The sequence below is a fragment of the Chryseobacterium ureilyticum genome, assembly GCF_900156735.1.
Classification (GTDB): Bacteria; Bacteroidota; Bacteroidia; order Flavobacteriales; family Weeksellaceae; genus Chryseobacterium; species Chryseobacterium ureilyticum.
In genome coordinates, this window is sequence record NZ_FTOL01000014.1 from 1 (window position 1) to 57,671 (window position 57,671).

Annotated in this window: 60 protein-coding genes and 1 riboswitch; of the genes, 40 read left to right on the forward strand and 20 right to left on the reverse strand. The window is 34.6% G+C overall.

Annotated elements, in window-relative coordinates:
• Nucleotides 1–258: 258 nt before the first annotated feature.
• From BW983_RS22515 to BW983_RS22545, 7 genes are all read right to left on the reverse strand, one after another.
• Nucleotides 259–576 carry a barstar family protein gene (locus tag BW983_RS22515; protein WP_076554006.1) on the reverse strand — a complete coding sequence of 106 codons (318 nt, stop codon included), beginning with the start codon at nucleotides 574–576 and terminating at the stop codon, nucleotides 259–261.
• Nucleotides 577–696: 120 nt separating this feature from the next.
• Nucleotides 697–1,215 carry a ribonuclease domain-containing protein gene (locus BW983_RS22520; protein WP_076554007.1) on the reverse strand — a complete coding sequence of 173 codons (519 nt, stop codon included), beginning with the start codon at nucleotides 1,213–1,215 and terminating at the stop codon, nucleotides 697–699.
• A gap of 66 nt (nucleotides 1,216–1,281) precedes the next feature.
• Entirely contained in the window at nucleotides 1,282–2,076 is a 795-nt protein-coding gene (gene nadE / locus BW983_RS22525; protein WP_076554008.1) for an NAD(+) synthase, read from the reverse strand.
• A 12-nt stretch (nucleotides 2,077–2,088) separates the two neighbouring features.
• Entirely contained in the window at nucleotides 2,089–2,622 is a 534-nt protein-coding gene (locus BW983_RS22530; protein ID WP_076554009.1) for a GNAT family N-acetyltransferase, read from the reverse strand.
• The gene (locus BW983_RS22535) at nucleotides 2,622–3,143 is read right to left on the reverse strand and encodes a GNAT family N-acetyltransferase (protein WP_076554010.1); all 522 of its coding nucleotides are present in this window, start codon (nucleotides 3,141–3,143) and stop codon (nucleotides 2,622–2,624) included. The genes BW983_RS22530 and BW983_RS22535 overlap by 1 nt, the downstream gene beginning before the upstream one ends.
• 7 nt (nucleotides 3,144–3,150) lie before the next feature.
• The gene (locus BW983_RS22540) at nucleotides 3,151–3,672 is read right to left on the reverse strand and encodes a GNAT family N-acetyltransferase (RefSeq protein ID WP_076554081.1); all 522 of its coding nucleotides are present in this window, start codon (nucleotides 3,670–3,672) and stop codon (nucleotides 3,151–3,153) included.
• Between the two features lie 13 nt (nucleotides 3,673–3,685).
• Entirely contained in the window at nucleotides 3,686–4,324 is a 639-nt protein-coding gene (locus BW983_RS22545; protein WP_076554011.1) for a leucine-rich repeat domain-containing protein, read from the reverse strand.
• Between the two features lie 52 nt (nucleotides 4,325–4,376).
• Between BW983_RS22545 and gldB the strand changes: the two genes are divergently transcribed.
• The 8 genes from gldB (at nucleotide 4,377) to BW983_RS22585 (ending at nucleotide 10,863) form a co-directional block, all read left to right on the forward strand.
• On the forward strand, nucleotides 4,377–5,360 hold the full coding sequence (gene gldB / locus BW983_RS22550; RefSeq protein WP_139329338.1) for a gliding motility lipoprotein GldB: 984 nt from the start codon (nucleotides 4,377–4,379) through the stop codon (nucleotides 5,358–5,360).
• Nucleotides 5,361–5,392: 32 nt separating this feature from the next.
• On the forward strand, nucleotides 5,393–5,716 hold the full coding sequence (gene gldC, locus BW983_RS22555; protein WP_065396111.1) for a gliding motility protein GldC: 324 nt from the start codon (nucleotides 5,393–5,395) through the stop codon (nucleotides 5,714–5,716).
• A 97-nt stretch (nucleotides 5,717–5,813) separates the two neighbouring features.
• Nucleotides 5,814–6,953 carry a cystathionine gamma-synthase gene (locus BW983_RS22560; protein WP_076554012.1) on the forward strand — a complete coding sequence of 380 codons (1,140 nt, stop codon included), beginning with the start codon at nucleotides 5,814–5,816 and terminating at the stop codon, nucleotides 6,951–6,953.
• Between the two features lie 68 nt (nucleotides 6,954–7,021).
• Entirely contained in the window at nucleotides 7,022–7,468 is a 447-nt protein-coding gene (locus BW983_RS22565) for a GNAT family N-acetyltransferase (RefSeq protein ID WP_076554013.1), read from the forward strand.
• Nucleotides 7,469–7,514: 46 nt separating this feature from the next.
• On the forward strand, nucleotides 7,515–8,027 hold the full coding sequence (locus BW983_RS22570) for a DinB family protein (protein WP_076554014.1): 513 nt from the start codon (nucleotides 7,515–7,517) through the stop codon (nucleotides 8,025–8,027).
• Between the two features lie 310 nt (nucleotides 8,028–8,337).
• Nucleotides 8,338–8,886, forward strand: a complete 549-nt coding sequence (locus BW983_RS22575; protein WP_065396115.1) for an L-threonylcarbamoyladenylate synthase — start codon at nucleotides 8,338–8,340, stop codon at nucleotides 8,884–8,886.
• 174 nt (nucleotides 8,887–9,060) lie between these two features.
• A complete protein-coding gene (locus BW983_RS22580; RefSeq protein WP_076554083.1) occupies nucleotides 9,061–9,405 on the forward strand; it encodes a nuclear transport factor 2 family protein in 345 nt (114 codons plus the stop codon).
• 36 nt (nucleotides 9,406–9,441) lie between these two features.
• Nucleotides 9,442–10,863, forward strand: a complete 1,422-nt coding sequence (locus BW983_RS22585; protein WP_076554015.1) for a CCA tRNA nucleotidyltransferase — start codon at nucleotides 9,442–9,444, stop codon at nucleotides 10,861–10,863.
• Nucleotides 10,864–11,094: 231 nt separating this feature from the next.
• On the opposite strand, the gene BW983_RS22590 is transcribed toward BW983_RS22585, so the two are convergent.
• The 3 genes from BW983_RS22590 to pafA form a co-directional block, all read right to left on the reverse strand.
• Complete coding sequence (locus BW983_RS22590; protein WP_076554016.1) at nucleotides 11,095–12,141, reverse strand: YncE family protein; 1,047 nt, start codon at nucleotides 12,139–12,141, stop codon at nucleotides 11,095–11,097.
• A 5-nt stretch (nucleotides 12,142–12,146) separates the two neighbouring features.
• Nucleotides 12,147–13,988 carry a TonB-dependent receptor plug domain-containing protein gene (locus BW983_RS22595; protein ID WP_076554017.1) on the reverse strand — a complete coding sequence of 614 codons (1,842 nt, stop codon included), beginning with the start codon at nucleotides 13,986–13,988 and terminating at the stop codon, nucleotides 12,147–12,149.
• Between the two features lie 33 nt (nucleotides 13,989–14,021).
• Nucleotides 14,022–14,198, reverse strand: a riboswitch (cobalamin riboswitch).
• Between the two features lie 124 nt (nucleotides 14,199–14,322).
• Nucleotides 14,323–15,969, reverse strand: a complete 1,647-nt coding sequence (pafA, locus tag BW983_RS22600; protein ID WP_139329348.1) for an alkaline phosphatase PafA — start codon at nucleotides 15,967–15,969, stop codon at nucleotides 14,323–14,325.
• A gap of 105 nt (nucleotides 15,970–16,074) precedes the next feature.
• Between pafA and BW983_RS22605 the strand changes: the two genes are divergently transcribed.
• From BW983_RS22605 to BW983_RS22640, 8 genes are all read left to right on the forward strand, one after another.
• Nucleotides 16,075–16,863 carry a hypothetical protein gene (locus BW983_RS22605; protein ID WP_076554019.1) on the forward strand — a complete coding sequence of 263 codons (789 nt, stop codon included), beginning with the start codon at nucleotides 16,075–16,077 and terminating at the stop codon, nucleotides 16,861–16,863.
• 39 nt (nucleotides 16,864–16,902) lie between these two features.
• Nucleotides 16,903–17,295, forward strand: coding sequence for a VOC family protein (locus tag BW983_RS22610; protein ID WP_076554020.1), 393 nt, complete (start codon nucleotides 16,903–16,905; stop codon nucleotides 17,293–17,295).
• 13 nt (nucleotides 17,296–17,308) lie between these two features.
• Nucleotides 17,309–17,845, forward strand: a complete 537-nt coding sequence (locus BW983_RS22615; protein ID WP_076554021.1) for a GNAT family N-acetyltransferase — start codon at nucleotides 17,309–17,311, stop codon at nucleotides 17,843–17,845.
• A gap of 83 nt (nucleotides 17,846–17,928) precedes the next feature.
• Nucleotides 17,929–18,180: a hypothetical protein gene (locus tag BW983_RS22620; protein WP_076554022.1), complete on the forward strand. Its 252-nt coding sequence runs from the start codon at nucleotides 17,929–17,931 to the stop codon at nucleotides 18,178–18,180.
• A gap of 123 nt (nucleotides 18,181–18,303) precedes the next feature.
• Nucleotides 18,304–18,852, forward strand: a complete 549-nt coding sequence (locus tag BW983_RS22625) for a hypothetical protein (RefSeq protein ID WP_076554023.1) — start codon at nucleotides 18,304–18,306, stop codon at nucleotides 18,850–18,852.
• Between the two features lie 45 nt (nucleotides 18,853–18,897).
• Entirely contained in the window at nucleotides 18,898–19,158 is a 261-nt protein-coding gene (locus BW983_RS22630; protein WP_076554024.1) for a hypothetical protein, read from the forward strand.
• 17 nt (nucleotides 19,159–19,175) lie between these two features.
• Entirely contained in the window at nucleotides 19,176–19,898 is a 723-nt protein-coding gene (locus tag BW983_RS22635; RefSeq protein WP_076554025.1) for a YwqG family protein, read from the forward strand.
• Nucleotides 19,899–20,154: 256 nt separating this feature from the next.
• Nucleotides 20,155–20,700 (forward strand): hypothetical protein, encoded by a 546-nt coding sequence (locus BW983_RS22640; RefSeq protein WP_076554026.1) that lies wholly within the window; start codon nucleotides 20,155–20,157, stop codon nucleotides 20,698–20,700.
• Nucleotides 20,701–20,791: 91 nt separating this feature from the next.
• Here BW983_RS22640 and BW983_RS22645 read toward each other — a convergent pair whose 3' ends face one another.
• From BW983_RS22645 to BW983_RS22655, 3 genes are all read right to left on the reverse strand, one after another.
• A complete protein-coding gene (locus BW983_RS22645) occupies nucleotides 20,792–21,718 on the reverse strand; it encodes a malate dehydrogenase (RefSeq protein ID WP_065396130.1) in 927 nt (308 codons plus the stop codon).
• 118 nt (nucleotides 21,719–21,836) lie between these two features.
• The gene (locus BW983_RS22650; protein ID WP_076554027.1) at nucleotides 21,837–22,388 is read right to left on the reverse strand and encodes a biliverdin-producing heme oxygenase; all 552 of its coding nucleotides are present in this window, start codon (nucleotides 22,386–22,388) and stop codon (nucleotides 21,837–21,839) included.
• Nucleotides 22,389–22,407: 19 nt separating this feature from the next.
• Nucleotides 22,408–24,606 (reverse strand): ATP-binding protein, encoded by a 2,199-nt coding sequence (locus tag BW983_RS22655; RefSeq protein ID WP_076554028.1) that lies wholly within the window; start codon nucleotides 24,604–24,606, stop codon nucleotides 22,408–22,410.
• Nucleotides 24,607–24,981: 375 nt separating this feature from the next.
• Between BW983_RS22655 and BW983_RS22660 the strand changes: the two genes are divergently transcribed.
• The 6 genes from BW983_RS22660 to BW983_RS22685 all read left to right on the forward strand — a co-directional run bounded on the left by BW983_RS22660 (nucleotide 24,982) and on the right by BW983_RS22685 (nucleotide 32,273).
• Nucleotides 24,982–26,034, forward strand: coding sequence for a linear amide C-N hydrolase (locus BW983_RS22660; RefSeq protein ID WP_076554029.1), 1,053 nt, complete (start codon nucleotides 24,982–24,984; stop codon nucleotides 26,032–26,034).
• Nucleotides 26,035–26,296: 262 nt separating this feature from the next.
• Nucleotides 26,297–27,460, forward strand: coding sequence for a porin (locus tag BW983_RS22665; protein WP_084184653.1), 1,164 nt, complete (start codon nucleotides 26,297–26,299; stop codon nucleotides 27,458–27,460).
• Nucleotides 27,461–27,479: 19 nt separating this feature from the next.
• Nucleotides 27,480–28,910 (forward strand): anion permease, encoded by a 1,431-nt coding sequence (locus tag BW983_RS22670; protein ID WP_076554030.1) that lies wholly within the window; start codon nucleotides 27,480–27,482, stop codon nucleotides 28,908–28,910.
• A gap of 16 nt (nucleotides 28,911–28,926) precedes the next feature.
• Entirely contained in the window at nucleotides 28,927–29,583 is a 657-nt protein-coding gene (locus tag BW983_RS22675) for a succinate dehydrogenase cytochrome b subunit (protein ID WP_076554031.1), read from the forward strand.
• Nucleotides 29,584–29,594: 11 nt separating this feature from the next.
• The gene (locus tag BW983_RS22680) at nucleotides 29,595–31,511 is read left to right on the forward strand and encodes a fumarate reductase/succinate dehydrogenase flavoprotein subunit (protein WP_076554032.1); all 1,917 of its coding nucleotides are present in this window, start codon (nucleotides 29,595–29,597) and stop codon (nucleotides 31,509–31,511) included.
• A gap of 12 nt (nucleotides 31,512–31,523) precedes the next feature.
• Nucleotides 31,524–32,273 carry a succinate dehydrogenase/fumarate reductase iron-sulfur subunit gene (locus BW983_RS22685; RefSeq protein WP_076554033.1) on the forward strand — a complete coding sequence of 250 codons (750 nt, stop codon included), beginning with the start codon at nucleotides 31,524–31,526 and terminating at the stop codon, nucleotides 32,271–32,273.
• A 123-nt stretch (nucleotides 32,274–32,396) separates the two neighbouring features.
• Here the strand turns inward: BW983_RS22685 and BW983_RS22690 are convergent, their stop codons facing one another.
• Together BW983_RS22690 and BW983_RS22695 are read right to left on the reverse strand one after the other, a co-directional pair.
• The gene (locus BW983_RS22690; RefSeq protein WP_076554034.1) at nucleotides 32,397–33,359 is read right to left on the reverse strand and encodes a hypothetical protein; all 963 of its coding nucleotides are present in this window, start codon (nucleotides 33,357–33,359) and stop codon (nucleotides 32,397–32,399) included.
• 130 nt (nucleotides 33,360–33,489) lie between these two features.
• Entirely contained in the window at nucleotides 33,490–34,503 is a 1,014-nt protein-coding gene (locus tag BW983_RS22695) for a nucleoid-associated protein (RefSeq protein WP_065396140.1), read from the reverse strand.
• Between the two features lie 462 nt (nucleotides 34,504–34,965).
• On the opposite strand from BW983_RS22695, the gene BW983_RS22700 reads away from it, so the two are divergent.
• The 10 genes from BW983_RS22700 to BW983_RS22735 all read left to right on the forward strand — a co-directional run bounded on the left by BW983_RS22700 (nucleotide 34,966) and on the right by BW983_RS22735 (nucleotide 44,220).
• On the forward strand, nucleotides 34,966–35,457 hold the full coding sequence (locus BW983_RS22700; protein WP_076554035.1) for an RNA polymerase sigma factor: 492 nt from the start codon (nucleotides 34,966–34,968) through the stop codon (nucleotides 35,455–35,457).
• A 95-nt stretch (nucleotides 35,458–35,552) separates the two neighbouring features.
• On the forward strand, nucleotides 35,553–36,374 hold the full coding sequence (locus BW983_RS22705; protein WP_076554036.1) for a FecR family protein: 822 nt from the start codon (nucleotides 35,553–35,555) through the stop codon (nucleotides 36,372–36,374).
• Nucleotides 36,375–36,457: 83 nt separating this feature from the next.
• A complete protein-coding gene (locus BW983_RS22710) occupies nucleotides 36,458–39,676 on the forward strand; it encodes a SusC/RagA family TonB-linked outer membrane protein (protein WP_076554037.1) in 3,219 nt (1,072 codons plus the stop codon).
• Between the two features lie 16 nt (nucleotides 39,677–39,692).
• Nucleotides 39,693–41,093 carry a RagB/SusD family nutrient uptake outer membrane protein gene (locus tag BW983_RS22715; protein ID WP_076554038.1) on the forward strand — a complete coding sequence of 467 codons (1,401 nt, stop codon included), beginning with the start codon at nucleotides 39,693–39,695 and terminating at the stop codon, nucleotides 41,091–41,093.
• 121 nt (nucleotides 41,094–41,214) lie between these two features.
• Entirely contained in the window at nucleotides 41,215–41,997 is a 783-nt protein-coding gene (locus BW983_RS22720; protein ID WP_228409069.1) for a glycerophosphodiester phosphodiesterase family protein, read from the forward strand.
• A gap of 341 nt (nucleotides 41,998–42,338) precedes the next feature.
• Nucleotides 42,339–42,503 (forward strand): hypothetical protein, encoded by a 165-nt coding sequence (locus BW983_RS24205; protein WP_167370020.1) that lies wholly within the window; start codon nucleotides 42,339–42,341, stop codon nucleotides 42,501–42,503.
• 11 nt (nucleotides 42,504–42,514) lie between these two features.
• The gene (locus BW983_RS22725; RefSeq protein WP_076554039.1) at nucleotides 42,515–42,871 is read left to right on the forward strand and encodes a DUF7674 family protein; all 357 of its coding nucleotides are present in this window, start codon (nucleotides 42,515–42,517) and stop codon (nucleotides 42,869–42,871) included.
• Between the two features lie 82 nt (nucleotides 42,872–42,953).
• The gene (locus tag BW983_RS24520) at nucleotides 42,954–43,085 is read left to right on the forward strand and encodes a hypothetical protein (protein WP_262484600.1); all 132 of its coding nucleotides are present in this window, start codon (nucleotides 42,954–42,956) and stop codon (nucleotides 43,083–43,085) included.
• A gap of 51 nt (nucleotides 43,086–43,136) precedes the next feature.
• The gene (locus BW983_RS22730; protein ID WP_076554040.1) at nucleotides 43,137–43,532 is read left to right on the forward strand and encodes a DUF7674 family protein; all 396 of its coding nucleotides are present in this window, start codon (nucleotides 43,137–43,139) and stop codon (nucleotides 43,530–43,532) included.
• Between the two features lie 94 nt (nucleotides 43,533–43,626).
• Nucleotides 43,627–44,220: a hypothetical protein gene (locus tag BW983_RS22735; RefSeq protein ID WP_139329340.1), complete on the forward strand. Its 594-nt coding sequence runs from the start codon at nucleotides 43,627–43,629 to the stop codon at nucleotides 44,218–44,220.
• A gap of 69 nt (nucleotides 44,221–44,289) precedes the next feature.
• Here the strand turns inward: BW983_RS22735 and BW983_RS22740 are convergent, their stop codons facing one another.
• Complete coding sequence (locus tag BW983_RS22740) at nucleotides 44,290–44,877, reverse strand: hypothetical protein (RefSeq protein ID WP_076554042.1); 588 nt, start codon at nucleotides 44,875–44,877, stop codon at nucleotides 44,290–44,292.
• Between the two features lie 180 nt (nucleotides 44,878–45,057).
• Between BW983_RS22740 and BW983_RS22745 the strand changes: the two genes are divergently transcribed.
• The 7 genes from BW983_RS22745 to BW983_RS22775 all read left to right on the forward strand — a co-directional run bounded on the left by BW983_RS22745 (nucleotide 45,058) and on the right by BW983_RS22775 (nucleotide 51,977).
• Complete coding sequence (locus tag BW983_RS22745; protein ID WP_076554043.1) at nucleotides 45,058–45,735, forward strand: hypothetical protein; 678 nt, start codon at nucleotides 45,058–45,060, stop codon at nucleotides 45,733–45,735.
• Between the two features lie 52 nt (nucleotides 45,736–45,787).
• Entirely contained in the window at nucleotides 45,788–46,513 is a 726-nt protein-coding gene (locus BW983_RS22750) for an ankyrin repeat domain-containing protein (RefSeq protein WP_076554044.1), read from the forward strand.
• Between the two features lie 86 nt (nucleotides 46,514–46,599).
• On the forward strand, nucleotides 46,600–47,088 hold the full coding sequence (locus tag BW983_RS22755; protein WP_139329341.1) for an STM3941 family protein: 489 nt from the start codon (nucleotides 46,600–46,602) through the stop codon (nucleotides 47,086–47,088).
• A 13-nt stretch (nucleotides 47,089–47,101) separates the two neighbouring features.
• Nucleotides 47,102–47,920, forward strand: coding sequence for a hypothetical protein (locus tag BW983_RS22760; protein WP_076554046.1), 819 nt, complete (start codon nucleotides 47,102–47,104; stop codon nucleotides 47,918–47,920).
• Nucleotides 47,921–47,937: 17 nt separating this feature from the next.
• Nucleotides 47,938–48,447 (forward strand): hypothetical protein, encoded by a 510-nt coding sequence (locus BW983_RS22765; RefSeq protein ID WP_139329342.1) that lies wholly within the window; start codon nucleotides 47,938–47,940, stop codon nucleotides 48,445–48,447.
• A 185-nt stretch (nucleotides 48,448–48,632) separates the two neighbouring features.
• Nucleotides 48,633–49,841, forward strand: coding sequence for a PepSY-associated TM helix domain-containing protein (locus tag BW983_RS22770; protein WP_076554048.1), 1,209 nt, complete (start codon nucleotides 48,633–48,635; stop codon nucleotides 49,839–49,841).
• Between the two features lie 12 nt (nucleotides 49,842–49,853).
• Complete coding sequence (locus tag BW983_RS22775; RefSeq protein WP_076554049.1) at nucleotides 49,854–51,977, forward strand: outer membrane beta-barrel family protein; 2,124 nt, start codon at nucleotides 49,854–49,856, stop codon at nucleotides 51,975–51,977.
• 184 nt (nucleotides 51,978–52,161) lie between these two features.
• Here BW983_RS22775 and BW983_RS22780 read toward each other — a convergent pair whose 3' ends face one another.
• Together BW983_RS22780 and BW983_RS22785 are read right to left on the reverse strand one after the other, a co-directional pair.
• On the reverse strand, nucleotides 52,162–53,364 hold the full coding sequence (locus BW983_RS22780) for a YncE family protein (protein ID WP_076554050.1): 1,203 nt from the start codon (nucleotides 53,362–53,364) through the stop codon (nucleotides 52,162–52,164).
• A 6-nt stretch (nucleotides 53,365–53,370) separates the two neighbouring features.
• A complete protein-coding gene (locus tag BW983_RS22785; RefSeq protein WP_076554051.1) occupies nucleotides 53,371–55,731 on the reverse strand; it encodes a TonB-dependent receptor in 2,361 nt (786 codons plus the stop codon).
• A gap of 363 nt (nucleotides 55,732–56,094) precedes the next feature.
• Between BW983_RS22785 and BW983_RS22790 the strand changes: the two genes are divergently transcribed.
• Nucleotides 56,095–56,403, forward strand: a complete 309-nt coding sequence (locus tag BW983_RS22790; protein WP_139329343.1) for a hypothetical protein — start codon at nucleotides 56,095–56,097, stop codon at nucleotides 56,401–56,403.
• A gap of 33 nt (nucleotides 56,404–56,436) precedes the next feature.
• Here the strand turns inward: BW983_RS22790 and BW983_RS22795 are convergent, their stop codons facing one another.
• Complete coding sequence (locus tag BW983_RS22795; RefSeq protein ID WP_076554053.1) at nucleotides 56,437–56,925, reverse strand: hypothetical protein; 489 nt, start codon at nucleotides 56,923–56,925, stop codon at nucleotides 56,437–56,439.
• Nucleotides 56,926–56,955: 30 nt separating this feature from the next.
• The gene (locus BW983_RS22800) at nucleotides 56,956–57,624 is read right to left on the reverse strand and encodes a hypothetical protein (RefSeq protein WP_076554054.1); all 669 of its coding nucleotides are present in this window, start codon (nucleotides 57,622–57,624) and stop codon (nucleotides 56,956–56,958) included.
• Nucleotides 57,625–57,671: the final 47 nt, after the last annotated feature.

Here is a 57,671-nt window from a genome sequence, read left to right on the forward strand (position 1 = left end):
ACGATTTTCTGCAATTTTATACAACATTTTTAAGCGAAATTTGATAATAAAATATTGAATATCAAATCGTTGTATTTATTTTTAGGAATGACTAAGTAATATATTGATCAAAATGCAAAAAATTTCATCCTAAACTTAGACGTCTATATAATTTATTCATGCATCCGTGGCAAAAAAATATAATTCTCTGAGTCTTAAAAAATAAAAGAGGTTATTTTATTTATAAAACAACCTCTTTATTATTATTTCAATCACAGATTAATCTTCAGTTTCTTCTTCGTCTTCATCATCTTCATCATCTTCATATTGCTCAAGATAGTAGCTGAACGTAAAATCCTCAACTTCTTCGTCCGCATCTTCCAGCGTAGTCAGAAGATCTTCAAAAATTTCTAACTGATCTACAGTCATGTTAACGAACTCAAGGTGAAATGGCATTTCCAAATCTCCGGTAATGGTATCAAAAAGCGCATCAAGATTATCTCCAAAATGCTCTGGAAGCTGAACTTTTTCCTTAAGCTGAGTATAAAAATCCTCATAATCGCCTATGTCTGTAAAATCTATATATACTGTCTTCATATTGTTAAACTAAATTTCTAATTTTCACACAAATTAAATAGATGAAAAATATTTTTCAAAGGTAATACTTATCCTTATTCTAAAGCAAATTTATATAGATCATTGCCTCGTCGCAAAGACTTACTGTTTTTCGAAGCTTTTGTAATGGTTTTTTGTAAGGTATACCTCACCATTTTTAGTATAAATAATACGGTCTGCATTTCTTCCACCACATTGGTAATTTACATCTGCTTCGAAGTATTTTTCTCCATCGGGTAATTTTCCTTCTCTGTTTCCGAACTTATCACCTCCAATTGCTTTTCCGGGAAGTACATCACAAAGATTCCCCTGCGAAGGGTTCCAGCCTTGTTTTCTTGCTTCTCCTTTTGTGATATAATAATCGGGTAATCTATGGTTTTGTTTTACATAACTGATTACCGTTTTTTCTTCTGTAAGTTGATCAATAGAAGCTTGAACTGAGGAACTTTTTCCACTATTATATTCATCCAGAGAAGAACTTCCATAGCTTACAGTTTCCGTTTTGGAAGAGCCTGAATGATCTTTTTTATCTTCAATAAAATTTTTATAGACATACATCACAGACATTCCGAAAAGAAGTCCGAGACACATGAAAAGCACTGCTCTTATTTTACTGTTCATAGCAATAGGTTTATTAATGTAACAGCCATTGGTAAACTACTACATTGTTATATTATTACATTTAATTTATGATTCTCTCCACTCTTCAGGAATATCACAGATTGGAATAGGTTCCATTTTATGTTTTGCCGCTTTATGCATTCTGTCGAAGATTAGGAATACTTCTTTATCTCTCCCTTCGTAGTCATCTGCTGTTTTGGTTCCGTATTCTTTCTGAATTTTCTCTAATTCCGGGTAAGTTGCTCCGATCTGTTGTTCATCTGTTCTGTCCACATCCCAAAGTCCGTCCGTCGGGATCGCTTCCTGAATACTTTTAATAAGATTTAATCCTTTTGCCAAAGCATAAACCTCCGTTTTATAAAGATCTGCAATTGGAGAAACGTCTACTCCGCCATCACCGTATTTTGTATAGAACCCGATACCAAAATCTTCTACCTTATTTCCGGTTCCACATACGAGAAGCCCGTTCAGTTGTCCGTAATAATAAAGAGTCAACATTCTCAAACGGGATCTTGTATTGGCAAATGCCAGTTTCTCATTTGGATAAAGCTCTTCATTTACATCAAAAGTTTTGTAAAGTTCTTCAAAAGCAGGTGTCAGATCTACGGACATTGTCTCAACATTTGGAAACCTTGATTTCAGGTCTTCCATATGATCTTTTGCACGGTCTACCTGATCAGCTTTCTGGCGGATCGGCATTTCGATCAGTAATGTTTTCAATCCTGTCATAGCTGCCAATGTAGAAACCACTCCGGAATCCACACCTCCTGAAACTCCTAATACATACCCGTTCACTCTGGCTTTGGTTGCGTAATCTTTTAGCCATTCAACGATATGATCTATCACTTTTTGTGTCTGCATCGTTTATATTTTTTAGTCTATTCCAAATTCTTTAGGATATTTCACTATCCCTTTTCTATTTTTTAATCCGTCAGGTACAAGTTCAATTGCCATTCCATTTTCTTCCGGAATGTCAAACGGAAACGAAATTCCAAAATTACTTGTTTTTTCGTAACCAAACTTTGGATAATATTTTTCATGCCCGATCAGGATCACAGATTGATATCCCAGTTTTCCGGCAATATCATGTCCTTCACGGATAAGCTGCCCGCCAATTCCCTGATTCTGAAACTCAGGTTTTACGGAGACGGGTGCCAAAGCTAAAGATTCAAAGGATTCCGAACCGTTTACAATTTTAAGTTTTGTAAACAGAATATGACCTGCAATGTTACCATTTTCATCTTCGGCAACCAGTGAAAGTTCAGGAATAAAAGCTTCGGAATCTCTTAATTTCTCAACAAGAAAATGTTCCTGATGATCACTATGCTCCATTTCTCTAAAAGCTTCTTCTGTCAATTGGAAAACCTGTTGATAATCCTTTTCCTCTTCCTGTCTTATTGTTATCATTAAATATATTTTTCACGTTTTAGTTCATACCAAGAACACTTAACACCCGAGTCTTCAAATTCTCCTGTATTTTCAAAACCCATTTTAGTTAAAATATAATTGGAGCCTTTATTTCCGGCATCAGCAAAAGCATAAATAGTTTCGGCATTTAATTCATTAAAACCATATTTCAATGTAGCATTTGCAGCTTCCCATGCATATCCTTTTCCCCAAAACTCCGGAATGAATCTATATCCTAAATCCAAAGTTTCTACATATCCGTTTATAGGTTCTTTTAATAATTTTAAACCGCACCATCCTATCAGTAATCCGCTTTCTTTTTCTATTACTGCCCATCTTCCTGTACCATTTTCTTCATATTGTTTCTGAATCATTTTAATAATTTCTTTTGATTCTTCCACGGTTTTTACGGGAGTCCCAAGATATTTCATCACTTCAGGATCAGAATCCATAAGGAACATACGTTCGGCATCCGTATCTTCAAGTTTTCTTAAAATCAGCCTTTCTGTTTCTAGTATCATACCTTTTTTATTTCTTCTCTTTTTTTAATTCATACCAAAAGCAAATACCATCCGGTTCTTCAAATTCACTTGTTTTTTCAAAGCCCAGCTTTCTTAAAATATGATTGGAAACGTCATGTTCAGAATGAGCATAAGCATAAATAGTGTCTGCATTCAATTCATTAAAACCATACTCCAGTGAAGCAATTCCCGCTTCTACAGCATATCCTTTTCCCCAGGATTCAGACAGGAAACGATATCCCAATTCCAAAACATTCTGATGACCATTCGTCTCTTGGGTTAATAATTTTAAGCCACTCCAACCGATCAACAATTCGCTTTCTTTTTCAATAACCGCCAATCTTCCTACTCCGTTTTCGTCATATTGCTTTTGGATCATCCTGATAAGATGTTTGGATTCTTCAATGTCTGTTGACACCGGTACTCCGATATATTTCATAACTTCTGGATCAGAATCCATGAGAAAAATACGTTCCGCATCAGCTTCTTCGAGCTTTCTTAAAATAAGTCTTTCAGTTTCGAGTATCATGGTATTATTAGTTTTATTCTTCTGTTCCAAAAATAGTGACATCAGTTTTCAATCCTTTTTTAATATCTGCTTCTTTCATCTTATTTCCTCCTACATTTAACGTCTGTAAAGCCGGATTTCCTGAAATATCTAATTTTTGAATTTTGTTATGTTCAATGTTCAGCTTTCTTAAATTTTCAAGCTGAGAAATATCTATTGCTTTTAATTGATTTAAAGATAATGTTAATTGATCAATTCTTGGTGTTCCTTTCAGTGAAATGCTTTCCAGAAGGTTATTATCTACATATAAAGAGGCAAGCCGTATCAGATTTTCTGCTTTAAATGAGGAAATTTTACATCCTGTACATGAAAACAGATCCAGTTTATCAAGATTTTTCAAATTAACAGTTGGAATCGAGTTATCATCAAGCATGATCATTTTGACATTCTTAAAGAAGTTCAGGTCATCTGTAGAAGTAATTCCTTTTTGAACCAAAAATAAATTATTCACCCGCTCAGCTTCAGGCTGATCTATCATTCCGTCTTTATTCATATCGAAATTTTCAACGACTGCCTTTTCAAAGTTTTTGTCTTTAAATTCAAGCTTTTGCCCATAAAAAACAGCCAATCCTGAAATAAAACTGAGGACTGTAAATATTTTAATTTTCATCATGAATTGTCTATTTAATCCTTATTTTTGTAAACTTAAAATCCATGTAAAAATAATGAAGATTTTCAGATATATTGCCCTTTCTTCTGTTTTAGTTGTGGGACTGAATTCCTGCAAAAAAGAACCTGAAAACCAATGGAAAGTAGAGGTAAAAGAGACTTCCGGAAAAATTGAAATGACGGATATTTCCAAGGAACTTTACAACCCTAATGTACCTTTAGATCAATTTAAAGCTCAATTCCCGTGGTTTCAGGGAACGGTTTCTGATGCAGATTTTTCAAAGAGAAGAGCTGATGCTGAAGAAATAAAAATCTATAAGGAAGCAATCGGAAAGATTGATCAGGCTAAGTTACAAAAGGAACTTCAAGATTTATTTTCACATATCAAATATTACTTCCCACAATTTAAAAATCCAAAGGTATATCTGTTTTCATCAGCATTGCAAATGGTACAGGACCCCATCTTTTATGATGAAAAAGGAAATCTTTTATTCATAGATATTTCAGGTTTCATGGGTGATGGCAATACTAATTATAAAGGATTGGAACTTTATTTCCAAAAATCGATGAATCCTCAGAATATTGTACCTAAGGTTTCCAGACTTTTTGCTGAAAATATTATAACAGAATCTGCTGACCATCAGAAATTCATTGATCAGGTAATTCTTAACGGAAAAGTAATGATTTTACAGGATGCTTTTCTTCCGGACTTCCCTGATTATCTGAAAATGAATTATACTCAAAAGCAATATGAATGGGCGACTTACAATGAAGCCAACATCTGGAATTATTTTGTGGAAAGCAATTTGCTGTTTGGAGATGATCCGAGATTGGGAGAACGCTTTATTGCTCCGGGACCATTTTCAAAGTTTTATACGGAGATAGACAATGAATCTTCACCACAGATCGGAATTTATACAGGATGGCAAATCTGCAAGGCTTATCTTAAGGAAAAACCTGAAACGAAACTGACAGATTTCCTGAAAATGGATGCCACAACAATTTTTAATCAGTCCGGTTATAAACCGAAACTTAAATAATAGAAAATTTAGAATTTAGAAAAAATAGAGAAATGAGAAAAACTCAGATTACGATAGATGTAGAGCTTGATGAGAACCACGTACCTGAAAATATCACATGGAATGCTCAGGACGGCGGTATTGAAAAGCAGGAAACAAAAGCTACAATGATCTCTGTATGGGATGATAAAACAATGGAGGCTTTAAGAATTGATCTTTGGACAAAAGAAATGCCGGTAGATCAAATGAAGATGTTTATCCACCAAATTTTAATATCTTTAGGAAGCACTTACCAGAGAGCAACCGGCGAAGAGGATATCGCTCAGTGGATAGAGGAATTTGCAGAAGAGTTTGCAGTAAAATCAGCAATTAAGTAATAACAATTTGAAAATTTGAGAATGAAAGATTTATTTTAAAAGTATAATCAACTCATTTTCAAATTACTATATTTTCAAATTATCAAATTATATCAATATGAATTTTAATACAAAAGTAATTCACGGAGGGCAGCATCATGAGTCTGCAACAGGTTCTGTAAATGTTCCTGTATTTTTAACCTCTACGTTTGCACAGAAAAGCCCGGGAGTACATTCCGGATATGAATATTCAAGAGCTGCCAATCCTACAAGACAGGCATTAGAAGACTCTTTAGCCAGTATTGAAAATGGAGCGAGAGGTCTAGCTTTCGGTTCTGGACTTGCAGCTATTGACTGTGTTTTAAAGTTATTAAATCCTGGTGATGAAGTAATTGCTGTAGATGATCTTTACGGAGGTACTTACAGAATGTTTACAAGACTTTTTGAAAAATATCAGTTGAAGTTCACGTTCGTAAATTTTGATGATGCTTCAAAAATTGCTGATGTAATCACTGATAAAACTAAACTGATCTGGGTAGAAACTCCAACGAACCCATTGATGAAATTGGTGGATATCAAAGCTGTTGTAGAAATTGCAAAAGGAAAAGATATTTTAGTAGCAGTAGACAATACTTTTGCTACTCCTTATATTCAGAGACCAATTGATTTGGGAGCAGACATCGTAATGCACTCAGCAACAAAATATCTAGGTGGACACTCTGATGTCATTGCCGGAGCACTTATCGCGAAAGATGCTGAACTAGGAGATAAACTTCACTTCATTCAATTTGCGAGTGGTGGTATTTTAGGACCTCACGATTCTTATTTGGTATTGAGAGGAATCAAAACTTTAGCTCTAAGAATGCAAAGACACTCTGATAATGGTCTTGCTGTGGCTAAATATCTTGAAACTCATCCGGCAGTTGATAAAGTAATTTATCCAGGTTTAGAGTCTCACCCTCAATATGAATTGGCAAAATCTCAAATGAAGGAATCCGGAGGAATGGTTTCATTCACTTTCAAATCCGGAAAAAAAGAAGATGCTATCAAATTCTTAGAAAAAGTAAGAGTATTTACCCTTGCTGAATCTTTAGGAGGTGTAGAATCTTTAGCTAACCACCCTGCTTTAATGACTCACGCTTCTATTCCAGCAGAAAAACGTGCTGAATTGGGAATCACTGATGACCTTGTACGTTTAAGCGTTGGTATTGAAGATGCTGAAGATCTTATTGCAGACCTTGAGAAAGCTTTTTCTTAAAACATCAAATAAATAAAAAATGAGAAGGATTCAATATCTTTCTCATTTTTATTATCACACTATACATTATGAAAAATACGAGAAAAGCAATCATTACTGATGTGCCTCAGCTTGCAGAGCTTTTTGACCAATACAGAATATTCTATCATAAGGAATCAGACATTCCTGCTGCCATTAAATTTCTTCAGGAAAGAATTGAAAGTAAGGATTCTGAAATCTTTGTTGCGGAAGAAAATGGCTCATTAACAGGTTTTGTTCAGTTATATCCCATTTTTTCATCTACAAGAATGCAGCGTTACTGGCTGTTAAATGACCTTTACGTCAATGAAAATTATAGAGGAAAAGGCTATTCCAAAGAGTTGATTGAGGAATCAAAAGAACTATGCAGAACTTCAAACGCTTGCGGAATTCTTCTTGAAACCGGAAAAAGTAATGATATAGGAAATCAATTATATCCGGCTTGTGGATTCGAACTTTATGATTCTGTAAACTTCTATGAATGGACCACTAAATAGTTTTTCTCATATTATTAAATCCTTCGATTATTAAAATTTTAAAACCATGACAGATTTTCAAAAATACATTCAAAGATATTTAGACCAGATCCCTTCCGGAGATTGGTTACATGAATTAAAAATATCAGAAGATAAAACCATAGGAATTTTCTCTAATCTTACCGAAGAACAGTCTAAGTTTGCTTATGACGAGGGAAAATGGACTTTAAAAGGTGTCCTTTTACACCTAGCAGATACTGAAAGAGTTTTTCAATACAGAATACTTGCCTTTGCAAGAGGTGAAAAAGCCAATCTTCCAGGGTTTGACGAAAATGAATACGCTGATAATTCTCATGCCAACGAAAGATCTCTCGAATCTCTTGTAGAAGAATATAAATTAGTAAGAGCATCCTCTAAAATTCTATTGGAAACAATGAATTCTTCTGCTTTGCAAAATACAGGTATTGCCAATGGACATGAAATTTCGGTAGAAACAATCGGGAAATTGATTATCGGACATAATTATCATCATGTGAACATTATTGAGGAAAGATATTTATCCAAATTGGGTTGGATGTAGAATTGTAGGTTTTGGCTAAAGCCGGATGGTATTTATTTTATTGTTGAGCGGGCTAACGCCCATTCCTATTGAATTTGATCAATAATATAAAATCATTTCAAAATAATACAATTAAATTTATTTTTGAATCTAAGTAAAAATATATTCATCATTAATATATAAACATTAATAGGAACGGGCTTTAGCCCGTTTTTATAATTAAAAATCATCCATCGGATTCAGCTGAAACCTTAAACATTTACCTCATTATTTTTTGTCTAAAAAACACAGATTTTCTACCTTTATCAACTGATTTGAATTCGATACAATTATGGAACATATTATAGAAGTATTAAAATCCGGCGGAACCATCCTTTACCCTACTGATACTATTTGGGGAATTGGTTGTGATGCTACTAATATAGAAGCTGTCAATAAAATTTTTGACATTAAAAAGCGTGAAAAAAACAAGTCTATGATCATTCTTGTAGAATCTGAAAAAAGACTTCAGGATTTAGTGGATGTTCCGGAAATGGCTTGGGAAATTATTGATTTGAGTGAGAAACCGGTAACCATTGTTTATGAAAACCCAAGAGGGTTGCCTAAAGAATTGCTTGCAGAAGATGGCAGTATCGGGATAAGATTGGTAAAGAATGATTTCTGTAAAAAATTAATTACAAAACTGAATAAACCCTTGGTTTCTACTTCGGCTAATTTCAGTGGTGAAAAAAGTCCGTTGAAATTTTCTGATATTTCTTCTGAAATCGTTGGACTGGTAGATTATGCTGTGGAGGAAGATAGAGAAAAAGTTTCAAAATACTCAGGTTCTTCTGTGATCAAAATATGGAATGATAATAGAATTAAAGTTCTTAGAGAATAAAAAAACATAAGCTTTTGGGTAAAACTTGAAGGAAACAGTCTAACAACAACTTTCAGCCTTCATCTTTTAACTTCCCTACTTTATAGATTTTTTAGAGTCTTGTCAGTTTATATCGGCAAGATTTCTTTTTTTTAATTCTATCTTTGCAAAACCCAAACTCGTAAAATGTGTGCTATGAATCATCAGGAATTCGCTAAAATGTGGATTAATGCCTGGAACTCTCATGATTTGGAAAATATTCTCTCTCATTATTCTGAGGATATTGAAATTACAACACCAATGATTGCTCTTGCCACCGGAGGAAAAGAAAATTCTTTGAAAGGAAAAGAAGCCGTTCGTGAATATTGGAGGAAGGCACTGGATAAATTTCCGGATCTACATTTTGATCTGATTCATTCCACAGCCGGAGTAGATTTTGTAGCATTATTTTATAAATCTATTATGGACAAACATGCTGTAGAGGTTATGTTTTTTAATGAAGAAGGGAAAATAAGTAAAATGTACGCTCATTATGATTAATGAACGGCATTGGTAGAAATTGACGCTATTAAAACGATGAAAATTAATCTTAATCAAAATAAGAATTTAAAACTTTTTAAAATAATTTCTGAAGCTGCAGAAAGGAATAATCAGTCGGTATATATCGTCGGAGGTTATGTTCGTGATCTTCTGATGAAGAGAAAAGCTTCTACGGATATCGACTTTGTGACGGAGCAAAGCGGTATTGAGCTGGCTCAAAATGTAGCTCAGGATATTGATCCTAAATTAAAGGTTTCCGTATTTAAAACGTATGGAACAGCAATGATCAAATACAAAGATCTTGAACTGGAATTTGTAGGAGCGAGAAAGGAAAGCTACACCGAAAACAGCAGAAAGCCTGAAGTAGAAGGCGGAACTTTGGAGGATGACCAGAAAAGAAGAGATTTTACCATTAATGCAATGGCTATTTCTTTAAATAAAGATAATTTCGGGGATCTGATTGACCCTTTCAATGGTATTGATGATCTGGAAAAGGAGATTTTAAGAACACCTTTAGAACCTGCTCAAACTTATTCTGATGATCCATTGAGAATGATGAGAGCGGTACGTTTTGCCTCCACTTTAAACTTTACGATCGAAGAAAATTCATTAAACGCTATCCAGCAGGAAGCAGAAAGAATCAAGATTGTTTCTATGGAAAGAATCATGGTTGAATTCAACAAGATTATGTTGTCAGAAAAGCCTTCTGTAGGATTGAAATTAATGGAACAGACAGGACTTTTAAAGCTTATTATTCCTGAATTGATTGAACTTAAAGGTGTAGAAGAAGTGGAAGGACAAACCCACAAAGACAACTTTTACCACACTCTTGAGGTCGTAGATAATATTTCTATGAATACTGATAATCTTTGGTTACGTTGGTCGGCATTACTTCACGATATAGGAAAAGCTCCTACGAAAAAATTTGTAGAAGGAACGGGATGGACATTTCACGGACATGAGTTTTTGGGTTCCAAAATGGTAAAGACTCTTTTCCAGCGATTGAAATTGCCATTAGGAAGCGATATGAAGTATGTTCAGAAAATGGTGAAGCTTTCATCAAGACCTATTGCATTGATCACGGATGACGCATCAGATTCTGCTTTAAGAAGACTGTTATTTGATGCCGGTGAAAACCTTGAAGATCTTTTTACACTTTGTAAGGCAGATATTACCACGAAAAACTCCAAAAAACAGGAGAAATTCAAGAAAAATTTTGAATATGTGGCTGTTAAGATCAAAGAAGTAGAGGAAAAGGATCAGGTAAGAAACTTCCAACCTCCTATCACTGGAGAGGAGATTATGGGAATGTTTAACTTACAACCGGGACGTGAGATTGGGATCTTAAAAGAAAAAGTAAAAGAAGCGATCCTTGAAGGTGAAATTCCTAATGAAAAGGAGGAAGCAACAAAGTTTGTCATTGCCGAAGCAGAAAAGCTGGGATTAAAAGCAAACTAGATCGTGATAAATAAAAAAGACGGTTGGATATTTTTATCCAGCCGTCTTTTTTGTGTGAATTTGTATGGATTATTTTTTAACTAGATAGGAAAATAGCCTTTGAATAAAACCATTCATTAGGTTCATGTATATACCAAAGCCGGGCGGGTTCTAATGAACCCGCCCGGAAAAAAACACAAATGATGAAAAAATAAAAAATTATATTAAATACTTCATCGCGTATTTAATTTCTTAGTTCCAGAATACTGAGTTAGAAGAAATTCCTGCAGAGAAAGTCTTAACGATAGATCCTGAAGTATTGTAAACAACAATTTTGCTACCTTCTGTAAATCCGTTTGCATCAGAAGTAAAGATTAAACCATTCACTACATTGAATCCATAAAGATCTGAATATTGGTGAGCACTAGCAGCTACAGTAAATAAAGGTGAAGTAGGTGCTGCTGTTGCAGTCATATCCATAGAATACACATTTCTATCTGAAGTGAAGTAAAATTTCCCGTTTGAAATCTCTAAGTTCGTAGCATCTTTAATTCCTGTTAAAGTTGTTGTTTTTGTAATATCACCCGCACTTGAGATCTGATAAATATAAGAGTCTGCAGTACCTGCTGCGATAGCATAAACAATCTGATTGTTTGAAATAATCTTTTTGATATTTTCTCCGTTTGGTGTAGAAATAGTCTTATCAACAGTATTAGTTGTAGTATTGATAAAAGAAATCTTAGTTCCAAATCCTGCTGTAGCATTCTGCACGAAGATATTACCACCTGCCTCTACAATTCTTTCAGCATTATCTGTAAAAGGAATTTCTTTAACTAAAGAATTATCAGATAATTTATAAACACTTACAGATTTAGCTCCCAGATACTTATCATTGGTTACATACATATTATTTTTAGCAAATGTCATGTAACGAGGTGTTTTCAATCCTGCTGTAATTTCACCAACAGATTTAAAGCTAAAACGGTTAACGATCTGAATTTTGTTTGAGTTATTCAATAGCAAATAAGCATTATTACCATTGAAAGCAATCATTTGTAAAACATCACCTAATTTTGCGCCTCCATTATTTGCGCCAAAAATATTGTCCTGTTTTAAGCTTAAGTCTGAGCTCACGAAAGTTACCTCTGCATTAGGCGTACCATAATTACCTTCATTGGCAATTAAGAATCCGTTTCCGTAGAACATTTCCTGTTCAGAAGTACTGTCTGTACTACAAGATGCAACTCCTAAAAGAAGTGCAAAAGCAAAAAGTAGATGTAAAAATTTGTTCAGTTTCATATCATTTAAAAATTAATTGTTGCGTAAATACTAAAATTTCTCTTTGGCATAGGATAATCACGTACAGTCTGATAAACAGTATTTGTAAGATTATTCACTTTAAAACCTAATGTATATTTTTTCAGAATATCGGCAGAAACTCCTGCATTTAAAAGAACGTAAGGATCTATAGCCTTTGTTCTATCCTCATCCGTTGTAGTATAAGTAAGCCCATTGATAAGCCCTTGAGCATAAATCCTAAGGAAATCAAACCTATAATCTACAGACCCCACAGCTTTATGTAAAGGAACATAGGTCATCTGCATTTGGGTATCCTTATTAATAGACTTGGAATACGTATATCCTGCATTGATTTTCAGCCCATGTCTCCCGAAATTTTTATTCCAGGTTATCTGAGACTCCAGCCCATAGGATTCTGCATTATTTGTATTGATCGGTGCCCAATACCCATAAGGCGTAGGAAGCCATCTGATAAGATCTTTAATATCCATGTAATAAGGACTCAGATTAACCTTAAAATCTCCAAACCTAAATTCATGATTCATATCCACATTGGAAGAGGTCTCAGACTTTAAATCCAAATTCCCTCCGGGTTGCCAGTAAAGATCATTAAAAGATGGAAATCTAAAGTTTCTCGAAAAACTGGCGCTCACATGATACCATTGTAAAGGAGTCCATTTTCCTGAAAAGGAATACAGAAGCGGAGAAGAAATTCCTTCCACAAAATCCTTCTTGATTCCTGCTTCAAAACGTAAATCTTTATTTACAAAATATCTTATCATTCCTGCTAAAGATCCTACATTACGGCTGATGGTTCCAATTCCGGTTGCATAGCCCTGAGCCTTATTCACCTGAAATTCTCCGATAGCATTAAAATTGATTTTAGGAGTAATGAAATAATTAAAATCGTTTTTAAAAATATAATTCTTTCCCTCTGCACCACTTGTTTTAGGTAGATTAAGCGCTGAGAAATACTGGAAATTATCCTCAGTATAGGCAGCCTTCAGACTATTGGAAAGATTTTCTTTATTAACATCCCAGGAAATGACACTACGTAAAGTCTGAGCATTATATTTTGTTCTGTTACCGTTTGATTCGTAAATAGGATAATGTTGTGAAGCATCAAATACTTGACTTTGCCAGGAAATGGTCTGATCATGGGCAATTTTATAGGCAGCCCCTACATTAAAGGTTGTATTATAATACCTTCCATTAATATTCTTGAATGGTGTAATACCTGTTACATATTCCGGAACCTCATAATCATTTGCGCTTACAGCATAATTTACAGAAGCCTTAAAGCTGAATTTTTCATTACTGAAAGATCCTTTAACAAAATTATTAAAAGTACCGAAAGATGCCACCTCTGAAAAAAGAGAGCCATGAAACCCTTTATTAAATTCAAGAATATTGTTCAGGTGAATACTCCCTCCTATAGCTCCCGAGCCATACGTAACACTTCCTCCGCCTGCTTTTACTCCGATCTGGTCATATCCGAATAAAACAATATTATTAACGTCACCCTGACCTAAAAAGTTAGAATTGATATTAATCCCGTTCCAGACAAAGGCAGTCTGCTGAGCCGTAGTTCCTCTAAAAGAAGGTGAAGAAACCGCACCACGTCCGTTTTCTTTAATATAAACATCAGATTGAAACCTCAGCAGCTCAGAAAGATTACTGGAGTTTTTTTGCATCTCTGAAGGAGTGATGATTTTTATAGGATGAAACTGCTTCACCTTATTCATCTGACTGTCGAAAATATAAATGGTATCAATTGATTTCTCCTGACCGAAAAGAAAACAGCCATAAGACGACAAAAACAGTACTAAAGATCTTTTTATATTCATATCCTTCTACTTTTCCTCCGAAAGCAATATGTTTTATTGATTATCATTCTGGCAGGTCTCCTGACTTTCGCTTTCTGTGCCTTCCCGTTTTATACAGTGGCTTTTTACAGAAATTTTTATTGCGATTTACAGTTGCGGGGACAGTCTGGGCATTTCACCCAATTCCCTTTTCATTCCAATATACTGGAAACCAAAATTTTTGCAAAGATAGTTTTTTAAACGTATTAGCCAAAAAAGGAACTTATGCTCTACCCTTTTCCTTTTCATATATTCTAAAATAAAAAGCTGCTTCCAATAATGAAAGCAGCTGTATATTGATAATAATTCTATTCAATTATTTACCCATAACTTCTGTGATTGGATTTCCAACATTTCCGCTTGGGAACTGAATTTTCAACAATGAAGAAACAGTAGGCGCAATATCGGTCATATGATAAGCCTTGTTACTTTCTCCCTGTTTTACTCCCCATCCCATAAAGATTAACGGAATGTGTGAATCATAAGAGTTCCATACACTGTGTGTAGTTCCTGTCTTAGAATATGGAGGAAGCATAGAATCATGAGAGATCAATTGAATATCTCCGCTTCTCTGTCTGTTGATTCCGTTAATAATTCTCTGTTTGATCGGCTCCGGAATGCTGGCTTCCTGAACTCTGTCTACAGACACCGCATATAAAACAGTAGGATCTTTTTCTAGTTCTTTTACCGTAAAGTTTCTTACATCATCCAGCTCAAGTTTGCTGTCTGCCAATACTTTTCTGTCAAAATAGATCTGATAATTGTCAATCGCGTTGATCAGCTTATCAGCTCCGAATTTATCTTTAAGCTTTTGATTAAGATTCTTTTCAGCACCTTCTCCGAAGAAACCTGTCGGGATTTTATGTTCTTTCAGGAATCCTACAGAATGTGCACCACCATGGTCAGCAGAAAGGAAAACGGTATATTCTCCTTTTCCAACTTTTGAATCCAGGTAATTGAAGAATTGTGCTAAATCCTGATCTAATCTGATATAAACATCTTCTACCTCAATAGAGTTTGGTCCGAATTTATGTCCTGCATAATCCGTAGAAGCAAGGTTGATCGCTAAAAAGTCTGTAATATTATCACCTCCTAATTTTTCACCTTCCACAGAAGCTTCCGCTAACTTTAATGTCAATGTATTTCCAAAAGGTGTATAACGAATATTATCTTTTTTAGTCTGATAATCTTTAGCAAGATCATTGTAAGGGAATGTTGGAGTTTTTGCACTCCCTAATAAACCTTCCCAAGGAGAATTGTCAGGAGCACTTTCCGTATACTGGTTGATTGGTAATAAAGTGTTCCAGCCGTTTGCTACCAGTTTCTCAGGCAAATTCTGTGAGTTGAATGACTTCACCCACTGAGGAAGATCACTCATATACCATGTACTTGAAATAAAGTTCCCGGTACTGTCGTCAAACCAGAAAGCTCCGTTTGGTGTATGTCCTGCAGGAAGAATAGAGGCTCTGTCTTTCAAAGAAACTCCGATTACCTTTCCCTGGAAGTTAGTTGCTAATCTCAATTCATCAGTTACTGTTGTAGACCAAAGATTTTTTGGAGAGTGGCTTCCTGTTTTTGTATTCGTTGTTCCTACCGGCTGTACGCTGTCATCCGCTGTACAATATACTCCTTTACCCGTTTCCTTATCCGTCCAGTCATTTCCGGCAATCCCGTGAATAGCCGGTACAGATCCTGTATAGATACAAGTATGTCCTAATGCCGTAATGGTAGGAACATAAGGAATATGTACGTTATTTAAAGAATATCCTGTGTTCAAAAGTCTTTTGAAACCGTCATTACCATATTTATTGTAAAAACGGTATAAATAATCCCAACGCATCTGGTCTACTACAAGACCTACAACTAATTTGGGTCTCTCTAATTGAGAATTTTTGACCTTCTGTGCATTGATCGTAACTACGGACATGAAAGTAACTGCCGCAATTGAAATTTTCCTAAACATCCACGTAAATTTTTTATTCATCACAAATTTAGGGGTTTTGAAAGTTTTAGAGTATGAAATTTTCTTTAAATTTGATCTTTATGCAATTCATCAACACAATTCACCATGATTTTAGGAGTATACTGGTACTTTAAGTTTCCTGAAAACCTCTACAATTTTAGCTTTTTTAAGTTTTTCGAAGGATACGGAGGTCATGCTGATAACGAAGCAGAACTGGTTGCAAGAGTTCAACTTGAGAACATCGATGATTTTATTAAAAAACTGGAGGCTCTTAAAACTCAGTTTAAACATGCTTTCTTACATCTTAATATCAGTGGAAATCAAATGATCATCAGTATTGGGGGACATCAGCTTTTTGACTTCTATTTTCAGTTGGCTCTCGAAATAGAAGAACTGCTAATACGTGAAAGTGCTATATCACTGGATTCAAGTCTTCCATTTACATCAGAAAGGACTCAAACCTTTCACATAGCAAGAGATCATTCAGGAAAAATTGAACACCGCTTTCTTCAGCTTGTAGGTTCGGATTTCAAAAAGAATAATGCTGAAAATCTTTCTATAAGGATTGACTGTAATCTGCCTTTAACAGATAAAGAACACTTCATCAAAGATCTAATCCCTATCTGCAAAGAAGAAAAAATCAATGTATTCTATTATAAAGATCATGATTTTAACAACCATTGCAATCTGATGCTCTTTTTTACGAATGGCAGGCAGACAAAAGATGCTATTCAAATTGTGAATCTCAATATCTTTGGAAGTAAAATAAAACAGTTGACTCAGAAATATCCGCTTCATTTCGGACATTTGGAAGGCTTAAAATACTATCCTCAAACTAGTAGTCCCCATGTTGAAATGATGGTAGATGAAGAGTATATTCTAAGTAAAAATTAAAATAATTTTAATTCAATAATTACTGCTAAATATAATAATATGATCAAATTCAAATATGTTATCCTGTATGTAGAAAATGTAGAGACTTCAATGAATTTCTACAAAAACACTTTCGATGCTGAGATAAAATTCATCACTCCTGAAAAGGATTATGGAGAATTATTGACCGGAGAAACCACTCTCTCTTTCGCATCCGTTGATCTTGCATCCTCCAATGTAAAAAAAGGATTTTTACATTCAAAAACAGAAGTAAAACCTTTTGGAATAGAGCTAGGCTTTATTACAGATAACGTCGAGGCACTGGTTGAAAAATCAATAAACAACGGCGCTGTATTGTATGAAGGCATTACTGTAAAGCCTTGGGGACAAACAACAGCTTACATCAAAGACCTTGATAATTATTTAGTGGAAATCTGCACAGAAATTCAATAAAAACATCTACTCCGTGGAAATAAAAAAATTACAGAAACTCACAAGCAACCCAAGTATACATTGGGGACAGAATGGTTACTCAACAGATACAATCTACTCGGTTTCCTCGATTGAGTTTGGTGGAACTTTTGAATTTATTATAAAAGAAAAAACTCTTTCCTATAGCAAAAATTGGGAAACAGATTCTGAAGATATCGAAGAACTCAATACCATCATCGAGAAAGATCATTCTTTCGGTGCTTTTGATAAAGGTGAGCTTCAGGGATGGATCATTGGCGAGCATAGAACATGGAACAACAGTTTTTATATAGAAAATCTCCTTGTCAATGAAAAATATCGCAGACAAGGAATCGGGATCATGCTGATTAAAAATGTAATCAAAGAAGCAAGGAAACTTATGTGCAGAGTGATTGAATTGGAAACTCAGAACACCAACTACCCTGCTATTCAATTTTACAGGAGAATGGGCTTCAATATTACAGGTGTTAATACAAGATTATATAATAATTCTGAGGAAATTGCGCTGTTTATGACTTTAGATATTGAATAATTTCTCAATTATATTTAAAACACTTGTTAGTGTCTTAAAATTTTTATACATTAGTAATCAACAAATTAAAAACATCAATTACTATGAAAAATTTAAAGAAATTAAAGAGAAGTCAATTGGTATTAATCAGTGGTGGTGATACTGCTTATGCATTTTGTTTAGACGGTTATTGCCCGCCAACTTTCGGATCTTACTATTGTAGTGGAGATACTTGTTACAGATCAACCGGTGGAGGTAACCCTGGAGGCGGAGGTCCCGGAGGAGGCGGTATTCCTTGTCATGAACCATTGCGTTTCTGCCAGGAATGGGAAACAGGATGCGGATGCAGATATTAAAGTTAGATTGTTAGATAATGTAGGGAGCGGTTTTTACCGCTCTTTTCATTTTAATACCTTTTATGATAAGCTTTATCAATTTTAATACAATTTCAGTATTTTAGCAAAAAAGACTTATAACAGATGGATACCCAAAAAAACGTTCTTGAAAAATTGTCGGATCATGAACTTGAGCAATACATAAAACCTGATAGTAAATTCGTTCCAGAAGCCACTCAATATGCTTATGAGATTTTACAGTCAAGAGGAAGAGTATTTACGAATGAAGAAAAAGAACGTATTCACTCAAATATTTCCAAAACTGAAGAAAACGAAACAATAATACTACATCCCAACTATACAAAGGCTTCCAATCTCATTTATTTATCAGGAGCTGTAGGAATTGGCTGTTTGATATGGACGTATGAACAATTAGATTCAGAACTGGCTATCTTCATATCTACTGCCGTTCTTGCTGCTGTTTTTGGTGTCGGATATATGATTGGAAAAGGTAACGAAGTGGCAAAGTATTTTTTCATTATTCTTTTCATATTAGGACTTGCCGGCATTCCTGCACTGGTGGCTAACTTAATCATCAATCCTGTTCTGGGAATTATGAATATCCTGCAATTTATTCTTCAGGCATGGGCGATTGTTCTCCTTGTAAAAATCCCTAAAAATAAAAAAGCATAAACCTCTTTACCTGTACAACCTCCTGAAATACATCAGAAAATCGTCATGAACATTAATGAAATTAAGCAAGCAGCACTTGTCTTTACATCTCAAAACAAACAAGAACTTAGTGACAAAATTAAAAAATTAAAGGATCAAGGGATACCCTTTCCAGAATGCGTTGTTTTCACTCAATATAATCAGCAGATTTCCCTTTTAGAAGCTAAAAATTTAACGTTGGAACTTGCTGCATGGACAGATGAAGAAAAAGCTGAAATCAAAGGGTACATTAGCCTGATGATGTCAGAATTTGAAGAAGAAGATTAATCACCAATTATACAAGTATGGACAGCAGAATTCAAGCTATAAAAGATAAAATTGAAAGACCGGCAACAGAGTTTTTCACCGGAGGATTCAGACCTTTAAACACTATTGAAGAATCATGGATCGGACGCGTATTTGCATATACTGAAGATGAAGAAATTCCTTTAGATAAAAACGGAGATCCTATGATGCCGCTTATTCAATTTTACCTTCCAAACCAACCTTTTATTCCGGAACTGATCAAGGATAAAAAACTTATCACAGTCTTTATTTCTCAGGATTTTCCGGAAACTTTTGAAAAAATAGGTGATCATTGGGTTATCCGGGAATATGATGATTTGGAAAATATAGTCATCAAGGATTTACAAAGTCCGGTTTCTTATTTAAAACCATTTCCACTACGCTCCGAATTATATCCTAAAGATGCCCCTGTATGGGATGGTGGTGGAATTGAGGATATAGACTACCGTTTAATTTCCGACATTGTGAAACTTGAAAGAGAAGGGCTTTTCAACAGTTATTATAATATCATTAAGCACTGTTACAGTACTAAACTCGGTGGTTATCCATCATTTTGCCAGCCTGGTATTGGTTTTAAGGATGGTTTTGGTGAAGGGTTTGAATTTGTTTTCCAGGTTTCTTCAGATGGTAAAGCTCACTTGAATGTAATAGACAGTGGAAGTTTTATGTTTGCAAAAAACAAGGAAACTGGAGAGTGGAGTTTGTATTATGATTTTTATTGATAATATTTTCATAGGTGCTAATCTTCAATATTTGACATAAAAAAAATATTATTGAATAGAAGTCAATCATTTAAAATTCTTCATTTCATTACGTTAAATTCACAATAACATAATAAAAAATAATTTCGACGAGGGCAAAGTCTTTGTCGAAGCTATTTAAAGAGTTTATGGGTTCCCGTAATGCGATTATTATTAAGACCACTACTTTTGAATAATTAAATATCATTATAATCTGAAACCTTATTACAATATTACAATGAAGAAAGTATTCTTAATTACTACTTTATGCATACTAGCAAGTTGTGTCAATGAGAACAAATCTGAAAACTCTCAAATAACCGATACCTCCCAGCCAGTACAATCGAATTTAGAACAATTAAAAACCGAAGCCTCAAGACTTAGAGCAGGAGGATCTGTTAGTAACGTTGAATTAGAAAATGGAAAAGCAACTATAAATTATGTAAAAAACTATACAGAATACCAACAACTAAATCCACAATCTAAATTAACGGAGAACGATCTCAAAGAATACTGGTCAACTGGACATGCAATTCAAAAAGCACTTATTTCAGGATCCGGAGCACTCTTGAAAAAATTAAGTTTTATTAATGAGGTCGAAGTAATACTTCCATTTGAAAATAAAATCTATAAGATTGATGTTAAAAAAACAGAGTTAGAAAAATTTATTGGAAAAGATTTTTCACAAATAACAAACGATTGGACAAAACTTTTTATTGACCCTTATGTTTATGATAAAACAGGAAGAGAACGTTTTTTCAATAAATTCGGTTCTAAAAACTGATACAGCATAAAGAAAAAATATCATGTAAATATTTTTCAAACAAAAAAACCGCGCCCTTCGGGCGCGGTTTTCCTATATAAAATTCAGTATATTAGAATTTAAGATCTCCATTCACTTCTCTTACTGCATTAGCAGCTTCAGCGAATTTCAATTGCTCTTCAGCAGTAAGCGTTACGTTTACGATTTTCTCTACTCCGTTTGCCCCGATGATAGCAGGAACCCCTAAGCAGATATCGTTTTGTCCGTATTCACCTTCAAGCATTAATGAACAAGGGATCATTTTCTTTTGGTCACAAGCAATCGCCTGAACCATTACAGAAACAGCTGCACCTGGAGCATACCAAGCAGAAGTTCCTAATAATTTAGTAAGGGTAGCACCACCTACTTTAGTTTCTTCGATTACATATTTTTGTTGCTCATCATCAAGGAACTCAGTTACAGGAACACCATTTCTTGTAGCTTTGCTCAATAATGGAAGCATACCTGTATCACTGTGAGCAGCGATTACCATACCGTCAACATCAGAAATTGGAGATTCTAATGCCTCAGCCAATCTGTACTTGAATCTTGCAGAGTCTAAAGCACCACCCATTCCGATGATCTTGTGCTTAGGAAGACCTGAAGTTTTGTGTACTAAATAAGCCATAGTATCCATTGGGTTAGAAACCACAATGATGATTACTTCCGGAGAATGTTTTACTAAGTTTTCAGTAACTTCTTTCACGATACCAGCGTTGATACCAATCAATTCTTCTCTCGTCATTCCAGGTTTTCTAGGAATCCCTGAAGTGATTACTGCTACATGAGAACCTGCAGTTTTGCTGTAATCTCCTGTTGTTCCGGTAATTTTTGTATCAAATCCGTTTAGAGATGCAGTTTGCATCAAATCCATTGCTTTACCTTCAGCAAACCCTTCTTTAATGTCTACTAAAACTACTTCTGAACAGAAGTTCTTCATTGCGATGTATTCTGCACAGCTTGCTCCTACAGCGCCTGCACCTACTACAGTTACTTTCATATTGTTACTTTTTAAATTATTTATTTTTTTAGTTAAGTTTAAATTTGAAACTCCCCAAATTTAATAAATCCTGAAAAAATGCGCAATTTTTCAGAAATTTTATTAGAATTAAAAGGAATTAGTTGACATTCAGTAAAAACGAATACAGCTTTTTCGCCCCAGACAGTACTTCTGGGTAGTTTTCTTCTGCAACTTCCATATCCAAAACCTCTTTAAAATTCTTCCACATAGGTCCTGTATTTTCCTGATAGCATCCAAAAAAGTTGAAAGTCACCTCATCAAATCCTTCCGTTTTAGAAAGCTGCTTGGCAATCACATTTCCACCTAACGTAGAACCTTCGATCACATACATGGCTCCCAAAGCTTCATGCTCATTTACAAACTCGAGGTCGTGAGATGCTTCCCTGTTTTCCAGAGAAAGGCTTTTAAGATCTTTTTCAATAAGAGGAAGTTTCTTTCTGTTATCAAGCTGAAGTTTCTCCGCATACTTGTCCGAAAGACTGCTGAATATTTTACCTTCGCTGTAAAGAAGCATCAGATAATTGGTATGGATGATCTTTTTATAATCTTCTAAAGTGAAGGTTTTATTAAAAATCTTTTCAGAATTAAAAAGTTTCTCTGCTGCATCGTGATAGTCTGCTGTATTTTGTTTAAGATATTCTGATACCATAATTATATTTTAAAGTTTCTCAAATGTAAGGTTTTTTGAACGTTAAAATGAAGGAAGTTCCGTCTTTATTGCTCTCATAATCTACGTTTCCGCCTATTCTTTTCATGATCCTGTACACAATGGACAATCCTACTCCATTTCCTTTGAATTTCTTCGCATTATCCATCCTGTTAAAGATTTTAAACATCTTATGTTTCTCTTCCTCAGGAATCCCGATTCCGTTATCTGAAATACGGTAAATAATAGTCTGTCCGTCTTCACTCCCTTCAATCTCTACCCTTGGCTGGTCTTTATGAGAAGAATATTTCACGGCATTATTGATAATATTTAAGAATACCTGATGCAGCAGTGTTTTATCTGCAAGAACATCCGGACATTCTTTAATCACAATTTCACTTTTAGGACTTCCATAAGTGATTTTTGCATTTTCAGAGATCTTATAGATGGTGGTTCCTGTTTTCAGGCTTTCCAATTGTATTTCACTATGCTTGGCACGGCTGAGCTGTAATACATCATGCATCATTTCAGCCATATTATCAATCTCCTCAATAATAGTATTGATCTTTGTTTTGCTCTTTTCAGAATTATCGGTAAGATTCCCCAAAAGCATTTGAGCATTCAGCTTCATTACCGTCAAAGGCGTTCCAAGGTCATGAGAAATCGTATATGAAAAGCTATCCAGTTCTTCATTTACTTTTTTAAGCTCGTCATTAAGCCTTTTGATAGCGTTGTAATTCTTATGCGATGTATCCAGGATCAGATCACGAATTGCCTGTACAGCACTCACGTTTCTTGAATTCCATCTTTTAGAATGTCCTTTAATATTTTCTGTAAAAATCCTGAAAGACGTTCTTGGTGAAACCATCTGTTTATCTTCCCCATTTTGAGTAAACACGCCGATCTTTTTTTCGGGATTTCCAGCCCAGTCGATATGCTCATCAAATTCTTTGCGGAACCAGATCAGCATTTCATTTTTATCTCTTTCAATAAAATAAATAACAATACCGGCTGCACTTTCAGGCAGATTCAGTTCTTCTCCATAATTTTTAAGGAAGCTCCGGTTAACATAAATACGTTCGTTGGTATTCTCCAATCCCCAATGTACAATCCTGTTGATCACATCACTGGCAGGTACAACTCCATCTGTAACAATATTTTCATCATAAACTATAGCAAGCCCTTCTGCTTCTGGAAAATTCCTGATTTCAGTCTTACTTTCAATCAGAGAATCAAAGAGATTATTATGCTTTAAAAACTTCGTTTTCAGCTGAGATAATTTATCATTCAGCTCCATACGATAGTTCAGCTCATTTTTGGATTTAAAAGATGAATACGCATTGGCAGCAAGTGCTGTAAAAATTCCTGCCTGTACCCTATCTTCAAGGTCTACATGCTTAGGTTCTACATTCTGGCATGTCACCAATCCCCAAAGATGATTATCTATAATAATGGAGACACTGAAGCTTGAAGAAACTCCGGAGTTGATCAGATATTGTCTGTGAACAGGAGACATTCCCCTTGATGCGGAAAAACTGAGATCTATATTTTCTTTGGTTTTACTTATAATCGGGACTGTTTCAGTATGTACATTACTGAATATTCTTTTTCTTTTTTTAAGATAAAGTTCACGTGCCTGCTTAGGAATATCAGATTCCGGGTAATGAAGTCCAAGGAAACTTTCCATGTTTTCACTTTTCTTTTCGGCAATCACTTTTCCGGAACCGTCCATCATGAATTTATAAACCATCATACGGTCATAATTCACCACTTTTGAAAGGGCTTCTAATAAATGATTCCAAAGTTCGTGTTCCGTATCAATAACATAAAAGTTATCATATTTATTGGAAATTCTTTTATCAGGATTTATCAGTACTTCTTCAAACTCCAGAAAAATATCCCCTCCGCTTCTGAAAACGGAAAAATGATATTCTTTTTCGCCAATAAAGATTTTATCAAAATAGGCTTCATTTTCTCTTCTGGTAAATCTCTCTAGAGAAGTATAAATATCTGACTTAATAATATCCGGAAAGCTTTCCGGAAAGTCCGTAAGCCTTTTATCGAACAACTCATCCAAGTTTTCGATTTTAAACAGATCCATAATATTCCTACTGAAAAAAGTAATGGAATGTGACACTGAGTCAATGCCAATTAGGTAACCAAAACTCTGTATATAGCCTGGAATATGGATAGGTTCTTCATGGCACTCTACAAAATTCATATAATTGTCTATCAATCAAATATACCGCTTTTTTTTAACTGTCTCTTCTTTTGTGGTATTAAATTTCTTGTACATATAAGGATTCACAGAGGATCTGACCATCAAACAGACAGATAAAAATCACGTTAAAACATTCTTTATTTTCCTTTAGTTTTAATAAGATATCTTTAAAATATACGAAAAAAAATACAATTTTCACCTATTCACTCTATTAGGCATGATTCATAACATGAATTAAGGATTATTAACTAAGATTATTGGGTTATTTAAACAATTTTAGCTAAATTTATATCACCAAATAATGAATATGATGAAAAATTCATTGAAATATTCACAATAATTTCAATATAAAATTTAAACTCAAATAATACTATTATGAAAAAGTTCCCTTTAATTTTATTTTCTTTGGTCCTCTCTATAGGATTATGGAATCCGTCAGAAGCATGTACGCGGGTTGTATACAAAGGTCCGGAAAACACGATTCTTACTGCCCGCTCTATGGACTGGCGTGATGAGATCCCGGCAAACCTTTGGGTATTTCCAAAAGGAATAGACCGCACAGGACAAACCGGACCGAAATCTGTAAAATGGACTTCTAAATACGGAAGCATCATCAGTTCTACCTGGGATATTGCTTCTGCAGACGGAATGAACGAAAAAGGACTTGTAGCTAATATGCTTTGGCTGGGAGAATCTCAATATCCGAAATTCGATCCGAAAGGAAGTAAAAAGGGACTTGCCATTTCTTTATGGGCTCAATATTATTTGGACAATTTTTCTACGGTAAAGGAAGCTGTTGATTTTTCAAGAAAAGAACCTTTTGTAGTAGTAAGTGATAATATCCCGGGAACGGAAAGGTTTACAACAATACACCTTTCTCTTTCTGATGCATCAGGAGATAATGCTGTATTAGAATATATCAACGGAAAATTGGTAATCCACCACGATCCTTCTTATACGGTAATGACCAATTCTCCGATTTTTGATGAACAACTTGCTCTTAACAATTACTGGAAAGGTATTCCGGGAACGGTAATGCTTCCGGGAACCAACCGTGCGGCAGACCGCTTTGTAAGAGCTTCATATTATATCAATGCAATTCCGAAGACCGCTGATACCCGTACTGCTGTAGCAAGTGTATTCAGTGTGATCAGAAACTGTTCTGTGCCTTACGGAATTACTTCTCCATCTGAACCTAATATCTCTTCTACAAGATGGCGTTCTGTATCGGATCAGAAGAATCTGGTATATTATTTTGAAACTGTTTTCACACCCAATACATTCTGGGTAGATCTTAAAGATTTTGATCTCAGCCCCAAAGGCAAAGTGATGAAACTGGATCTGAGCAACTACCAGACTTACCACGGTAAATCAAATACTGATTTCAAAGAAACTCCATCTTTCAAATTTTTAGGCTTAGAGTCTTAAAAACAAAAGATTAATCTTAAGTAATTCAGATTGAAAAATCTCCTGCTTAAGGTTTGTAAATCCTGAATCCAGGATTAGATATATGATCATTTCCTTCCATTGGAGAAAGCATAAATCGAAGATTTAGCGGAAGGGTTTAAGCAATTAAAAGTATTTACCATTTTATATGCACGTTCAGTGTATTTCCTCAGCTTTTTAAAGGATAGAGATGGAACTTTTATGCTTAAATAAATTTCAAAAAGCAAAAATTAAAAAATTAGATATGGCCTTTTTTTCACTAAAAAAGAGAAGCCTGATCCTGTGCATCCTTATGGGCTGTTTCTCAGCAAATGCACAGATACAGGATTCTTTACAGACCAAACCACAACAAGAAGAAGATAATGTAAAATATCCGCAACTTCAGATCAAGGGACTTTTTCAGGCTCGTTATCTGGTAGGGATGAGTAAGGATGTTGACGTAAACGGGCTTCATCACTCTGATGGCTCTGGAACAAGCAATAATTTCATGCTCAAATACATGAGAGTTCAGGTACGTGCGCAGATCAGCAAACGTACGGAGGTGGTTGCCTTAGCCAATTTTGCAGATTTCAAGAATGATCCTAAAAGCAGAGTGCTGGAAAATGCTTATCTGAAGTATACTTTCAGTCCCAAATTAGCTTTTACTGTAGGGCAGTTCAGACCTTGGTTCGGGATTGAAGAAACGTATCCTATTGACATTATCAAGTCTCTGGATTGGTCTAATCAGTATTCTGAATTTGGAAAGCTGGGATGGACAAGTTTCCAGATCGGACTTTCTGCAACAGGACAGGTAAAGCTGGGTGAAATTCCTTTACAATATGCAGTTTCCGTAGTCAATGGTAATGGAAAAAATCAGATCAATGATAACGATAATGGCAAGCAGTACTCTACCCGCTTACTTTTCGGATTATCTAAAAAATACAACTTCAATGTTGGTTTGAATGGAGGTATCGGAGAAGTTTTCAGCAAAAAAGTATACGCCGTTGGAATTGACCTGAGTTCCATGATTCAGTTTGATCCGAGATGGAGCCTGGATATGCAACTTGAAGCTAAACAAGCAACAAACCATATTCTTTATAATTCTATTGCTCCGGAAGCAAGACCTGATAACCCTGATCAGTATCTGATTCGTGGTGCTTATTTTCTACCGAATGTAAGATACGAGATCAATCATAAAAACCTCAGCGCTTTTGAACTGTCTTGCCGATATGAATACCTGGACACCAATTTCAGAATGGCATCCAATCCAAGACAAACCATCACCCCAATGGTAGGATTAGAGTTCCTGAAAAACTATGGTGCAAGAATTCAGCTGGGCGTACAGTTTGACCGTTATAAACATCAGATAGAAAATTCAAATCAATACAATAACAACCTCTTCATTGTACAAGTACAAAGTAGATTTTAAGGATTAAATAGTGAGTATCATGAAAGAAATTAATATCAAAAACGTTGCGATCACATTCGTCGTTGCGTTAATCATCTGGTTCATTCCAGCGCCCGAAGGGGTTGCCCAAAATGCATGGCATCTGTTTGCCATCTTTGCAGCAACCATTTTAGGAATTATTCTGAAAGCCGCCCCTATGGGAACGATGTGTATGATGGCTATCGGATTTACAGCACTTACACAGGTGGTAGCACCTGGTGACGCAGGAAAATCAATTACCAAAGCACTTTCCGGATTTGGAGATAAAGTGATCTGGCTGATCGGGATTTCATTCTTTATTGCCAGAGGGTTTATCAAAACAGGACTTGGAAACCGTATTGCCTTTTTATTCATCAGAGTTTTCGGTAAAAGTTCATTAGGTCTTGCCTACGGATTAGGTCTTGCAGATGTTTGTCTTGCACCGGCTATTCCAAGTAATACGGCAAGAGGTGGAGGAATTATTTACCCAATTATGAAATCTATGGCAATAAGCTTTGATTCCGTTCCTGAAAAGCCTGAAACCCACAGAAAATTAGGATCATTTTTAACCCTGAACAGTTATTATATGAACCTCATCGCGTCTTCTATGTTCCTTACGGGAACTGCGAGTAACCCGATGTGTCAGAAGTTCGCAGCAAACCTTGGAATTGACATCACATGGATGTCTTGGGCTGCTGCAGGTTTTGTACCGGGAATGGTAGCATTCTTTATTGTCCCGTTGGTATTATACAAATTATACCCGCCTGAATTGAAAAAAACAGGTGATGCTCCTAAAATGGCAGCTCAGAAACTGAAAGAAATGGGACCTATTTCTAAAAACGAATGGCTGATGCTATTGGCTTTCTTCATTCTCTTAGGACTTTGGATCTTTGGTGGAGCGCTTTCTATTGATGCAACAACAACTGCATTTATCGGATTAACGTTATTGCTATTAACTTCAGTATTAACCTGGGAAGACGTAAAAGGTGAAAAAGGGGCATGGGATACCATTGTTTGGTTCGCTGTCTTAGTAATGATGGCAAGCTCTTTGAATGAACTCGGTTTCATTGGCTGGTTCAGTGATCTTATTAAGGTACAGATCGGAGGTCTGAGCTGGCAGGTAGCTTTCCCTGTTATCATTGTCGTTTACTTCTTCAGTCACTATATTTTCGCGAGTGCTACGGCTCACGTTGCTGCTATGTATGCTGCCTTACTGGGTGTAGGCGTTTCTTTAGGAATTCCTCCTATGTTATTGGCAATGATGCTAGGTTTTATGGGATCTATTTATGGAGTCCTTACCCATTATGGTCACGGTCCGGCTCCGGTATTCTTCGGTAGTGGATATGTAGACCTGAAAGTATGGTGGCTTCGTGGTCTTGAAATCGGTATTGTACTTTTAATTATCTATATGGCTGTAGGAGGTCTTTGGATGAAAGTTTTAGGATATTATTAATTATTAAATCAACTCTATGTTATCAACATTGTCAAGAAAAATGCTGATGTGCCTTACAGGACTCTTTCTGGGATTCTTCCTGTTGATTCATTTCCTCGGAAATCTTCAGCTTTTCCTTCCACAGGAGCAGGCACACCTGCAATTCAATGCGTACTCGCACTTTTTATCAGGAAATATCATTATCAAAATAGTTTCGTACGTTTTGTATGCCAGTATCATCCTGCATGCCGTAGACGGATTAATCATCACTTTAAAAAATAAAAAATCCGGTGGCGATTATCAGAATGACAGATGTGGAAGAGCCAGCAAATGGGCGTCCAGAAATATGGGTATCCTCGGAACATTGGTTCTTATCTTTCTGGTGATTCATTTTCAAAATTTCTGGTATATCTATAAATTCGGAAATCCACCTTTGGATGAAAACGGAAACAAAGATTTATATATTTTGGTAGTGAATGTCTTTAAAGAATGGTGGTATGTGATCATTTATGTTCTTTCTATGATTGCTTTATGTTATCACCTGATTCATGGGCTATACAGTGCCGTAAGAACATTGGGATTATATCATCCTAAGTTCGTGAAATGGTTCAAGATCATCGGAACGGCATATTCCATCATTATCAGTTTAGGCTTTGCACTGATGCCTATTTATGTATTCTTCACTTATCATTAAACAGACCTATCATGATTTTAGATTCAAAAATACCACAGGGACCATTGGAAAACAAATGGGACAACTATAAAAAGAAAGCTAAGCTCGTCAATCCAGCCAACCGAAAAAAACTGGATGTTATTGTTGTAGGAACAGGTCTGGCAGGAAGCTCTATTGCAGCCTCTTTAGGAGAGATGGGTTATAATGTAAAGTCATTCTGCTTCCAGGACAGCCCGAGAAGAGCACACTCTGTGGCAGCACAGGGAGGTGTGAATTCTGCTAAAAATTATAAAAACGACGGTGACAGCGTTTACAGAATGTTTGTAGATACGTTAAAAGGAGGTGACTTCAGAGCCCGTGAAGCCAATGTTTACCGAATGGCTGAATGTTCTTTAAATCTTATCGACCAATCCGTAGCGCAAGGAGTTCCTTTCGGACGTGAATATGGTGGTTATCTTAATAATCGATCTTTCGGAGGAGTTCAGGTAAGCCGAACGTTCTATGCGAGAGGACAAACGGGACAACAGTTACTTCTTGGTGCTTATCAGGCTTTGATGAGACAGGTTGGAAAAGGCTCTGTACAATTGTTTTCGAGACATGAAATGCTTGACCTTGTTGTTATCGACGGCAAAGCGCGAGGAATTATCGTAAGGAATTTAGACACAGGAGAAATTGAAAGACATGCAGCACATGCTGTAGTCCTGGCAACAGGTGGTTACGGAAAAATTTATTATCTGTCTACCCTAGCTATGGGATGTAATGGTTCTGCTATTTGGAGAGCCCATAAAAAAGGAGCTTTAATGGCTTCCCCAAGCTGGATTCAGGTACACCCTACTTCTCTTCCCCAATCCGGAGATTATCAATCTAAATTAACATTGATGTCTGAATCACTGCGTAATGACGGAAGAATCTGGGTTCCTGCAAAACAGGATGAAAACAGAGCTCCCAATGATATTCCGGAAAATGAAAGAGATTATTACCTGGAAAGGAGATATCCCGCTTTTGGAAACTTAGCGCCAAGAGATATTTCGTCCCGTGCAGCAAAAGAAAGAATTGATGCAGGATTTGGAATCGGTCCTTTAAAAAATGCTGTTTATCTGGATTTCTCTAAAGCCATTAATGAGCAGGGAAAAGGTAAGATCAAAGAGAAATATGGAAACTTATTCGATATGTATCTTAAGATCACCGGATATGATGCCTATAAAGAACCAATGATGATTTCCCCGTCAGCACACTTCTCCATGGGGGGGCTTTGGGTAGATTATGAACTGATGACTACTGTTCCTGGATTATTTGCTTTAGGTGAAGCTAATTTTGCAGATCATGGCGCAAATAGGCTGGGTGCCAACTCACTTTTACAGGCTTCTGTAGATGGGTATTTTATTGCTCCTTATACCATCGCCAATTATTTAGCGAATGAGATTCATACCGGAAAAATTTCACCGGATAGCCCAGCGTTTGAACAGGCTGAAAATGCTGTTAAAAACCAGATTCAAGACTTTATGAATATCAAAGGAACCAAAACCGTTGATTATTTCCATAAGACATTAGGTAAGCTATTATATGATTACTGTGGACTTGCCAGAAATGAGGAAGGCTTGAAATATGCCATTCAGGAAATCAGAAAATTAAAACAGGAATTCTACAAAGACGTCAGAGTTTCCGGACAGGGAAATCAAATGAATTCTGAGCTGGAAAAAGCAGGTCGTGTTGCCGATTATTTTGAGATCGGAGAACTGATGTGCTACGATGCTTTAACTAGAAATGAATCCTGCGGGGCTCATTTCCGTGAAGAATATCAGACCCCGGACGGTGAAGCAATGAGAAACGATGCAGAATATCAGTTTATCTCCGCATGGGCATGGACAGGTGAAAACGGCGAACCTGAACTGATCAAAGAACCTTTGATTTTTGAAGAAATACAGCCAACGGTAAGAAGTTACAAATAAAAAACAAAAATTATGGATTTACACCTTAAGATATGGAGACAGAAAGACAAAAAAAGTAAGGGAAAACTGGTAGGTTACGACCTTAAAGGATTGAATCCCCACATGTCTTTTCTGGAAATGTTGGATACGTTAAACGAAAAACTGATCACAGAAGGAGATGAACCTGTAGAATTCGATCACGATTGCCGTGAAGGAATCTGCGGACAGTGCGGAATGATGATCAACGGGATCGCTCATGGTCCTCTAAAAAATACAACAACCTGTCAGCTTCACCTGAGATCTTTTAAAGATGGGGAAACGATTTTAATAGAACCTTTCCGTGCAGATGCTTTTCCGGTAAAAAAAGATTTAAAGGTAGACCGTTCCGCTTTTGACAGAATTATTTCTTCCGGAGGTTTTGTATCTGTGAATACGGGTCAGGCTCCTGATGCGACAGCCATTCCGGTTACCCATCAGGTTGCAGAGGAAGCTTTTGATTCTGCGGCTTGTATAGGCTGTGGGGCTTGCGTGGCAACTTGTAAAAACGGAAGTGCAGCATTATTCACTTCAGCAAAAATCACTCACATGGCATTACTTCCACAAGGTAAAGAAGAAAGAAGCAAACGTGTACTGGATATGGTCTCCCAAATGGATGCCGAGCTTTTCGGGCACTGTTCCAATACGGAAGCTTGTGAGGTAGAATGTCCACAGGGAATCTCTGTTCTGAATATTGCCAGAATGAATTTTGAATACAACAGAGCTTTGTTTTTCCAGAAAAAATAATAAAGACGAAAGAGAAAAAAGGCTAAGAAAGCTGTGAAAGCTGGACAAGCAAGATTGATAATGTGTGTAAGGGCGGATTTGCAAATAAGTAAATCTGCCCTTTTACTTTTATAGCTTTTCCTCTTAAAAAATCTTCGGAATCATCATTTTCTTCGGATCATCTTCGTCATACATGATCTCTATATTTCCGGTTTTTGGTACTGAAGAAAGGTTCAGAAGACTCACAATCTTTTTATAAACAGCAATGTGTTCGATACCTTTATAATCTTTGAAGCTCACCTGAAACATCAGTTCCGGCTGATCATTCACCGTAAGACCGGTTTGACTTACACTGATAATATTCGCTTCGGCATTTCTTCCTCCAAACAGAATTCGTTCTTCTTTTTTATTCTTAAAGAACCTCCCAACAATCAATTGAAAGACCAGTACATAAATAAGTGTCATCACTCCACTGAAAATAATCGGATGCATAAAAGTGAGAAACCTCCAGCCATAGTCAAAGGATTCCAGCATATAAAAATAAGAGTACAATCCGATAATGTAAGCAATTAACAGTATTATAAATGTGATTCTTAGTATCATTCCTGATGTATTGAACCCTACTTTCTGATCACTTAAAATAAAATAAGGTTCCTGATAAACAGTAGGATTTAGTAGTACTTTTACTTGTTTTCCTACATCAAATCTTTTTTCTTGTGGCTTGGAATCATGAAACATCATCTCATGCTCAATCATGGTATTTCTGAGATTGGGAAACGAAAGAACAATCTGAATAGCATTCATATTCGTTTTTGGAAAGTATTTAATGAGCTGGTAACGGATAACTTTCGCTTCTCTGGGTATTCCGTTTCTCAAAATGGAATGAATAGTATTTTTCTGTTTAAAGGTTTTAATGAAAAGATTATTAATAAAGAACACAAAAATATATCCCCATATCAACAAAGAAAAACCGAGAAACCCATAGCTCACAGCTAATGAATTTCTCGGTTCTGTTGCGAGTTCCCCACCCATCATATAAATGAAAATCGGAAACGGTACGCAAAAAAACAGGAGGAAAGCTCCCCAGAAAATGATCATAAATTTCATAACTGCTGTTTTGTAATCAGCAATAAAGTTATGATAATATTATTTATTAACGGTTGGAAGATTAAAGAGAGAGGCTGGAAGTTACTTTTAATCAATAACTGACCGTCAACATCTTTAAAGTTCTTCTCAATTATACTTCTTTGTCAAAGTAAAGTCTGTAATATTTTCCTTTATCATCTTCACCCATTTCCAGTTTTTGTCTGTCTCCGTGAATGTAGATATGGAAGTTTTTATCTAGTTTAATGATACTTTTAAAATGTCTTTGTGTCTTTTTCACCGCTGCTTCATTGATTGGGAATTCTTCTGCAATATTCACCTGCATATCCTGCTCATAATCAGTTTTAAAGTTCACAAAACTTTCGATCACATGCTCATCACCCAATACTTCATTGGCAAATTCGTCCAATTTAAATTCTTCTTTTTCTTTAAAGAAATTAATCGATTTATTAAGGAAATCAGCCTGATCAGCTTTTGATACCTCAAACTCCTGTGGAAGTTGTTTCGTAATATAATCTTTGTAAACCATCAATGCTTCCTGAGTGTGGAAATACTCATCATCACGCTGTTTTACTTTTAAGAAATCTTCAAACCAGTAGTACATGTCTCCATTCTTGTTGTTATCAACTACGGAAAGTACATACCCAGTATCTTTATTATTGTTGTAGATCAAAGCTGCTTTATCAATTTTAGATAAACCAATTCCCTGATCTTTTTCAATATCAAATGTTTCTTCTGACGGATTAATTTTCAGGAATGATTCTCTCTTCTCCGTTTTAAAAATCCCGATCTTATCTACTTTATCCGGACGGTCACTTTCATCTTCAAAAAGAACAATGAATAATTCCCCGCTCTGAACTCTAGGGTTTTCTGCTGCTTCGAAAAGGTGTTTTGCAATATTTTCAGATTCCCAAATAAACTTGGACTTATCATCAAAAATTTCAGATACAGCACTGTAAACCGGATTGTTCACCAGATACGTATCACTGTAAAAATGAAAAGTTTCTTCCGATTTGAACGACCCTAAAAAGTAATCCTCAAGCATCTCTGCCATTCCTTCCTCAAGCTTCAGTTCTTCCTGAGAAAGCGTTAAGGAATCTCCGTTGATCTTATTTCCGACTCTGTGTACTATTATTTTTGAAAACATCTTCTGAATATTTGGACTGCAAAGATATTCATTCTATCTTTCACATGAAACTGTAAAAGAGTTTTGATTTCGTTCTGAATTACACTATGGTTTTAAAACCCAACAGAAGAAGCTAATTATTTAATTGTAGTTAATTGATTTAGGATTCAAAGAATCCTACTTAGACTCGACTGATTCTAATTTTATTACTTGTTATTTCCACAGTTATTTATAGCTCCTTATCATGACCCAATAAGGTAGAAAAGAAAATTTAGAAGTATTCTTAAATTCCTTGTATGTTATACCATTCAGACAAAAAGCAAATCAAAAATGTAATTCAAAAAATACACAATTTCAATATTTAAATTCAAGCCCTTATTACTTTCAAATAAATTGTTAAAATTAATCTTTTATTAATCTGTATTATTTTGTCTTTTTAAATTTTAATCTAACCTTTACTTTTTAAAAGTTGAACTTTATCTGATGAATCTGTTTGAGAAAATATATTCTGAATATAAATACAAAGTTTACTTCTTTGTTAAAAAATATATTCAGAAAGAAGAGGATACAGAAGATATTGTCCAGGATATTTTTATACACGTCTGGAGGCATATGGATAAAACAGACCAAACTCCTCCCGAATCAATTATCTTTAAAACTTGTAAACAAGAGGTCTCAAAATTTTATCGTAGAAATAAACTGTTATTTACATTTTCAGAGGAAGAAATTCTTATTGAGGAGGAAGAGGTTTTTGATGAAGATCTGTATAAAGAGCAAATTTCCAAAGTTGAACGTCTTTTAAATGAGTTTCCTCAAAAAACAAGAGATCTATTCATTCAGCATAAAATTGAAAACATAAGTTATTCTCAATTGGCTAAAGAAAATAATCTTTCAAAAACAGCTGTCAGTAAGCAAGTAAATAAAATTTTAAGCTTTCTGAAAGACAATTTACATCTCTTACTTATCATCATTTAACATTAACAAATTATTAAGTCTTATATTTTTGGGTGAACGATTTCTCTTTTCTGTGTATTTACTATAAAGTGGTTTAAATAAAATCATGAAATACTATGAGTTTGGAAAAAGAATTTGAAGAAACTTGGAAAACTGTTTCTAAACAGAAAAATAAAATAGATAAAATTACTGATCAGAGAATTTGGGAGAATATCAATAAAAGGATAAGAAAGAAAAAAAATGCAAGAAAATTTTATTGGGTCGCAGCTACTGTTATTCCTTTTTTTATTCTTTTAATAATGTATAATAGTTTTCAAAATAACATTATTTCACAAGAGAATAAGTATGTTTATGAAAGCCTTCAAACATCAAAAAAGATTCAATTATCTGATGGAAGTGTAATCAAATTAATGCCATATAGTAAACTTATACTAGATAAGCACTTCGGAGAGAAAAACCGAGAAATCAATTTTACAGGACAAGCAGATTTTAATATTACTAAGGATCAAACTAAACCTTTCAGGATCAATGCTGGAAATTTTCACGTGGTGGTATTGGGAACTCATTTCTTTTTAGACCAGAAATCTGAAGAAAAAAAAGTAGAACTATTTGAAGGTAAGGTAAAAATAGAGCATCTAGGAAAAATCACTTATCTACTTCCTAAAGAAATATGGATGAATACTAGTACTAACTCTAATTATCATTACTATAAACAGGATAAACAGATGAGTTTTACATTTGATCGTTTAGAATATTCGGAAGCTGTTAAGAAATTAGAAGAAACTTATAATGTCAAAATATTCTATCCTGATCAATATAAAGACAGGCTGGTGACTGGTTCTCTTAAAGGAAACCTTAATGACATTCTTTCCATAATCAGTTTCCCATTTAATTTAAAAATCGAAAAACATGATTCAGAAAAAATTATATTAAAATAAAAAAGCATCGATAATGGGGGTTATCGATGCAATTAATCAATTCAAAACCTTTAGACAGTTTATAAAATTAATATTGCAAATTTATGAAAAAAACAGCAATCAGTATTGCTATGCTTGGGAGTTTGTACGTTTCTCAGCCTCTATATGCTTTAGAAATATCTCTCAATATGCATCAAGCTTATGTCTCAGATCCACCTATCACGAAAGTATTTGAAAAGCTTGGCAGAACAACAAAAACACATTTTTTTTATTCAGAATCCGACCTTGAGGGTATTTTAGTGGATGATAAAAATATTGACTATACATCCCTGAAGTCAACACTGAACTATCTTCAGAAGAAGTATCCGATTGAATTTACAGTCCAAAATAATACGGTATCGGTAAGGAGAACATCCAACAAAATTGCAAAGACAGCAATTCGTAAAACAAATAATATAAATAGTAAAAGTGATACCGTTGCCAATAATGAAAAAAAGATTGATGAAGTAGTATTGGTAGGTTATGGAAAGCAAAATAAAAAGGATGTATCAGGTTCCATTGCTTCTCTGGGAGAAAAAGATCTGAAAAGCGTAGCGGCAAGTAACTTCGGAGAGATGATTGCAGGAAAGGCTACCGGAATTCAGACTACTTCTGCCAATGCAGGTCCCGGTTCTTCACCCAATATTCGAATTCGTGGTATCGGAACATTAACAGCAGGAGCTAATCCTTTAATTGTTGTTGATGGATTTCCATTAACAGAAGGAACTAATCTAAACTCAATAGATCCTAATTCTATTGCTTCTATTGATGTTCTTAAAGATGCCGCTTCAACGGCTATTTATGGTTCCAGAGGAGCAAATGGAGTTATTCTGATCCAGACCAAAGAAGGGAGAAAAGGAAAATTGGAAATATCCTTAGACTCCTATTATGCTATTCAGACGAGAAGTGATAATGAAAAATTCGTCAATGCCTATGATATGGCTACTTTCATGAAAGAAACCCGCGATAACAATTATCTTTCAAAAGGCAGCAATAGAAGCATTTCGGATGATACAACGACAAGAATTTCCAAAGGTGCTACTTTAAGGGAACTCATTCCCAATTATTTAACTCCTTATTTGAACAAAACACCAGGGTTGATTGATAACAACTGGTATTCAACAGTATTAAGACCTGCTCCTATGAGCAATACTTCGCTGAATATTTTAGGTGGAAGTGATAAAACAAAATATTCATTCACCGGAAGTTATTTAAATCAGAAGGGAATTTTGATAGGGACAGACTACGAAAAATATTCAGGAAATATCAATCTTGCCACCAATATCACAGATCAGTTAAAATTTGGAGTGTCTATGACACCTTCATTTTCAAAAGGGAGCCTTTTTGATATGGTAAATGGTGGAAGAAGCTACAACTTGCTTCAGATGGCAACCATAATGTATCCATTTTTTGCCCCCAGAGATGCTAACGGAAATCTGATTATCTCTCAACAGATTAAAACAAACGGACCTACAGACGGAGCTATGGTTGAAAATCCTGTTGCTATTGCCGAAATGACAAAAAGAAAATATACTTTATTTAAGACATTTGGAAATATCTTCGGAGAATGGAATTTTTTAAAAGATTTTAAATATAAGTTTTCAGCAGGAGGAGATTATACAAACTATGAGTACAATTTTTTTAAGCCTTCAACTGTTGGTAGCTATAGGACTCCGGCTGATAAAGATGTAGCATCAGCAAACAGAACTGAATATATTACCAAAAATTACCTGATTGAAAATTTACTGACGTATGATAAAAAGATTAACGATCACTCTTTTAATATTATTTTAGGACAATCCTATCAGGAAGAAACTTCAAATCAGACTACAACTTTAGCTACCGGATTTCCCGATAACAGCTTAGAAAATATCTCCGGTGGAACATCATTTAAAATAGATCTGAATCAATATAAATGGACATTGATCTCTTATTTCACAAGATTTAACTATACATACAATAGTAAATATAACTTGATGGCTTCCTATAGAAGAGACGGATCATCCAGGTTTGGGATCAATTCAAAATGGGGGAATTTTTATGCATTATCATTAGGATGGACAGTAAGTAAAGAAGGATTTTTCCCAGAAAATAAATGGATAGATCCATTGAAATTCAGATTTAGCCTAGGTACAAACGGAAATAATCAAATTCCAAATTTTGGTTCATTGTCTCTGATGGAAAAAGACAACTACGTTTTCGGAGGGATTTTAGTACCAGGATATAGATCGTCTACTGCTACAAGTTTTGATCTTTCCTGGGAAAAATCTAAGTCGGTAAACTTCGGAATTGATTTTAGCTTATTTAATAAATTTTTAAATGTATCTGCTGATTATTATACTTTAAACCGAAATGGGTTATTATTGGATGTTCCTGTCCCTCAACAATCAGGATATTCCACCTTGCTTCAAAATATTGGTAAGATCCGCAATAGTGGGCTGGAAATTCAACTTTCATTGATGCCTGTTCAAATGGGAGAAGATTTTGAATATTCAAGTAACCTCAGTTTTTCTACAAATACTAATAAAGTCCTGGCACTGGCAAACGGACAATCTCAAATTGTGGCAGGAGCAAACAATTTTGCTGTAACAAAAGTAGGCGGTTCTATTGCTGAAATGTACGGATATAATATTCTTGGAGTTTACAAAAGTCAGGAGGAGATTAATAATTCGCCTCATATCGAAGGAACTCTGGTTGGAGATTATATTATGGAAGACATCAATAAAGACGGAAAAATTGATGCCAACGACAAGAAGAGCTTCGGTTCAGGAATTCCCAAATATATAATGGGATTTACCAATTCATTCCGATATAAAAATTTCGATTTAAGCTTTACATTATATAGCGAATTAGGTAAGAAAATTTACAACGGAGATCAGGTCAACAGCACAGAAGCCGGAGAAGGGTTTGGTGTAGCAACACAGCATTATTTTGATAACAGATATAATCCGGTAACCAATCCCAATGGAACATATGCAATGCCTAATATGAATTTTTCAAACAACAGAAAAGAAGCCCGAACATCCAATATTTTTTTTAAAAATGGAGATTATGTGAGGCTAAGATCGGTAAGACTTGCTTATAACCTGCCGGAAAACCTAGTATCTGCATTAAAAGTAAGGTCTATTCAACTCTACTTTGTAGGAAATAATCTTTTCACTATTACTTCTTATAAAGGACAAAATCTTGACGCAACCTCAGAAAGTATTCTAACCCAAGGCTACGATAATGGATATTACCCAGTAGCAAGAGTGTATTCTTTTGGAATGAATATGAAGTTTTAATTTAAAAAATCTAAAAATGAAAAAATTATATATCCCATTATTTTCACTCCTTTTATTACAGTCTTGTTCTTCAGATCTTTTAAATACATTCCCGGAAAGTATTAAACAAACGGATAATTTTTATAAAGATGAAGCCCAGCTGGAACAGGGCGTTAACGCTGTATATGCGTCTCTTCAATATGTAGGACAGTACCAGCTGGCAATACCTGCTATTGGCGAAATTCCTTCAGACAATACCTATGATGAAGTTCCTGCAAATGATAGTTTCACATATGGTGAGCTTGATTTTTTTACTGTTCAACCTAACAATTCTTTACTGGCAAGTGCATGGAAAGATAATTATATAGGAATTCAACAGGCAAATATCGTTTTAAATAGAATTGGCAATATTGCTATGAATCCATCATCAAAAAATATCCGTACAGGTGAAGTGAAATTTTTAAGAGCTTTGATGTATTTCAATATGGTACGTATTTTCGGAGATGTTCCTTTGGTCACAAAAGAAAGCATGAATGTTAATGATTATTTTGGACAGGGAAGAACTTCAGCAGATAGTGTTTATGATTTCATTGAATCAGAACTTAAAAATGCCATACCCCTACTTCCCAATACTACTGCTCAGAAAGGACGAGTAACAAAAGGAGCTGCATTGGGAATCCTCGGTAAAGTATTAATATCAAGAAATAAATACAGTGAAGCGCTACCTTACCTGCAACAGGTAGAAGGATTGGAATATAGTTTATTAACCGACACAAAAAAAATATTTGATGTTAGTAATAAAAATAATTCTGAAATAATATTTGATGTTCAATTTGCATCTGGCATCAATGGAAACTCGGAAGGTAGCCAGGCTTATCAAATGTTCAGTCCATCAGGATTTTCTCCAGGAGCAAAAGGGCATAATCTGCCCACAAAAGAAGTTTACAATATTTTCACTGAAGAAGACAAGAGAAGAGATGATTATATTGGTTTGACAAATAATAAAGTTCCTTATTCAAAAAAGCTAACAAAACCGTCTACAGCACCAACTGATGGAGAAAGCAACATTGTAGTACTTCGTCTTGCTGACGTATATCTTCTTATGGCAGAATGTTATGCAAAAGCTAATGATATTACCAATAGTAATCTATATGTAAATAAAATTAAAAATAGAGCAGGTTTAGCCTCTGTTAATATTAACGATCAAGCTCAGCTATTAGACGAAATTGCTTTAGAAAGAAGAAAAGAATTGGTCGGGGAAGGTCATAGATGGTTTGATCTTGTAAGAACCGGAAAAGCAATCCAGGTAATGACAACCCATTTTAAAAATACACCAGGGTTCGGAACTGCCGTCATAAAACCTTATAATCTCATCATGCCTATTCCTCAAAATCAAATAAATACCGATCCTGCCATTAAACAAAATCCGGGATATTAAAATCAATATTATGAAAAATATAAAATTAAATACCTTCAGGTTCTTTTTTTGTTTTCTATTCTTTATATCAACACTGGCTTATTCTCAAATATCATTAAATAAATTCCCCAATGATAAAATAATGGTAGTTGCACATAGAGCCGATTGGCGCGAAGCTCCGGAAAATTCAATCGCAGCTATAAAAAAAGCAATTGAAAAAGGAGTAAATATGGTAGAAATAGATTTAGCACTCACTAAAGATAATATATTGATTTTAATGCATGATCAAACAATTGACCGTACAACTACAGGAAAAGGAAAGCCTTCCGATTATACCATCGCAGAAATAAAAAGCATGTATCTGAGAGATGGGTTAGGCTCTCCTACTGAAATGAAAGTGCCTACTTTGGAAGAAGTTTTAGACATTACGAATGGCAAAGTTTTCATTAATCTAGACAAAGCTTTTCATTATTTTGATATTGTGTATCCTCTTTTAAAAGAAAGAAAAATGTTTGATCAGGTTCTTTTCAAAGGAACAGAAAGCTATGATGAATTTAATAAAAAATATGGCAAAATAAAAAATCAAATTCATTATATGCCCATTATAAGATTAGCAGATGGAGAAGGTCAGAAGAAAATTAATGAATACCTAAAGAATTATAAAGTCTACGGATTTGAATTTCCCTTAGGTCCTGATGAAACTCATCTGATTGACTTTAAGGAAATTCAAAAAAAGAATGTCAAAATTTGGGTCAATTCTATGTGGAAATCACTTAGTGCCGGGCATAATGATGATAAAACCTTAGAAAACCCTAATTTGTATAATTGGTATTCTGATCATGATGTGAATATCATACAAACTGACCGACCTAAGGAACTTATTGAATTTTTAAAAACTAAAAATCTTTATTACTTTTTACAATAGTTTTTGTAAACTAAAATTAATAAAGTATAATGGATAATATTATTGAAAAAGATTTGAAATTATAAAATATTTCAAATTCTAAATGATTTTAATTCTCAAAATAGGCTTTTTTTAGAAGCCTATTTTTTTATTTTTTAGTCTTCTTTATCTCACTGAAATAAAATTATAAATATAAAAAACATGAGGTTCTCCCAATTTGAGAATAACCTTATCATTTTGAAATGATTTTTTCATTGTAAAGCTCTCAAACAAAACAAACAAAAATCTGATTATAAGCCAATTACATAAAATTTATTTTCAAAGGTACACCATTGGCATCATCATTCTCAAAACATAAAAACATGGATTTGAAAACATTGAACCGAATAGATAAATTAAGAAGATTAAAAAGCAGAGGTCCAAAAACTCCAAAATGGCTGAAGCCTTATCATATGCTTTTTATAGCATTTTTAACCATTTTCATCTTTGGTGCCCTGATGAAACTACTGGAACAAAACCACATTTAAAAATAGATACTATGAATTATTTACAAGCTGTACAGGAAATCACAGAGCTGGTTCCTGATTTTGAAAATGAATTGAATAATACAAAAAATACCAACTCATACAGCGTGATTCGCACATTCACGGAACGTATCAAAAATATGATCCGCCAAAATGACAGCAATCTGCTATTCAGAAGTTTACAAAAAATGGACAAAATATACAAAGATGGCGATATGACATTAAAAAACGCTATTGAGAATACTTTTATCTACTCTTTGGACAATTTTACAGCATTTTGTAGCAAAGACTACAGGAAAATGATCTTTAGTCACATTTCTTCTGACCTGAAAAACAGCTATTCAAGACAAATTTACAGTCATGGTATATAAAGGTTTTATTACATTTTTTACCTGTTTCATTACAAAGTGTTTAAATTAAACAAAATCAAAAATAACTCACACTCAATAGATTATGAAAAACAAAATAAGAAGAATTTCTGATTGGAAAACATGGAAAACCACGACTAACAGACACAATTCCGAGATATTACTCACTCACATTGCGGTGATAGTAGGAGTATTCATTTTTGCAGCATGTCTGTAAATTTTGGTATACATTTCGCTGCAATAATAAGTGTTTGAAAAATTCTTAATTATGATGAAAGTACAAATGCAAACTATTAATCAAAAAATAGCTGTTGAATACTTAAAATTTTTCTATCCGCGACTTCGCAATGAAATTATGCAGCTGTCTGTACAGGACAACTTTGCAGGAATTATGCAGGCAACTGTTAATTATCTGAAAGGATTGTTGCAGGAATCAAAGATCAACATTATAGCCCATCACATCAAACTGATGGATGGACTTTACAGAAATGGAAACTCCTATGTAAGAACAATGATCGAAAACATCTTTGTAAGATCTTTTGAAAGCTTTAAAAAACATGCTAAGATTGCGCATTGGAAGCTTCTTTATCAGTATATGCCGGTAAGTTTCCAGATCATTTATAATGAACAGCAAAAGCAAGATCAGATGTATTTTGGTAAATAACTTTAAAAAGGCAGAGAACGTGAATATAAATGTATTAATTCACTTCTTTGCCTTTCTTTTTCCTCATAAAAAACTAATTTTGCAAAAAAAACCAATGAAATACTCTTTTTATGCTGCTGTAATGTCGTTATCGATGATCTCATGCGGAAATAATGACAATATGATTGATGACCCAAGACCTATTGATCAGGAAATTAAAAATTTTGAATTTAATAATTACACGGTAAAAAATACGGTTTTGTATAAGGGTTCTTCAGGACAGAAAACAACACCTGATGAGTCTTATCTTAAAAATCACTGGAGTCTGTATCAGGAACCTACATGGAAAAATATACGTCTTGACCTGAAAAATAATTCTATTCAATTAATTTCAGGAACTTCTGCAGATGTAACCTATCATATTAAAATAGTCAATGATTCAGTTCTGATCTCTGATTTTGATAACAAGCCCAATTATTTGGGGGATTTTAATAAAAACTCTTCAACGTTTACTCTAAAAAGAACTTTCAGATATATAAAAAAAGCTCCAAGAAATGATGGAGGATTAATGATTACACAGAATACATTATTTGGAACAACTGAATACCAAAATGTTTTTGGAATTGTTTTCACTTCACCATCGGAAATGACAGAAAAGGACGATACAGTTCTGTGGAGCAATGTTGAATATTATTACAAATCACGATAAAAAATTCTAAGTTTTAATTTTAAGATAAAATAAAAAAGGTATTGAAGAATTTCAATACCTTTTTTTAATTTAGTTAAAAAACCTACTTACCACCGAAGTAGGGTCTGTATCCGCCCAACACTCTAAGTAATCACGAATCCCCGGGTCCCAAGGATCTACCACAATAGGTCCTTGTACCCAATCTCCATCAGCTGTAATATAATAGATCGGGCAATCTGCATCAGTTTCGTAACCTTCACAATTTACAATAACCCATCTGTCATATCCTGCAGGGCTTTCTCTGGTAAATGCAGTGCTCGGACATGCTACAAATCCGTCACCACTATGAATATAACCTTCGAGATCAATTAAATATCTATATGAAGATCTTGAGGTTTTGGCTAACTTTTTAGAGCTGTAATTTTCTTCATGCAGGATACCCTCTTTATTATAAATATATCCATCTGCATACCTCAAGGTATCATAAACTTTAATGCTACTCCCCTCCTTCACCTGAACTTTGTATTTACCATCAGTACGAATGGAGGAAATCATGCGATGGGAATTGTTTATCTGTTCTTTATTGAATGAAATTTCATTTTGATCTTCTCTTCCGCTACATGTTACTGTAATTAACAGAATGAGGAGCAACGATCCTAACAGGTTTACTCTTTTCATAATTTTTCTTTTAAAATTACATCAAATATCACCAATTAAGGAAATAATTAAAATGATAATTATCAGGGTATCAAATAGAAATAACCAACAGTTTACAAAAACATTAAAATACAGCCATGAACCCACGAATATCTCTAAAACAATTTTCAAAAAATGTATCTTTGAGCATCAAATTACAGTATGAATAAAGATCTTGAAGCCTTCACTGGGCATATGTCGTGGCTATTCCATCCTTCCACAATATCAGACGTTACAGAAACAGACATTAAATTATCTGACAAGTTTACAGTTACATTTCCGATTCTTACAGCTCTGATTAACCAGGCAAGAGTGCTGAGTATAAAAATAGAACAACAGCCTTATTATCTTTTTTCCTGGACAAACAAAGACAATCAAAATTTCGGGTGGCTAAACAAAATAGAAAATGATATTTCCTCTCCCCTTCCTTTTATTGGAGAGCATAGACTACTATTGGAAGAGATTGGCGGAATTCAGGAATCTTTTAATCAACCAGATCCCAGTTTTTCAAATAATCAGGAATTTATGTTTGTCAGCTCAGAATGTACAACAGGAATCAATGATTGGGAAGATTATTATGAAGAACTATGCAAAGAGGAACGGAAACCTCAGATAGATTACAAAGACTTTATAAGTTTCGTTATGGAGGCTAATGGTAATTCTACCGTCTATGATCCAAAAACAAAGGAAGTTTTTCTTTTTGCTCACGATCATGCTTGTAATAATGTAGATCTTTTGGAAAATCAGCCGGAATACACTTTTTATAGATTTCACAACATTATCAGTTTTGGGGACTATGTAGAAGCTTTAGCATTGGAATGGAAAAACGAACTTATTTAAAGCTATAGCAGAAATTAATATTTTTTATACACTATTAAAAATCATTGTAAGAATGAAGAAGATTGGAATGTCCATCATTATATGTTTGTCATCTATATTAGGCGCGCAAACTAAGCAACAGGTAGATGCTTTCTATGACGCTGTCCGAGATGATAATTTTCCACTGGTAAAAAAAATGGTTGAGCAAGAGGGGTATCCTATTAAAGCGGTTATTCCTCAACAGATATTACCTGTAAAAGCAGCCATCTGGAAAAAGAACTTACCCATGGTGGAATATATGGTAAGCAAGGGAGCCAATCTAACAGCAGATACAACATTAGTTGATACCGCTATTGAATACGGAAGTCCAGAAATTACCCTCTATCTTCTGAAAAAGGGACTTTATGCTAAAAATGCCTTAAGTAAAGCAGTTTTTTACGAAAACCTTGATATTGCTAAAGAAGTTTACCTGAACTACCAACCTCAGAAAATAGACAATGAATACATGGGAAGGTTTCTGTTATTGGCAGCAAAAAACAACGATTTGGAATTTATCAAAAAGCTTCCGTTAAAAGGAAAAGATTCTCCTATGGATTATTTTGATTATGACGGATACAATGCCTTACTCTATGCAGTGGAAAAGAATTATACTGAACTTGCGAAATACCTTTTATCTCAGGGAGCAGATAAAAAGTCTACCATTTCAATAGAAACAGATAATGGAATTGTTTCCGGGAAAACGGCTATGCAGCTTGCCAAAGCCAACAAAAACACTGAACTTATTAAGCTTTTAAAATAAAAATCAACATCCGGCAGTGTTCTTATTTTATGGAGACTGCCGGTATTAAATCTCTGTTTATATCGGAAAAACGTTTATCAATAAATATGATCGAAATTAAATTCAAAAAAAATAATATTCTTTTCTCATTATATCTTAGTATTCTGGGATTGGTTGCTTCAGTGTATGTATTATTTCATTTGAGTTTAATTGTACAATTGATCTCCGTTTTCTGGATTGCTGTAATAGCGCATGTCATTTATACCAAATACCAACAATTAACAAAAGCTAAAAAAGGAATGCCTGCTCTGGAAATAAATGATCACGGGATCACAAATAATACTTCTCCACAGCCTATATATTTAAGATGGGGAGAAATTACCAGCTTTCAGACAGGTTTTTACAGGAATAATAATATTCTCATTAATCCTATAGATCCGGAAAAATATAGAAATAAAGAAATGAATCAGTTTTTTCAGATCATAGGAAGTATTTTTTCATCTAAGCCTGAGGTATTATGGATCGATACGGATGTTCTGAATATCAAAAAAGATGAACTCCTCCATCTTCTGAATCGCAAGCTTTACAAAAATTAATAACTATAAACGGATGACGTCAAGAATTCCTGATTTTATCAATATCACTAAAAAAAACTTTGGCAAAAAGAATGATGCAATGGCATTGGTCTTCTTTTCCCTGTTTTCTTTACTGGGGATTTTAGGTGTTTTTTTGAACTGGCAAAGTTGGGTTTGTGCAGCATTCATTGTTATTAGTTTTTCTGTTTCATGGAATAAAATCAATAAAGTATTGCTTTTTTTCATCGGCGGACTTTTTCTCATCTTGGCAGGTTATTTCCGCAAGGAATTGGGAATTGATATTTTTGGATTGTTTATTACACTTCTGTTTTTCCCATTTATATTCTTTATAAAACCCTACTATCTCGAATATAAAAATGCTAAAGATTTTGAGGTTTTTTATCTTGACCATAAACAACTTCGGTGTCTTACTACTCAAGAAAATTCAGAGTATAAAGATTATGCACTCAATCCCCGAAATTATCTTAAAAGGTATTCTTTTCAGCAGATCAAAGCTGTACAGTTTCATAAACGTCACCTCATCATTGCCATCGATCAGGTATTGATTCGTCCCAAGGAACTTACCTCAACAGATCTGGAATTGATTTATTCTTATATTAAGCTTAATTGTCCTCATTTATTAAAGAATGAAAAAACAATAGCAGAGAATTTCAAAATTGAAAATCAGTTTTACCTGCATAAATTTCTCATCTTCTCTCCGGTAATTGTATTAGCACCTGTTATTTATTTTTTTGGAGATAATGGAAGAAATGTAATGGTAAGCTATTCTTGTATAGTATTAATGATAATTTGCCCATTTGTTATCTATAAGGTTTTAAACAGAAAGAGTTAAAATTAATCTGTGAATCTATGTTGAAACGTATTGTAATTACTTTATCGATATTAGGGGTTTTATATATTCCTCTAAGAATGCTGATAACGACATCTTCTCTGAAAGAAATACAGGGAACGATAAAAGAGGTACGTCCATCTTCTACAAGAATACCTTATTATACTTTTACTTTAAACGAATATCCTTGTAGTTTTTACAATAAAGGCAATGGAACTTTGAGTCTTTTAAAGGATGCTCCTGAGACACAGAAAAAGGCTGTTTCATTAATGATAAAAAACAATGATACTTCATTACTTCAGCATAAGACATCTGTTTTTTATTTTGCTTTCAATCAAAAAAATAAATTGATCGATGTGTACTACTCTATTGTAAGACTTGGAGTATTGCCCCACTTCATCACATTATTCTTTTATTTCCTGATCCTACTATTTAATATATTAGGAGCTTACCTTCTTCCTAAACAGGATATATTTTCCAAATTTATCAAACTCTACCTTTTAATGATTCTTTTATTAATGTTTTTATAACTTATCAAAAGTAGAAAAATAGAATTTAACAGTATTACTTATTCTAAAATAACCTCAATTCTTAAAAATCCTAATAAAAATCAGGTTTCCAAGGCAAAATAATGCAACTTTATTGTTTAGAATTATTATAAATAAAGGTATATTTGTGGCTTATTTATTTTTAATAAGACTAAATAACTATAAAAATGCAACAGACCGATAAAAAGAAGTCTAAAGGTACCTTCAAAAAATATATTCTGAAAGCTCATCTATGGCTCGGACTGCTTTCCGGGATCATTGTTTTGATTGTTTCTTTGTCAGGTGCATTTTTTGTTTTCAATGAAGATATTACAGCTGCATTGCGTAAGGAAAGTACTTTTCATGGTGAAAAAGATATTCAGCATAAGAAACCTATTCCTTTACATGAGCTAAAAGATCTGGTAAATGCCCAGCTAAAAAATGAAATCGTAAAAACGGAAGAAGTCACCATCCCAATAGATCCTGCGCGTTCTTACCAATTCGGATTGATTAAAGCTAACCCGGATGGCTGGAACCACTTTAATACTTTTATTGTTTATAAAAACATTTATGTAAATCAATACACAGGAAAGGTAATCGCTATCTATGATGTAAAAAACAACCCTTTCTTTATCTGTATGACTCTCCATCGTTCGTTATTGCTTAGTGATAAAATCGGGGGTACTATTGTGGGAGTGTCTACAATCATTTTTGTCATCATGCTGATTACCGGAATTATCCTGTGGTGGCCCAAGAATAAAAAGATGAGTAAACAACGCTTATGGTTCCGTTGGGAGAAGGTAAAAGGCTGGCGACGCAAGAACTATGATGTACACAATATCATTGGTTTCTACTCTTCTTTTCTTGCCATTATTGTAGCTATTACAGGAATTATGTATTCATTCCGTATTACTCAGATGTGGGTATATGTGCTGCTCAATGGTTTCTCATCCGCTACACCGGATTACAGCCAATATAAAACAGTGGCACCGGAATCTGTAGAAACTGCTACAACTATAGACCGTATTATAGAACAGGTAAAAATTCATTATCCGAAGGCATATTCTTTTGGAGTAGATCTGGAAGATCATGCTGAAGCAGATCACAAACACGATAATCTAAGCATCTGGATCAAAGAAAAAGAATTCACTTATGCTGAATCTTCTATGATGATTTTTGATGAACATTCGGGGAAACTTTTGTTTAACCGTCCACATGAAGATAAGCCTATGGCTGAAAGAGCTACAGATGCTACCTATGATCTGCACGTGGGAGCGTTCTTCGGAATGCCTGGAAAAATACTGGCATTTTTAATGAGTCTATTCTGTGCGTCATTGCCAATAACCGGGTTTATGATCTGGTGGGGCAGAAGAAATAAAAAGAAAACAACAACCTAAAATCCATTATTCATGAAGAAACACTATATATGGCTACCTTTAATGGCTAGCCTGAATGCTTACGGACAAACGGAAAGTCTTAATGACTCTTTGCAGACAGAAAAAACTTCAGAGATTAGCGGTATTGTAATCAAAGGAACTAAAGCTGTCTTCCAACAGAAAGCCGATAAAATGATTTTTAATGTAGAAAACAGTGTATTGTCTGATGGTACCAATGTACTGGAATTACTAGGCAAAACACCAGGTGTGGTAATTTCGCAGGAAGGAGAACTCTCTTTACGTGGTAAGAAAGGAGTAAGTGTAATGATTAACGGGAAGCTAAGCTCATTATCTACTAAAGAGCTTGCCAACTTACTACGTTCTACCAATTCTACTTTGGTAAAGAATATTGAAATTATTGCCAATCCTTCTTCCAAATACGATGCTGCCGGAAATGCAGGAATCATTAATATTGTGATGAAAAAAAGCTCATTGGAAGGAATGAGTGGTAACTATTACCTGAACGGCGGAAGAGGTCGTAAAAACAGGATTAATACCGGACTGAGTTTAAATTATACTCATAAAAAGCTATCCTTACACGGAGATTACAGTTATACTTTCCGTGGTGAGGAGGAAAAGAGAAACTTTAATCAGGTTTTCTTTGATGAAAATCAACCTCAGCTGATGACCCGAAGTACAGATCAGAATTCGGTAACCAGTGAGCCTTTAACATCGAATAACTTCAAATTCGGGGCGGATTATGCATTCAATGACAAAACAACGATTGGAGCTTTATTTGATGCTAAAATAGGACGCTATGAGAACTTCTCAAAAGGTGAAAATAAAATATTCCAGCCTGTAGACCAACTTTTTGCTCATGTTCTTTCGGATAATAAGAATAAAGAAAACTGGTACGATTATACTTATAATTTAAAAGGGTCACACGTCTTCAATGATAAAGATTATAAAGTAGATGTGGATCTGGAATACGAAACATCTCGATTTACTTCGCGCCAGAATCAGTTTTCGGATGCATTGGTGAATCTTGGAACGGAGAGTTTTAACAACAGAAGAGGTAGTATTGCTTCCCGTCTGAAAGTTTTCAATGCTAAAGTAGATTTTACTCTTCCTTTTAGTGAAATGCATAATCTGGAAACCGGGCTTAAATCTACGATAAAGTCTAATAACAACCCTTCGGAATATTTTAAACAAGAAGGTGAAGACTGGATCAATGATGATAAAGCTAGTAATGAATATGTTTACAAAGAACAGATTCATGCATTATATGCCAACTACAAGCTGAATCTCACGAAATGGACATTCCAGCTAGGTTTAAGAACGGAAACGACACATACGGATATCAATCAGAAAACATCACAGGAACAGCGAAAAAGAGATTATACAAACCTTTTCCCGAGTGCATCCATCAAATACCAGATGAGCGACAACCATGGATTTTATGCTTCATACAGTAAAAGAATCAACAGACCGAGTCATTTTGATCTGAACCCATTTCGTTTTTATGATGACCCGTTCAATTATTGGCAGGGAAATCCTAATCTGAATCCGGAATTTACCCACGCAACGGAATTGGGTTACACCTGGGGAAAATATATCATAGCATCAGCTTATTTCAGTGTAACCAATGATGTGATGACGGAAGTTTATAATTATCAGCCGGATACAGGAATTTTGGTGAAAACGCAGGATAACCTGAATAAATCTTATGTATATGGTGCCAATATAACAGCTACTACAAAGCTTTTCAACTGGTGGTCATTGACTTCTATGTTTAATATATTCAACAATGAGTATAAAGGAAATTACCAAAATTATTCCGTGAACAGTTCACAGCTTGCATTTACAGTGAATGCACAAAACAGTTTCAATATTATCAAAGGAATGAAGGCTGAGGCTAATGCCCAATATTTCTCAAAATCAAACATTGGCTTGTTTATCCGTGATGCTTATTTTGATCTGACGGTAGGTGTTTCAAAAACATTATGGAAGGATAAAGCGACTTTGAAACTAGCTGTTACAGACTTATTAAAGACCAATAATTATCGTGTAACCGGAAATAACTTCAGTTCTACGATTCGACAGAAATACAATCTGGACAGCCGTGTGATCACCCTGTCATTGAATTATAAACTTTAGAATATTAATTCATAGAAATAAATAATAAGATAGCTAAAATGGTCGGAAAAATTATCCGACCATTTTTTATTTTCTAATTATCTGTCTTTAAAACTCAGCAAATAAAGTAAGCAAAAACGGTTCTCAATATAATTGAGAACCGTTTTTTATCAAATAAATATTCTATGAACTTGAGACGTTGGTATTAGTCGTAAAACTTATCAAAACGTGCAAAACCGGAGATACGATCCGGAAGCTTCATCCCTTTAGTTATTTTATCGGTTTGAAGATCATAGATCCATACAAAGTTTTCACCTTTATTACTGTTCAGCGCGATATATAATTTTTTATTCTGAACAAATATGCCTTGTTCGTAAGGTTCATCTCCAGGTAATTCATCCAGTACTCGCACCAATTGTCTGGTTTCAATATCTATGATGGCATAACGACCGTTATAAGCATCACCTAAAGCCGGATCACGGTACAGAACTACCATTTTATTGTCACCGATATAATCTATTACTGTTTCCAGAGATTTATTGCCCACAATATCAGTAAGATTGATCTGATAGCCCGGATCTGGTGCAGTAGCTCCTTTAAGGGTTCTGAAAAGGTAAATTTTATTTGATCCCGCTCCTACACGTGGAAAACATGTGTAATAAAAGGCTTCTTTATCTTTTGTAAAAGCTGTTTTGAAGTAAGGAGAACCATTTGCCACACCAGAGCTTCTGTTATCACTTACAGAACTTTTTACTTTGAAGGTTTTATAATCTATCACAGCAAGATTGTAATAAGGCGGATTCAGCCATTTACCATCGCGGAAGCTGTATTGAAAATAGATTTCTCCATTCATATAAGTCATGGAACCTATCGTATAAAAATGATAAGCATCCGGGAAAGGCTGAAATCCTTCGATCTCTCCCTGACGGATCACACTAAGATCTGTAGCATTGAAAACAGTATAGCGTATGTGTTGTCCATCTCCGGTTTCTCCTACCAATACTAATGTATTATCATCCGTCCATACAAAGCTGGAAATATCACTGATATAAGTATAAGGAACTTCTTTTACCGTAGTCAGTCTGTCCTGTGTATATTTAAACTTTTTGAAGACTCCCTGGTCTGTTTTGTAGTTATAAATGAATCCATTTTTTACAATATAGGAATACGTTCCTTTAGAATTGATCTCATCACCTTCTTTGGTAATATCCATTTCACCTTTTGTAAGGTCATTGGTAGCCGTCATATAATGTACGGTATTGGGCCAACTTCCTAATGCGGAAAGGAGAAAATATTTATAGTCTTTTTCGCCACTTCCGGAATCTCCGTACCCAGGCTCACTTTCACAACTGATGATTGTGAAACATGCAAGTATTAAAAGTATACTGTTTTTGAAATATTGTGTCATGATCTTTTACTTAAATAAATATCTGAATTTTACATAGAAAGCACGTCCCTGCTTCTGAAGTCTGAAATTGTCATATGCCAGCGCATCAGTAAGATTGGTTACATCAAATGCTACGTTGTATCTTCCGTTCTTCATGGAATAACTTATTCCTATATTGTGAAGGGTTTGTCTTGGGATAATCGGAATATTTCGTGGATTTCCATAGGATTTCCAGTTTTTATAGAACCATTCCGTCATCTGTAGTCCGTAGTAAAGTTCTACACGGCTGTCTTTCTGAAACCAGTCATCTTTACCTATGCTTACATTCACGTTTCCAAACAGCCAAGGTTGGTTCGGAACATCTTTTTTGTATGTTGCAGAAATAACATCCTCACTTTTATTGGCAAATTTTGTATTATCTGAAGCTCTATTATAGCTCACATTCATTAATACATTCAGGAGTCTTTTATATTGATAACTCAATTCTCCTTCCAGCCCGCGGGTTAAGATATTAGAAAGGTTTTCATATTTAAAAGTACTGTTGTACAAATTAGGAACAGTATAAATAAAATCCTTTGTATCACGGATATATCCGGCACCTTCTATACGGAAAGCATGTGCTCCCCAATGATGATTGTAATAGAAACCTGCGTTTACATTATTACTTGTTTCAGGCTTCAGATTCATATTACTGGTAACAGCAACACCATCTCCGAAGATTTCCTGAGGTTCCACCAAACGATAAGAACGTTCAAATGATCCTTTAAGTCCAAAATCTCTCGTAATCTTTACAGTGGTAGCGAAACCATATCCCCAGTTGCTAAAATCATCTTTTGTAGGGTTATCAGTTCTGGTTACCGGATCGAAAACCATTTTCTGAAGTCCTACATGATAATATTTAGCAAAGAAGACATTCGTCCAGTGTCTGTTGAAAAAATCCTGCTGATAAGCCATAGACAAAATCTGCTTGGTCATTTTTGCCGGATCAACATCACTTTTCTCTTCTTCCAGTTTATTGTATGTCGTATTTTTAAGATAATCAAATACATAGTTGAAAATCAATTTATGGTTTTCAACTATTTTGTAAGTAGTTCCCAATTGTGAATAAAAACGGTCTTCATGCTGCATAATAATACTTCTGCCTCCTTTTTCGCTTGAAGCGGAAGGTTCAAAAGTACCATCCCAGCTGTATTTACGCATAAGAGTATCAGTGGCTTTCTGAACACTCTTAGAAAAACCTGCATACACATTCACATCCAGATGATCATTGAAAAGGTTTGCTTTCTTATATTTTAGAAAGTAGTTGCTTGCTTCCCCGTTTTGCTTTACTCCACCATACACTACATCCTGATTGGAACCAGTCTGGATCTGCTTATCAAAAACAGATTGCGAAGCTCCCACAAAGAAAGAATCTGCCCAGCTTTTGTTTTCAAGCCCAAATTCAGCCATACCGAAGACTGATTGGTACCTGTCATTAAAACGTTTTACATTTCTCAGTTCATATTCATTTTTAGCCCCATTCCAGATTTTCATATCTTTCATCAGATAATTGTTATCCGAGTGGTTATAAAAACTATTGATACGAAGGATAATCCCCGTTTTTTCATCTTTGAACTGCCCATTAAGATTAATACGCTGTGTATTAAATGATCCTAAACTTATTCCGGCATCCAGATAATTTTTGCTACTATTCGGAGTGATGATATTCACAGCCCCCCCCATCGCATCAGTACTTAGATGAATAGGAACAACGCCTTTATAAATCTCTACACGATCTGCCATGTTTACAGGCAATGTACTCAGATCTACTCCTTTTCCCAGCATTTCCAATGGAACTCCATCTATGAAGAATTTCACTGCTTTACCGGACATTCCGTTGATAGAGAAGTTATAATCTGAACCTACTCCACCTTGTTGGCGAACTTTAATCCCAGTTGTTCTGTTCAAAACCTGATTAAGATCTGCTGTAGTATTTGCCAGTTTTGCCACATCAATAGCATTAACAGTAAAAGCACCGTCCTGCAGTGCTTTCACCTTACCTTTTCCGTGTACTATAATTTCATCTACAGCTCCTCGATCCTCAACCAGTTGAATACTTACTAGAGACCATTCGCTACTGAAGTTCATTTTCTTTTTGAACTTTTTGTAACCACCCAGACTGAAAACTAAAGTAGCCTCTCCTTTCTTGTAATTGATTTTAAAATTTCCGTTTTGATCGGTTTGGGCTTTAATTTTTGTATCTTCCACAAAAATATTTACTCCATTTAATCCCTGTTTTTTGTCATCCTGTACAACTCCCTGAACCGTAAAATCGGTATTCTGTGCTTGAATAAGGGAAATTGAAAGCGTAAAAATGAGAAAGATAAAAAGACGTTGATACAATTTCATTATTTATAATTATTATAAATAGCAAAATTAAACGTTACTAATGAATCCTCAAAGGAAAAGACTTTATTATTTTTAATCATTCTAATTAGTTTTAATGCTAATTAACAAACTTTTGCTAAATAAATTTGTAAAACACTCAAATTCAACCACAAATAGATAAATAAAAGTTTATTATATTTTACAAGTATGAAATAAGTCATATTTAAAATGACACTTAATTTAATAAATATCAATCAATTTTTATGGCATTTTAGTAAAATAACAAGCCAAAATAAATTAAATAAATCTATCTTAACTCAACTTTTCTTAATATTATACTCTGGAATTTATAATCTATTTTTTTTTAACTGATAACCTCCTGTCTTGCCAATAGTATCTTTTATATTGCGAATTATCAAAAATTATAAACATCTTCTGATAAGATTTATCAGTCTTGCGATCCCCTATTTCTTGTGGTTTGCCATGTTTGCAGAAGCCGGATATAAGCGTCAGACCTATGATCTTGATATGTTTCCTCTTGATCTTTTTTTCTTATTAGCTGGATTAATAGGTCTTGAAACTTTTTATCTGATCTACAGGAAACAAAAAAAACAATATGTAATGAACATACTGCTTTTGATTTTCTTTACGGTTCTGTATTTTGTATTACCTCATCGGGATAATTTCAATTAAGACGAGCATGAATACAAGGTATTCAGATTCTGTTTAAGGTATTGTTTCTACTCCTGATAATTTGAAATTTCCTTTTTCCTCTTTCAGCCAGAAAACAAACTGTGCTCCTTCATGTCCATCACCGAATTCGTTAGGACGATTAATTGTGTACAGTACAATATAATCTCTGTCACCAAATCCGGGATCTGATCCGTCTGAGGAGAATTTTGTTTCATTACGTTTAAGCCTTTCCAAAAGTTCTTTATTGAAAATAGTACTGACGTGTTTATTATAAAATATGTTCTTATTTACAAAAGCATTTTTATAGGATGCTGTTTCAAAACAAAGACTACAATAGACTTTTTTGGTAGTCAATGGTTCCAGTGCTTTATAGTTCTTTTCTGTAATCAGATTGATGATCTGTTGGGTAAATACCTCAGCCTTAGCTTGTAGCGGCTTTTGGTCCTCTCCTGATTTTTGCCCGTAGCAAATGAGTTGTAATCCCAATACAAAAAGTATTGACAGGTATTGTGTTAATTTCATTTTAATAATTTTGTGATTGTGTATTTTAAATTAGCAGGGAAACCACCAGTGAATAGATTGTACCCTGTTGTTCTTAAAGTATATATTGATATGCCCGTCAGAAATATTCTCCTTATCTTCCCTCAGTCTGATCAACTGTACTTTTCCTCTTCCGGGAGAATCCAGCTCAGAAATATTTTTTACGGAATTTGGAAATATTTTTTTAATATCATCAATGGTAGAGCTTCCATCTATTTTTATCCCTTTATACAAGATATAATTTCCGTTGAGAAACCAAAATTCATTCACTCCTACTTTCTGTTCAGTATTTTCAAAGCATGATTCATTTTTATATAAGTATTTATCATTCTTCCCATCACCAGTATCTTCGAAGATGTAAGTACAAGGCTGAGTTTCTGACATTAGTTTTGTACTGTCTGCCTTTCCGAATACTTTTTCAAAATCTTTCAGTTCAAAAATTCTTTTTAGTTTTCCGTTAAACAATATGTCTTTTTCCAGCATGACCTCATCCTGTCCGTCATCTTCCAGTGTTTCATTTTTCACTTCTGCAGGCTGAGTAACATTCAGGCTTACTGAATCGGACTGAGTTTTCTGATCACTGGTTCCGTTGATAGATTTCGGTTCTTCTTTGATTTCTTTTTTGTCTTCTTTACAGGAATAAAGGGAAATTGCGAGTAATAAAATTGAAAAATACTTCATAGTTTAGTTTTGATTCATTGCATTAAAACCGGAATTCTGATAAAAAA

Bases quoted from the DNA above. Each gene is read 5' to 3' on its own strand.
- BW983_RS24205 (WP_167370020.1), top strand. From the start codon at position 42,339: ATGGATTTGAAAACATTGAACCGAATAGATAAATTAAGAAGATTAAAA.
- gldC (WP_065396111.1), top strand. From the start codon at position 5,393: ATGAGAAAAACTCAGATTACGATAGATGTAGAGCTTGATGAGAACCAC.
- BW983_RS22520 (WP_076554007.1), bottom strand. From the start codon at position 1,215: ATGAACAGTAAAATAAGAGCAGTGCTTTTCATGTGTCTCGGACTTCTT.
- BW983_RS22785 (WP_076554051.1), bottom strand. From the start codon at position 55,731: ATGAAATTGTATCAACGTCTTTTTATCTTTCTCATTTTTACGCTTTCA.
- BW983_RS22620 (WP_076554022.1), top strand. From the start codon at position 17,929: ATGAAAAATTTAAAGAAATTAAAGAGAAGTCAATTGGTATTAATCAGT.
- BW983_RS22795 (WP_076554053.1), bottom strand. From the start codon at position 56,925: ATGAAATTAACACAATACCTGTCAATACTTTTTGTATTGGGATTACAA.
- BW983_RS22705 (WP_076554036.1), top strand. From the start codon at position 35,553: ATGAGTTTGGAAAAAGAATTTGAAGAAACTTGGAAAACTGTTTCTAAA.
- BW983_RS22750 (WP_076554044.1), top strand. From the start codon at position 45,788: ATGAAGAAGATTGGAATGTCCATCATTATATGTTTGTCATCTATATTA.
- BW983_RS22645 (WP_065396130.1), bottom strand. From the start codon at position 21,718: ATGAAAGTAACTGTAGTAGGTGCAGGCGCTGTAGGAGCAAGCTGTGCA.
- BW983_RS22775 (WP_076554049.1), top strand. From the start codon at position 49,854: ATGAAGAAACACTATATATGGCTACCTTTAATGGCTAGCCTGAATGCT.
- pafA (WP_139329348.1), bottom strand. From the start codon at position 15,969: ATGTTTAGGAAAATTTCAATTGCGGCAGTTACTTTCATGTCCGTAGTT.
- BW983_RS22635 (WP_076554025.1), top strand. From the start codon at position 19,176: ATGGACAGCAGAATTCAAGCTATAAAAGATAAAATTGAAAGACCGGCA.
- BW983_RS22710 (WP_076554037.1), top strand. From the start codon at position 36,458: ATGAAAAAAACAGCAATCAGTATTGCTATGCTTGGGAGTTTGTACGTT.
- BW983_RS22680 (WP_076554032.1), top strand. From the start codon at position 29,595: ATGATTTTAGATTCAAAAATACCACAGGGACCATTGGAAAACAAATGG.
- nadE (WP_076554008.1), bottom strand. From the start codon at position 2,076: ATGCAGACACAAAAAGTGATAGATCATATCGTTGAATGGCTAAAAGAT.
- BW983_RS22640 (WP_076554026.1), top strand. From the start codon at position 20,155: ATGAAGAAAGTATTCTTAATTACTACTTTATGCATACTAGCAAGTTGT.
- BW983_RS22535 (WP_076554010.1), bottom strand. From the start codon at position 3,143: ATGATACTAGAAACAGAAAGGCTGATTTTAAGAAAACTTGAAGATACG.
- BW983_RS22720 (WP_228409069.1), top strand. From the start codon at position 41,215: ATGGTAGTTGCACATAGAGCCGATTGGCGCGAAGCTCCGGAAAATTCA.
- BW983_RS22545 (WP_076554011.1), bottom strand. From the start codon at position 4,324: ATGATGAAAATTAAAATATTTACAGTCCTCAGTTTTATTTCAGGATTG.
- BW983_RS22715 (WP_076554038.1), top strand. From the start codon at position 39,693: ATGAAAAAATTATATATCCCATTATTTTCACTCCTTTTATTACAGTCT.
- BW983_RS22570 (WP_076554014.1), top strand. From the start codon at position 7,515: ATGACAGATTTTCAAAAATACATTCAAAGATATTTAGACCAGATCCCT.
- BW983_RS22770 (WP_076554048.1), top strand. From the start codon at position 48,633: ATGCAACAGACCGATAAAAAGAAGTCTAAAGGTACCTTCAAAAAATAT.
- BW983_RS22675 (WP_076554031.1), top strand. From the start codon at position 28,927: ATGTTATCAACATTGTCAAGAAAAATGCTGATGTGCCTTACAGGACTC.
- BW983_RS22540 (WP_076554081.1), bottom strand. From the start codon at position 3,672: ATGATACTCGAAACTGAAAGACTTATTTTAAGAAAGCTCGAAGAAGCT.
- BW983_RS22685 (WP_076554033.1), top strand. From the start codon at position 31,524: ATGGATTTACACCTTAAGATATGGAGACAGAAAGACAAAAAAAGTAAG.
- BW983_RS22565 (WP_076554013.1), top strand. From the start codon at position 7,022: ATGAAAAATACGAGAAAAGCAATCATTACTGATGTGCCTCAGCTTGCA.
- BW983_RS22595 (WP_076554017.1), bottom strand. From the start codon at position 13,988: ATGAATATAAAAAGATCTTTAGTACTGTTTTTGTCGTCTTATGGCTGT.
- BW983_RS22730 (WP_076554040.1), top strand. From the start codon at position 43,137: ATGATGAAAGTACAAATGCAAACTATTAATCAAAAAATAGCTGTTGAA.
- BW983_RS22630 (WP_076554024.1), top strand. From the start codon at position 18,898: ATGAACATTAATGAAATTAAGCAAGCAGCACTTGTCTTTACATCTCAA.
- gldB (WP_139329338.1), top strand. From the start codon at position 4,377: ATGAAGATTTTCAGATATATTGCCCTTTCTTCTGTTTTAGTTGTGGGA.
- BW983_RS22700 (WP_076554035.1), top strand. From the start codon at position 34,966: ATGAATCTGTTTGAGAAAATATATTCTGAATATAAATACAAAGTTTAC.
- BW983_RS22585 (WP_076554015.1), top strand. From the start codon at position 9,442: ATGAAAATTAATCTTAATCAAAATAAGAATTTAAAACTTTTTAAAATA.
- BW983_RS22735 (WP_139329340.1), top strand. From the start codon at position 43,627: ATGAAATACTCTTTTTATGCTGCTGTAATGTCGTTATCGATGATCTCA.
- BW983_RS22755 (WP_139329341.1), top strand. From the start codon at position 46,600: ATGATCGAAATTAAATTCAAAAAAAATAATATTCTTTTCTCATTATAT.
- BW983_RS22670 (WP_076554030.1), top strand. From the start codon at position 27,480: ATGAAAGAAATTAATATCAAAAACGTTGCGATCACATTCGTCGTTGCG.
- BW983_RS22800 (WP_076554054.1), bottom strand. From the start codon at position 57,624: ATGAAGTATTTTTCAATTTTATTACTCGCAATTTCCCTTTATTCCTGT.
- BW983_RS22625 (WP_076554023.1), top strand. From the start codon at position 18,304: ATGGATACCCAAAAAAACGTTCTTGAAAAATTGTCGGATCATGAACTT.
- BW983_RS22605 (WP_076554019.1), top strand. From the start codon at position 16,075: ATGATTTTAGGAGTATACTGGTACTTTAAGTTTCCTGAAAACCTCTAC.
- BW983_RS22695 (WP_065396140.1), bottom strand. From the start codon at position 34,503: ATGTTTTCAAAAATAATAGTACACAGAGTCGGAAATAAGATCAACGGA.
- BW983_RS22590 (WP_076554016.1), bottom strand. From the start codon at position 12,141: ATGAAACTGAACAAATTTTTACATCTACTTTTTGCTTTTGCACTTCTT.
- BW983_RS22610 (WP_076554020.1), top strand. From the start codon at position 16,903: ATGATCAAATTCAAATATGTTATCCTGTATGTAGAAAATGTAGAGACT.
- BW983_RS22660 (WP_076554029.1), top strand. From the start codon at position 24,982: ATGAAAAAGTTCCCTTTAATTTTATTTTCTTTGGTCCTCTCTATAGGA.
- BW983_RS22655 (WP_076554028.1), bottom strand. From the start codon at position 24,606: ATGAATTTTGTAGAGTGCCATGAAGAACCTATCCATATTCCAGGCTAT.
- BW983_RS22650 (WP_076554027.1), bottom strand. From the start codon at position 22,388: ATGGTATCAGAATATCTTAAACAAAATACAGCAGACTATCACGATGCA.
- BW983_RS24520 (WP_262484600.1), top strand. From the start codon at position 42,954: ATGAAAAACAAAATAAGAAGAATTTCTGATTGGAAAACATGGAAAACC.
- BW983_RS22575 (WP_065396115.1), top strand. From the start codon at position 8,338: ATGGAACATATTATAGAAGTATTAAAATCCGGCGGAACCATCCTTTAC.
- BW983_RS22765 (WP_139329342.1), top strand. From the start codon at position 47,938: ATGTTGAAACGTATTGTAATTACTTTATCGATATTAGGGGTTTTATAT.
- BW983_RS22580 (WP_076554083.1), top strand. From the start codon at position 9,061: ATGAATCATCAGGAATTCGCTAAAATGTGGATTAATGCCTGGAACTCT.
- BW983_RS22515 (WP_076554006.1), bottom strand. From the start codon at position 576: ATGAAGACAGTATATATAGATTTTACAGACATAGGCGATTATGAGGAT.
- BW983_RS22665 (WP_084184653.1), top strand. From the start codon at position 26,297: ATGGCCTTTTTTTCACTAAAAAAGAGAAGCCTGATCCTGTGCATCCTT.
- BW983_RS22760 (WP_076554046.1), top strand. From the start codon at position 47,102: ATGACGTCAAGAATTCCTGATTTTATCAATATCACTAAAAAAAACTTT.
- BW983_RS22745 (WP_076554043.1), top strand. From the start codon at position 45,058: ATGAATAAAGATCTTGAAGCCTTCACTGGGCATATGTCGTGGCTATTC.
- BW983_RS22780 (WP_076554050.1), bottom strand. From the start codon at position 53,364: ATGACACAATATTTCAAAAACAGTATACTTTTAATACTTGCATGTTTC.
- BW983_RS22740 (WP_076554042.1), bottom strand. From the start codon at position 44,877: ATGAAAAGAGTAAACCTGTTAGGATCGTTGCTCCTCATTCTGTTAATT.
- BW983_RS22530 (WP_076554009.1), bottom strand. From the start codon at position 2,622: ATGATAACAATAAGACAGGAAGAGGAAAAGGATTATCAACAGGTTTTC.
- BW983_RS22690 (WP_076554034.1), bottom strand. From the start codon at position 33,359: ATGAAATTTATGATCATTTTCTGGGGAGCTTTCCTCCTGTTTTTTTGC.
- BW983_RS22560 (WP_076554012.1), top strand. From the start codon at position 5,814: ATGAATTTTAATACAAAAGTAATTCACGGAGGGCAGCATCATGAGTCT.
- BW983_RS22725 (WP_076554039.1), top strand. From the start codon at position 42,515: ATGAATTATTTACAAGCTGTACAGGAAATCACAGAGCTGGTTCCTGAT.